Genomic DNA, 53,706 nt, shown 5'->3' with positions numbered 1-53,706 from the left:
GACGAAGTCGAACGCCGTCGACACGAAGTTCCCGACGGTCGTCATCACGAACGACGCGCGGTACGCCATCGTCGAGCGCAGCCACATCGCCACGATCAGCCCGTACGCCCGCACCCCCTCGACCAGCCGGGACCGCTCGGCGAACGCGGTCTCCGGCTCCACGGCCGCGACACGCTCCACCCGGACCTCAGCCACCCTGGACCACCACCCTCCTGGTCGCCACCGACTGCAGGAGCCGCCCCGCCAGCAGCAGCACCACCGCCCAGCCGGCCTGGAAGGCGTACGCCCGCAGCACGTCCCAGCCCGCGTACGTGCCGAGGAACACATCGGCCGGAACCTGGAGCAGCGACGACCACGGCAAGGCACGGGCAAGCTCCCCGAGCCAGCCGGGGAACAGCGTCAGCGGCAGCATCATCCCCGAGAAGAACAGCCCGGCCAGCCAGGCGATCTGCATCGCGCCCGCCCCGTCCATCAGCCAGAACGCCGACAGCGCGACCAGGAAGCGCACCCCGAAGCTCACCACCACCCCCAGAGCCACCGACACGAGGAAGGCCAGCCAGGTCCACCCGGAGCCCGGCAGCGCCAGATCGAAGGCCAGCGCCCCCAGCGCCATCGGCACGACCCCACGCCCCAGCAGATGGAACGCGGCCCGGCCCAGATCCCCCGCCAGCCACCACAGCTGCAGATCGGCGGGCCTGTACAGATCGACCGCGATGTCACCCGTACGGACCCGCTCCATCAGCTCGTCCTCGAAGCCGCCGCCCATCATCGCGCAGGTCGCCAGCAGGGCCTGACCCAGCCACACATAGGTCAGCGCCTGCGACATGTCGTAGCCGCCCAGCTGGGGCCTCTCGTCCCACAGGGCGATATAGGTGTACGCCATGATGAAACCGAAGACGGTGTTGGTGAACACCCCCGCGAGCGTCGCCATCCGGTAGGTGGCATACCGCCGGAACCCACCGGCCGCTACCACGGCATAGAGCCGCACCTCGCCCCCCTTTCCGCCAAAGCGCACGACGTTAGTCCATGGCGATCGGCCGCCGCGACCCCATTTCCGTGGAGGATCCGAGGGTTATCCGCCCGAAAAGTGCACTATAGGAAAATCATCCGCAGTCGAGGAGCCTCCACAGTCATGAGCCACGAGCCACCGCAGCACGGCGGAGACCCTGGTCCACAGGGCTCCGAAGGATGGGCCCCCCGGGACACCTCGGCCACGGCCTCCACCCCCGACCCCCAGCACCCGAACGGCGCACAAGCCACCGAAGGGCGCGCGAAACGACCCAAGCGGCCCAAGCGCTCCGGCTGGCGCCGGGCCGTCCCGACCTGGCGCATGACCCTCGGCGGCGTACTGCTCCTCGCCCTGCTCCTCGTCGGCGGGTTCATCGCCGGCTACCAACTCGTCGGCATCCCCGCCGCCAACGCCAGCGCGACCGCCCAGTCCAACGTCTACCTGTACGAGGACGGCACCGTCATCGCCCGCGACGGCGAGATCAACCGCGAGAACGTCCCCCTCCGCCGCGTCCCCCGCACCATCCAGCACGCCGTACTCGCCGCCGAGGACCGGGACTTCTACTCCGAGGACGCCATCGACATCAAGGCCACCCTCCGCGCCGGCTGGAACACCGTCACCGGCAAGGGGCGGCAGGGCGGCTCCACCATCACCCAGCAGTACGTCAAGAACTACTACCTCGGCCAGGAACAGACCGTCGTCCGCAAGGCCAAGGAATTCTTCATCTCCATCAAACTCGACCGCGAACAGAGCAAGGACGAGATCCTCGAGGGCTACCTCAACACCAGCTACTTCGGACGCAACGCCTACGGCATCCAGGCCGCCTCCCATGCCTACTACGGCAAGGACGTCGAGGACCTGGACGCCGGCGAAGGCGCCTACCTCGCCTCCCTGCTCAACGCCCCCAGCTCCTACGACGTCGTCGCCCATCCCGAGAACAAGAAGGCCGTGCTCGCCCGCTGGGACTACGTACTGGACGGCATGATCAAGCACGACTGGCTCGAAGCCGCCGACCGTGACGCCATGACCTTCCCCGTCCCGGGCAAGGCCAAGCCCGCCACCGCGCTCTCCGGCCAGCGCGGTTACATCGTCCAGGCCGTCGAGGACTACCTCACCGACAACAAGATCATCGACGAGGACACCCTCGCCACCGGCGGCCACCGCATCACCACCACGCTCCAGAAGAAGAAACAGGACGCCCTCGTCCAGGCCGTCGAGGACAACATCCTGTCCAAGACCAGCGACGACCGCGAAGCAGACCGCAACGTCCGCGCCGGTGGCGCCTCCATCGACCCCGCCACCGGCCACGTCGTCGCCCTCTACGGCGGCATCGACTACACGAAGCAGTACGTCAACAACGCGACCCGCCGCGACTACCAGGTCGGCTCCACCTTCAAACCGTTCGTCCTCGCCGCCGCCCTCGCCAACGGGTCCACCACCCAGAAGAACCGCGGCATCACCCCCAACACCCGCTACGACGGCACCAACGAACGCACCGTCCAGAGCGCCACCGGCTCCACCGGCTACTCCCCCGCCAACGAGGACGACGTCGACTACGGCTCCATCACCGTCCGCGAAGCCACCGACAAATCCGTCAACGCCGTCTACGCCCAGATGGCCCAGGACGTCGGCCCCGAGACGGTCAAGGAAACCGCCATCGCCCTCGGCATCCCCCAGGACACCCCCGACCTCACCGCCTCACCCTCCATCGCACTCGGCCCCGCCACCGCCAGCGTCATCGACATGGCCTCGGCCTACGCCACCCTCGCCGACCACGGCAGGCAGCGCCCCCACACCCTCGTCTCCAAGATCAGCAAGAACGCCACCGAGCTCGCACTCCCCACCCGCACCACCCGACGGGCCATCAGCCGGGAAGCCGCCGACACCACCACCTCCGTCCTGCGGAGCGTCGTCGACGGCGGCACCGGCACCGCCGCCCAGGGCGCGGGCCGCCCCGCCGCGGGCAAGACGGGCACCGCCGAGGAGGACAAGGCCGCCTGGTTCGCCGGTTACACCCCCGACCTCGCCACCGTCGTCGCCGTCATGGGCCAGGACCCCGAGACCGGCGTACAGAAACCCCTGTACGGCGCACTCGGCCTCGCCCGCATCAACGGCGGCGGCGCACCCGCACAGACCTGGGCCGCCTACACCCGGGCCGCGCTCGAAGGCAGCGAGGTCCAGGGCTTCGAGCTGGAGGCAGACGAAGGCCCCGAAGAGCCCGACCCGGACGAGAGCGCGGAGGGCGAGGACACCGAGGAGGCCAGGGGCACCAAGGCACCACGGGACGGCGGGGACACACGGAAACCCGGCACCGGGGACTCCCGCGAGCGGCAGGACAGCGCCCGCCCCCGCACACCGGACACCCGGCCCGACACCGCACGGGCCCCGCGGACACCCCGCACCGCCCCACCCGCCGCCGGCCCCACCCGCGCCCCCGCCCCCGCCACCCGGCACACCCCCGACACCCGCCCCGTCGCACGGCAGGACAAGGACGGCACGGCCGCCCCCGGCCGCAGGACCGAGCAGGACGGAAGGGGCGGCCAGGGCCTCCTCGGCCCCGACCGCCCCTGAACACACAGCGCCCTCAGTGCCCGGACGTCGCCTTCAGCCCCACCACAGCCACCAGCAGCAGACAGACGAAGAAGATACGGGCGGCGGTCACCGGCTCGTTCAGCACGACCATGCCCAGCACCGCCGCGCCGGCCGCGCCGATCCCCACCCACACGCCGTACGCCGTACCGATCGGCAGCGTCTTCGCCGCATGGGACAACAGCACCATGCTCGCCACGATCCCCAGCCCGGTGAACACACTCGGCCACAACCGGGTGAACCCCTCGGTGTACTTCATCCCGATCGACCAGCCCACTTCCAGCAGACCGGCCACGACCAACAGAACCCACGCCACGACGGCACCTCCACGACGGAACACGCGAAACACACGGGTGCGTCGTCTTTGCGAAACCCGGTACGGCGCGTCTCGTCGGGGTCACACCACCGTAGCAAGCCCGCAGAACAGCCAAAAGGCCTGGTGACCACAGTCACCAGGCCCACTCACCGCACCGCCGCCTACAGATACAGCCCGGTCGAATCCACCGAACCCTCGAACCGGTCCGCCGCCACCGCATGCAGATCCCGCTCCCGCATCAGCACGTACGCCACGCCCCGCACCTCGACCTCCGCCCGGTCCTCCGGGTCGTACAGCACCCGGTCACCCGGCTCCACGGTCCGCACGTTCTGCCCGACCGCGACCACGGCGGCCCACGCCAGACGCCGGCCGACCGCCGCCGTCGCCGGAATCAGGATGCCGCCGCCCGACCGCCGCTCGCCCTCGGGCGAATCGGACCGGACCAGGACGCGATCGTGCAGCATCCGGATCGGCAGCTTGTCGTCGGTGGTGCTCATGCCGTTGTCGCTCACGTCCCGAAACCTACCTGCCCCGCACCGGTCCGCACGCCCCAGGGCCCGCCCGGGACCGCGCTCAGCGCTTCCTGCGCCGCGCGGACACCGTCAGCAACGCCACCGCACCGGCCACCACCAGCGCCGCCGGAATGACCCGCTCCAGCCGCGGCGACCCGTCCTCGGCCACGAACTGCGCCTTCACATCCGAAACCGAACGGTTCACCGCGACGAACGCACGCCCCGCCGTCCGGTCCACCGTCGACGCGACCTTGGCCTTCGCGTCACCGATCATCGTCTTCGGGTGCACCCGCACCCCGATCTCGTCCAGCACCACCGCAAGCTGCGCACGCCTGCTGATGATGTCCGCCTCGATCTGCGCAGGGGTCCTCGTATCCGACACTGCGCCGCCTCCGTGGTCGTCGTCGGGTAAACCTTCATCGACAGTCTGTCAGCTCGGCCGCTCCTACACCCGGCGGCACCCCCTATTACGCTCGGTGCCACACAGCCCACGTGCCACTCGAGGAGAAACATGAGCGAGCGACTCCAGACCGGCGACACCGCCCCCGCCTTCACCCTTCCGGACGCCGACGGCAACGAGGTCTCGCTCGCGGACCACAAGGGCCGCAAGGTCATCGTCTACTTCTACCCCGCCGCACTTACCCCCGGCTGCACCAAGCAGGCCTGCGACTTCACGGACAACCTGGACCTCCTCGCCGGTGCGGGCTACGACGTCATCGGCGTGTCGCCCGACAAGCCGGAGAAGCTCTCGAAGTTCCGCGAGCAGGAGAACCTGAAGGTCACACTGGTCGGCGACCCCTCCAAGGAGACCCTGGAGGCCTACGGCGCGTTCGGCGAGAAGAAGCTCTACGGCAAAGTGGTGACGGGCGTGATCCGCTCCACGTTTGTGGTCGACGAGGAGGGCAAGGTGGAGAAGGCCCTCTACAACGTCAAGGCGACCGGCCACGTTGCCAAGATCATCAAGGACCTCGGAATCTGACCCCGGTCCCTGGGTGTCCCGACCGGAGAAGATGTGAGCGAGATCGCAATCATCTGTTGATTCGGTTTGCAACCGCCATGACTGCGCAGAAGCCTTTCCTGGAACACCGTTCGACGAAAGGAACCGGCCATGGCGGCCTCCGACCCCCACCAGGCGGCCGACCCTGACGCGGTCAAACGCCACCCGGCGCTCTTCCGGGTCATCCGTAAGCGCCAGAACCCCCGGCTCCGCCGGACGGACATCACCATCACCGACGACCAGGCGGTCAAGCGCGCGGTGAAGGCGGCGTCGCTCGGTAACGCCATGGAGTGGTTCGACTTCGGCATCTACTCCTACCTGGCCGTCACCATCGGGCATGTCTTCTTCCCCTCCGGGAACGACACCACCCAGCTCCTCTCGTCGTTCGCGACCTTCGCCGTGGCCTTCCTCGTCCGCCCGCTCGGCGGCATGTTCTTCGGCCCCATGGGTGACAAGATCGGCCGCAAGAAGGTCCTGGCCCTCACCATGATCCTCATGGCGGTCGGCACCTTCGCGATCGGCCTCATCCCCTCCCACGACACCATCGGCGTCTGGGCCGCGGTCCTCCTGATCTTCTTCCGGATGCTCCAGGGCTTCTCCACCGGCGGCGAGTACGGCGGCGCCTCGACCTTCATCGCCGAGTACGCCCCCGACAAGCGCCGCGGCTTCTTCGGCAGCTTCCTGGAGTTCGGCACCCTCGCCGGCTACGTCGGCGCGGCCGGACTCGTCACCCTCCTGTACGCCGTCCTGGACACCGGCCAGATGGAGTCCTGGGGCTGGCGCATCCCGTTCCTCGTCGCCGGCCCCCTCGGCCTCGTAGGCCTCTACCTGCGACTCCGCTTGGACGAGACCCCCGCCTTCCAGAAGCTGGAGGGCGGCACCGCCCACGCCACGGAGGCCGCCGACCACGTCGAGTCGACGGCCAAGGGCGACCTCGCCAAGATCTTCCGCCAGTACTGGCCGACGCTGATCCTCTGCATCGCCCTGGTCGGCGCGTACAACATCACCGACTACATGCTGCTGTCGTACATGCCGACGTACCTCTCGGACGAGCTCGGCTACAGCGAGACCCACGGCCTGCTCATCCTGCTCGCCGTCATGGTCTTCCTGATGCTGATCATCAGCCAGTTCGGCAAGCTGTCGGACCGCTTCGGCCGCAAGCCGCTGCTGATGGCCGGGATGCTCGGCTTCCTGTTCCTGTCCCTCCCGGCCTTCCTCCTGATCCGTCAGGGCAGCATCCCGGCGATCACCATCGGCATGATGATGCTCGGCCTCTCGCTGGTCTGCATGCTGGGCACGATGTCCGCCGCCCTCCCCGCCCTGTTCCCGACCAACGTGCGCTACGGCTCCCTGTCGGTCGGCTACAACCTCTCGGCGTCGATCTTCGGCGGCACGACCCCGCTGGTGATCACCGCCCTGATCAGCTGGAGCGGCTCGAACCTCATGCCTGCGTACTACGCGATGGCGGCGGCCCTGGTCGGCGTGATCGCGGTGGCCTGCATGAAGGAGACCGCCAACCAGCCCCTGGCCGGCTCCCCGCCCTCGGTGGAGACGGAAGCGGAGGCCGCCGAGATGGTCCACGCCCAGAGCCCGGACCCGAAGTTCTGACCCACGTTCCTCGCCGGAGGGCCCGCCATCGGGGAGTACCCGGATGGCGGGGCTTCCCTCGGCGCGCACCAACGGCCTTCAGCCGCCCATAAGTTCCTGGTTGACACGTTCGACGTGTGCGTGCAGCGGTCCCTCGGTGACGACACGCTCGCCCTGGCCGCGCCTCCTACGGCCTGCGCATAGCGCCCTACATCGGGGCCCTCTCACCACCCCGTCCCGTGATACCGGCTCGCGACCGTGAAGGGGTGTTCGGGGCCCAGGCCGCGTTCCCGCCGCAGGACGACGGCCGCCATCAGCGCGATTCCCTCGTCCACGTGCCCGAGTGCGGCCCGGGTACGGGAGAGGAGTTGCCCGGCGGCGAGCACGATCGGGTACTCGGGCCCGAAACGCCGCTCATGCGTCTCGACGTCCTGCCGGATCTCACGGTCGGCCTCGTCGAAGCGGCCCAGGAGATACAGCGCCCACGCGTGGTTGTGCCGGGCGCACAGGGTCACGGTGTGGTCGGGGCCGAGGACGCGCTCACACTCCGACGGCAGGGTGAGCAGTGTGCCACCCTGATACTGGCTCCTCAGCGTGCGGGACAGGGGTAAATTCGCTGAGGTGGACGATGACCCACGGGCTGTCGGTCGGTCCCGGGATCGACTCCTCTCAGACTGCGATGGCCTGCTGGGCCAGCAGCAGTGCCAGCGGTCCCCCTTGGAGCAGGAAGCGTCCCTCGACGGCGGCCCGAATCGCGTCGGGCATCGGCCACCACATGAGCGTGAAACTCTCTTCGCCGGGCATGAGCTGCTGCGGTCCACAGGTGAGCCCTTCGGCCAGGAAGAGGTGGATGCGGGCAGTGGAGTCGAGAGTGATGGCGTACGAGCCGAGGGGCCGCCAGGTCTGGGCGATGACGCCGGCTTCCTCGCGCAGCTCACGCCGCGCGCAGTCTTCCGGTGTCTCGCCCTCCTCCCGGCGCCCCCCGGGCAGGAACACGTACTCGCCGCCGTGCTGGGTGAATTCGGCGGTCAGGACGGCGACCATGCCCACCGCGTCTCGGGCCACGATGACGGAGGCGTCGCGCTTCGCCTCCTGCCGGGTTGTGTCGGTCATGGCCCGGGAGCGTATCCGCCTACTCTGACAGCCAGGCCGCGTACGGCACGTTCAACACGGTCGGATGAGCAATGCCCCGCCCGTGGTAGCCGTCCTCACCGAAGGCGTCGCCGTGGTCGGCACACATGATGATCAGCCATCTCTCCTTGCCGGTGAGCCCGTCGACCAGGCGGCCCAGGTGTTCGTCCGCGTACGCGAGCGCGGCGGCCTGGGACTGCCAGGAGTCACCTCTGTCACCGGTGTAGTGGCCGTGGGGGACGTGGGTGGCGGAGACGTTGACGAACAGGAACAGCGGCCGGCAGGCGTACCGCTCGGCGACGGTCAAGGCGTGTTCGACCTGGTGGCGGGTGGAGTCGGGCTCCGGGGAGCAGAAGTCGGGCCGCCAGTGGTCCTCGTCGAACATGTCGGGCAGCACCGCCCCAAGCGGTGTCTCCCGCGAGAAGTAGGTCACGCCGCCGACGCACACAGTGCGGTAGCCGTGCTGGGCGAGCCCGGTGAGAAGGTTCGGCGCGTCGAAGACGAACGTGCCCGCATCGACCGTTTTGAACGCGGGCGGGCGGCACTCCCACAGCCGCGGCGGTTGTACGGGCTGCGGGAGTTTGGGCAGGAAGCCGGAGAAGAACGCGAGGTGCGCGGGGAGGGTGAAGGTACCAGGGGTGCGGCGTTCTTCCCACGCTCCGCCCGGCAAGATCTTCGCCAGGCGCGGGGTCTGCCCGGCGTGCAGGGCCGCGCGGGCGACGTCGTAGCGCAGGGAGTCCAGGGTGACGAACAGGATGCCGGTGCCGCTTCGGATGACGTCGGCCGCGTCGATCACAGTGCCTCCACCAGGTCGCGGCGTTCGATGATGCGGCCCTTGGCATGGTCGTTCACCGGGAGGGGGACCCGGTCGGAAACGATCATCTGCCGCAGTCCGGCCAGACCGGTGTCCTCGGTGACCGACCGGCCGTCCACGTCATAGAGGCGGATGGTGACGGTCTGCCGCCCGCCGACGTCGGCCGTGGTCAGCAGGGCTCCGGGGACGCCCCCGAGTCGCTTCATGGCGTGTATGAGCTGGGCTTCGTCGGCCACGCCGAGGCTCGAGACCTGGCAGCCGAAGTGCTGGGCGTTGATGGCCCCGCAGCAGAACCGCTGGTAAAACCCGGCCGTGATGGGGTGGCTGTCGTGGGCCACGGCCATCTGCCGGACCCGGCCGACCACAACAAAGCAGGCGGCGACCCACCAGGCGACGGCTTCGTGGAGCTCGTCCGGGAACGCGCCGGTGACGCCGCCGTCACGGATGACGGCGTCGGTGTCGATCGGGCTGAGCACGCCTGTCCTCCAGGTGCTTGACGATGATGTCGGCCAGGTTGTCCGGGCTGCGGTCGTCGGTGGAAAGCATGACCGTGCTCGGATCGGTCTCGGCGACGGACTGGAAGTGCTCCCGGAGCCGGGCGAGACGGCCGGGGACGTCGAACAGGTCGGTGTCGTCCTGCTTCACGTCCGTCTTGATGCTCATCCGCTCCTTCAGCGAGTTCTCGGAACTGATGAGATAGAAAGTGGCGTCCGGCACCACGAGGTAAGGCAGGAACGGGGTGATCAGCTCTCGCACCTGGTCCAGGCCGACGCGGTTGACGGCGGCATGGCAGGCCATGACCGAGGAGGCGTACCGGTCCGCGACCACCGGCCCCGTGCAAAGGTGCTGCCGGACGGCGTCGGAGACGTGCAGGAGGCCGGAGAGGTAGAAGGCGAACTGCGGCAGCGGCCGAAGCTCCCGGTTGGCCATGTCGCACCAGCCGGTGTGCGGATCGGTGAGGGTGTGGATCTCCGTGGCGCCGAGCCGCTGTACCAGCAAGCGGGCGAGCGTCGACTTCCCCACTCCCGAGACACCTTCCAGGACGACGAACGGCCCCTGGCGTTTCCCCTCCACCCGGGGTGTGTACGGGGCTCGAAGGGGACTCACAGGGTGCCCTCTGTGAAGGCTGTCACGTGCCGGGCCACGGCCGCCGGAACCACCTCCGGATCGGCGAGCGCGTGCCGGATGTCCATGCGGAGGTCGTCCCGCAACAAGCAGGGCTGGATTCCACCGGCGTGATCCAGGCGCAGGGCCCAGAAGCCCTCCACGCACTTGGCCTTCACCGGGCAGGTGCCGCACTGGCCGACGTGGTGGCGCCCGAGTTCGCGTTGGACGACGTCGATCTCGATGCCGTCGATGCGGAAGATCCGCCGCCCCTGGCCGGTGCCGGAGACTTCTGTCTCCTCCTCGCCGGTCAGGGTGCGTAGGTGGTCGATGATGCCCCGGGCCCCGACGGCCGAGGACTTCCGGTCGGCGTTGAAGTCGGTGTCCACCAGCTCGATGAACTGCACCGGCAGCCTACGCTCCAGCGCGAAGGCGAGGATGCCGTGCAACTCGTGCTCGTTCTCGCGCTGGATGAGCGTGTTCAGCTCCACCCGCTCGAACATCTCGCGGGCGGCCTCGATGCCGTCCAGAACGGCAGCGATGCCGGCACGGGTCTGGGCAATGGCCCGGAAGGAATCGTCGGAGAAGTAGTGCAGGGAGACCTTCACCTTGTCCAGGCCGGTCGTGGCGAGCCAGTCCTGATGGGTGCGCACCAGCAGGCCATTCGTGATCAGTGTGTAGGACACGTCCGGGCCGTGGACCGGGAGCTGGGTGAGCACCGGCCTTGCCAGCTTCGACGTCAGTGGCTCACCGCCGGTGAAGTAGACCCGCTTCAGACCGGCGCCGATCATCTCGCGCAGGACATTCACGTAGTCGTCAGCGGTCAGTTCGCGCACACGGGGCCTGGCCTCCCGATGCAGGTGAGTGAACGGTGGCGGCACGTCGCCCTCGTTGTGGCAGAACCAGCACTTCAGATTGCAGGCGGGGGTCAACGAGACCCTGAGCTGTCCACGCAGTGCCGCGAAGTTCCGCAGCGCGGTCCAGTCCACATCGGTTTTCGGTAGCGAAACGGTCAAGACCTGCTCCTTTCATCTGGTGAGCTCCATCCATGAACGCGACGGTAAAGAGCAGGCGTTGTGAGGTGCCATGAGGGTTGCGCGAGGTTGCTCCAGTCCTCGGCGAAGTTGCGTAAAGTTGCTGATTAGGTCGGCCGAAGCCTGGGCGAGGGGTGTTGGTCTCGTGGAAGCCTGGGAGCTCACTCCCTGAGGGAAGGACCAGATCATGGCCCGACGACTGCGTTTCAATGGCACGGGCAGCGGTGTCAACGGGTGCCCGTCCATTCACGAAGACCTCGACACGGGTCAGGTCATCGTGCACGGCCCCGCCCTCACCGACCCCGACGACATCGCCCGGCTCCGGCACCTGAACGAGGGCGAGGTGCCCATCGTGGTGCCGCGCGAACTGCTGGTCGACTTCGGCCCGAAGGAGGTCGTCCGCGTGCCGAACATCATCGGGCTGGACGAGTTCGACCGGCTCTTCACACAGTTCGAGCACACGGCGTGGCGCTTGGAGACGCGCCGCCGATACGCGTCGGACGAGCTCACCGACACTTACGCCCAGTTCACGAGCGGTGAGCCCGTCGACTGGCACGGCATCGACGCGGAGTGGTGCGCCGAACGTCGCGAGCAGACCGCGCTCGGCAAGCGGTTCGAGCGTGTCCGCATCGTCGACAACCCGCCTACGGCAGGCCAGCTGTACCTGCTCGACAACGCGCGTCGCAACAGCGCCGTCGGCGAGAGGATCCTCAACCTGTCGCGAGAGGATGCCGACCGTCTCGGTCTGCCCGCCGAGGATTTCTGGATCTTCGACTCGCGGCTGGTGGCGCTGCTCGGCTTCGACGACGCCGACAACCTCGTCGACGTCGAGCTGATCACCGAGCCCGCCGCAGTACTGCGGTACGCCATGACACGCGACGCGGCGCTGCATCATGCCGTCCCGTACGACGAGTTCGCGGCACGGTTGACCGCGTAGGAGGACTGAGGCAGGTGCGCTCCGGTGAGCACGGACTACCAGCAGGCCCGAGCAGCACTCGGGCTACGGCTGCGCGAGCTCAGACTCTCCACCCCTGGGGGCCGGCTCACCGGTACGGAACTCGCCGAGCAGTACGGGTGGAACAAGTCGAAGGTCAGCAGGCTGGAGAACGGCAGGCAGACACCCACGCCCGATGACCTGCGCAAGTGGGCGGAGGCAACCGGCCGACCCGAGGCGTTCGACGAACTGCTCGCACGCCTGAAGGGCTTCGAATCCCATATCCGGTCATGGCGACGGCAGCTGGCCTCCGGGCACAAGGCGGTCCAGGACACTCACCTGGGCGCGCATGCCGAAGCCTCCGTGTTCCGCGGCTGGGAGTCCTCCATGATCTTCGGGATTCTCCAGACACCGGACTACGCGCGGTCGATTTTCACGAGGTACGCGGAACTCCAGCGATCGCCACGCGACACCGAGGAAGCGGTCCGGTCCCGTGTGAAGCGGCAAGCGACGCTGTACGACTCGTCCAAGCGTTTCCACCTCATCCTGTGGGAAGCCGCCCTTCACGCCCTGGTCTGCCCGCCGTCCGTGCTCGCCGCACAGCTCGATCGCCTCGCGGGAGCCATCGGCCTGGACACGGTTGAGCTGGGGATCATCCCGCTGTCCGCTTCGCTCAAGATCCCCCCGGCCACCGCCTTCTGGATCTACGACGACCGCCAGGTGATCGTAGAGAACTGGCACGCGGAGCTGTGGATCGATGACGAAGTCAGCGTGGACACGTATCTGCGTACCTGGAAGGCACTCCGGGAGTCCGCCGTGTACGACGCTGACGCACACCGTCTCATCAGCGCGGCACGACGGGCATTGCACCCGCCGGTCGGGAAGACAGACGACTCGGGGCAGGAGCACCGGTCATGACTTCGCTCACCGGATTCCCCCTCGGGGCCACTCATCCCCACGCCGGAGCAGCGGCGCCAACGCCGCCCTCGCCACTCCGGCGAACGGCCGTAGCGCCGGAGGAACCTGGCCCGCACCTCCATCGCAAACGGAAGGCCACCCTCCTGGGCGGCCTGGAGAGCACTCGCGGCGTCAGGCCCTGGGTTCCTCCAGCTTGACGGCAGTGGTGTCCGCACTGTGCCGCTCAGCGTCCTCCGAGGCGAAGGTCTCGTACTCCTCCACGACTTCCCCGTCCACGACTTCCCCGTCCATCGCTCGGTGCGACGGGTCCGCCAGCGGCAGGCCGGAGAGGTGCTTCTTGAGCCTCTTGGCCATCGGAAGGTAGGTGGCAAAGGTGAGCCCGCCGGAGACCACGGCCCCGACGATGGGGATGGCTTTGGAGACGCCCTTCGCGAAGGACTGCTTGGTCATCTGAACGCCGAGGTAAGTCGCGGACTTCTTCACGAGCGGGTAGATGACACCCTTGGTGAGCGCCTTCTGGGGCAGCTTCTTCGCGACCTGCTTCGACATCATCCCGGCGACCTTCCCCACGGCAACATTCGCCGACTGGGTGCCGAACATCACGCCGAAGAACAGCGTGAGCACCCCTATGGTCGCGTCATCAACGTCATCGCCCTCGTCGGAGAACAGATCGGGCCAGCTGTAGAGGTAGGCGAGCTTCTGCGAGATACGCAGCATGTGGCCGACGTACTGGGCCAGGTCGGCGGGCACCGTGGCGGGAAGGGCGAGGATGCCGGGTAGTCCGGCGGCGGCCGAGAGTGCGCTGACTTTGGCGGTTTCGTAGCGGATGGAGTCCTTGGCGACCTTGTCGAGGAGCTCGACAGTGATGCCCGCCGCAGCGGGAGTCTCTGCAATCGCTCGTCGGATCTCGTCCTCGGAGCAGTGCCGGGCCAGCGCACTTCGGAGGTACGACTCCCTGTGGATACGCACGCCCGGCAGCTTCGCCGCCGCCAGCAGCACCGTAAAGAAACGCGACTCGGGGTGCTCAATCTCTTTACCCTGCTTCATAGCAGGAATTTACCGTAGCTCCGCGCTCTACGGGCCCGCATGCATCGGCTCCGGTGAGACCTCGTTATGCGGGTGACACCGGCGTGAGAGCCGGCTCCACCACGACGTCGACCGTCACCCGGGAAGGCGACCGCCGCCGCGCACCGAGCGCCTGTGAGGGGACGTAGCTGCCGTGGCCGCTACGCCATCGAGCGAGGTGCCGGGAGGCAGGATGCGCAGGGCCCCCGCGGCAAGCACACGCCCGCCGGAGGGCCCTGCGATCGGCACTACCTCTGTCAGCGTGCCGCGAACTCCACGAAGGCGGCCCACGCCGTCGGTTCCACGGCGAGTGCGGCGCGGGTGGTGTCCTTCGAGTCGCGGACGTGGACCCTGGCGGGGCGGGCGGCGACCTCGACGCATTCGCCGCCTTCCTCGCTGCTGTAGCTGCTCTTGCGCCATACCAACTGGTCTATGTGCGGCTGATGTACGTGCGCATTCATGGCTCTCCCAGCAACTTCTCTACGTACGCCAATGATTCCCGAGGAGTCAGCGCCTGCGCCCGGATGATCCCGTACTTGGCCTCCAGCGCACGGACGCGATCACGCTCCGTCTGCAGGCGACTGACGTTCTGCACCTCGGCGTACGCGATCCTCCGCCCTTCTTTCGTCTCGATCAAGGTGAAGGGACCAGCCATACCCGCGTTCTCCTCACGGTCGAGCGGCATCACCTGGATCTCGACATTCCGCCGCTGCCCCATCAGGAGAATCTGCTCAAGCTGGCCACGCAGGATGCCCCTGCCTCCGATGGGACGCCTCAACACTGCCTCATCTATGACGAAGCTGGCGAGCAACGCGTCACGACCGGACAAGATCTCCTGCCGGACCAGGCGGGCGCTCACTCGCTGTTCGACCAGGTCGTCATGCATGGGCGGTCGCATCATCGTGAAGATGGCCCGCGCGTACTCTTCGGTCTGCAAGAGGCCAGGCACCGCCTGGTTCGCGTACACATGCAGCTCGACGGCTTCCGCCTCCAGCCGTGCCGCATCCCTGAAGAACGCCGGATACTGAGCCCGAGCCACCTCCTCCTTGCTCGCACTCAAGACCCCACCCGCCTGCAACACTTCATCGGCCTGGTCGATGAACTTCGGCGGCGGAATACGTCGTGCCTGCTCGAACGACGCGATCGTCGACGCCGAGTACCCGGTCAGCGACCCGAGCCTCGCGCGATCCAGGCCCGCCCGCTCACGGAACAGCTTCAACTGCCGCCCGAACACGCACAGCATGCCCGTCCCAACCTCGTACTCCGGCTGCTGAACCTCGTCGTCCACGCCGCAGCTCCTCTCGTACAACCGCCCAGTCAGCCAACTCGGGGCCCGGAAACCCGGTCACGCCCAACACCACGTACAAGCGCACCGACCGCGTGTACAGCCCGTACCCGCTCAGCTCATCACTCCTGGTCAACGCTACGCAGAGTCCGAGACCATTGACCCTATGAAGTCGGAAACTCCCTCGAACGGGCACATGCCGCAGCACTCCGCCCCAGACGGCCTGCTGGTAGCTGTACCGGTAGGTGAACATCGCCTTTCCGGCGAAGCCCCCCCTTTGTGCATGCCCTGCGGCCCGTACGCGCCGGGATGGCCGACGGCTCGAGAACACACAGAAAATGCGCCGAGGTGGCACTCATATCCGATCGCCTGCGCGGAACAGGGGAAAGAGACAACATAAAGATCAGTACACCGGAGGACATTCACAGGGTGATGAGCGGCGCACTCGTATACTCCCTGCAGATCGGAGAGCAGGACTCCCCCACCGGGCTCAGGAATCACGGGGACTGCAAAGAGCCCTGCCGATCGTGCTCAAGAATTCTTCCGCTGGTCGGCGTCACAGCACACACACAGGCAAGGGAAATATGCCAATTCTTTCCACAGCAGAAGAAGTAGACGCGTGGCTGTCAGAGGCCGGATGGTATCCGGGCCGCGACGTCGAAGACGAGGCATCCGACGCGGTTTCGGCCGTCGTCGAGCGCTATCGTTCCTACGGCGTGGAGATCGAACCTTCCGCCCCCGCCCTCGCCTTCAGCCGGGAGCATGCACTCCTTCGGGCGGTCATCGACACCGCACCAGAGAATTTTGTCGTCTTCACGCCTCATCTCGTATTCAAAGGGGATGCCGAGGAGATCTCCGAACTTGCCACAGACCTCGGTGTACAGCTTTTCCCGGTCGGGTACGACACCTACGACGGTTCCACCCTGCTCATTGACACGAACGGACGATTCTTTTTTTCGCATCACACAGGAGCATACTATCTGGGGCGCGAAAAATACGAGGCGCTGATAAGCCTCATGAGCAGCGAGACGGAAGATGCGGAGAACTACTTTGTCTGACCTCGTCCCCGGAGTGGCGGCATCACTACTCGTCAACGGTCAGATATTCAGTCAGACCGATCTCGGTGGGGAAGACCTTCCTGACCTTCACCCTGCGGTGCGGGACTTCTTCGACGCCCTCCCCACGGAGAACCGCGAGTACTTCGTCGGACACTGCGCCGAGTCCGCCTTGGTCTCGGACCGGTTGTGGGGGTTGTGAACTGCTGTCGGTTCGGTGTGCGGAAGTGCGTAGTAGCGCGCGGGAGTGAGTCCGACAGCCGTGCGGGCAATGGCGGGAACGGGAGTTCTGGGCAAGCCCTTCACCCGCTGGTCGGTCCGTAAGCTGGTCGATCCGTAAACTGGTTGGTCACCTGCGCCGGAACATCGCCAGGCCCGTTCGGATCGGACAGGCGTGAGGCCCTGCGGTGCGTGCTTACCGGGAAGAGGCTCCCTCATGACCCGCACCACCCCGCCACGTCCCCTCGACGTGGAAGCGGTTTTCCCTGCCCTGGCAGCCCACCGGCGCACAACCACCCGGCTGCACCCACGTCATGGCTCTCCCGGGACGCAGGACAGTTCAGTGGCGGGTCCTCTCCTCTGGCCGGCTGACGAACCGTGGCCGGTGTGCACGGCCGTCCACCCGAAGGGCACGGGCCACCTGCTCTCCGATGTGCGGCTGAGCCGCAGGATTCTGGAGGACTCCCGCGGGCGGGAGCACACGGAGGAGGAACGGCGCCTGCTCGACGGCATGGGCGAGGGCAACCACGTCCCGGAACTTCAGGACGACGCCCCGCTGCCGATGCTGGCCGTTGCCCAGTTGTACGCACGAGAGATCCCGGATCTCGTGGGACCCGAGGACCACGACCTGCTGCAGGTCTTCTGGTGCCCCTTTGAGGTGCACGGCACCGACCGCACGATCGACGTCGTACTGAAGTGGCGACGGTCCACCGATGTCGGCGCCGTACTCATGCCTCAGCCCGAACCGCCGGTGGTCGGCCGCGAGGAATGCGTGCCGAACACGTGCGTCCTCCACCCGGAGCAAGTCGTGGAGCACGAGTACTTCGGGCTGCTGGATGAAGCGCTGCAGGAGGAGATCGACGCGTGGGAGGAGGGTCTCCTCGACGAGGACGATGCGGACGAATACAGCTCCGCTCCACCAGCAAGCTACGCGACGTATGAGGAGTACGCAGAGGCGATGGCCGCAGCCGAAGCTGCCGAGCCCGAGGAGATCAACTACATGAGCGATCTGTCGATCGCCCCTGGCTGGAAGGTCGGCGGCTTCGCTTCATGGCACCTGACCGACCCCGCTCCGGTCGACTGCGAGGTGTGCGGGGCAGCGATGCCGCCCCTGCTCACCGTGGACATGTGGGAGTGCGACGGTGCCTCACGCAGCTGGCTGCCGATCGAGGACCGGGACGGCCAAGACCCGCACGCGACCAACCCGACCGACGTCTACCTCGGCCGCGGCCTGATGCGCGTACACACCTGCCCCACCGATCCCGCTCACCCGCACCGGCTCAGCTTCCAGTAGCCGAAGAGCCTTCGTCCTTGCCGGCCTGGCCGCACCTGATCGTTCCGGGTTCGGCAGGGACTCCAGGTTATGGCTGTGCCCAGCGGATCTCGATCTGCTCCTGGCTACTGCTTCGCTGCTGCGCGACGACCTCGGATCGCGGCCTGAGGACGCCAGCCGCGGACGTCGTCGTCGGTGAGGCCGTGCTCGCCCTGCTTCTGCTGGCGGTAACCGGCGAAGAAGTCCGCCGGGGAACCGCTGTAAAGCATGTCGAACTCCTTGTGCCACGGGGACAGCCACGGCTGGACTTCCAGCAGGCCGGCGAGGAACGGCGTGATCTCCTCGGTGGACAGCGCGGTGTTGGTGAAGTACGTCGCCTGCGCCTGCGCCTGCTCCTTGTGGTCCCAGCCGGCCCACCCGTACAGCTCGGGGGGCGGCGTTGGTCTGCCCTGGAGCGCGTCCCAGCCCTCGGTGGCCCAGCGGCGCTTGTACTCGGGGCGCTCGACCATGTTGATGGCACGGTTCGACTCGATGGCGACGATGCGCTTCTGGACGATCTCGCGGTAGGGGGCGGGCCAGTGGGCGGGAATCTCGGTAATGGGAGTGGAGCGGTGGAGCCGCGCTCGCTGAGGTAGATACGGACGCGGACGGCCTCGGGGAGGTCGCTGTGACGGGCGAGGTAGTCCGCCCAGGTGGCCCCGGAGTCGAAGGACTTCCGGTCCAGCTCGTAGGGGCCGACCTTGTACTGGGCGTCGCTGCGCCGCACGCCGACCTTCTCGAGGGCGGCCTTGATCTCCGTACGCGCAGGCCGCCGTCGGTGAAGCAGACGGCCTCGGCGACCCAGACCCGCCTGCCGCCGGTCTGTGCGAGCAGGCCGGCCAGCTCCTTGGCCTTCCGGTTGACCAGATGCAGCGGGTTGCCGTGGGGGCGGCGGTAGCCGCCGGGGGTGGTCTGGACCCAGGTGCCGTTCTCGGAGGTGACCGAGCCGTGCCAGTCCTTCAGCTCGATCATGCACACGCCGCCGGGTGCGACGCCCAGCAGGTCGACCTTGCGGACGTGGCCGGTGTCGGCGGTGAAGGTGAAGTTCGACCAGGCCCGCCAGGGGTCGGAGTCCGGCAGCTTCTGCCCGGAGAGCCGGTGAAGGAAGGAAAGATCGGGCATCCGGCTCACACGACCGCGGCATCGGCCTGGCTGATGCGGTCGAACGCCGCCCCACGGGAACCGCCAACCGGCCCCTGGCCGGCTCCCCGCCCTCGGTGGAGACCGAGGCGGAGGCCGCCGAACTGGTCCATGCCCAGAGCCCGGACCCGAAGTTCTGACACGCACCTCGCACGGAAGGGCCCGTACCGCCATAAAGCGGTACGGGTCCTTCCGCATCTCATCGCATTATGGACGTGACCATCCGATTACCGGTTCGTTGCTCCGTACGAGGCCGCGAACGCGCGGCCGGATGCGGAGGGGAGCATGTCCGACGCGTACGACCTGGAAAGGCTCGTCACGGCCGTGGCAGAAGCGAGCAACTGGACCGACCTCATGCGCCGTCTGGGCTTGAAGAAGAGTGGCGGCAGGCATCGAGTCCTCAAGGAGAGGGTCACAGAGCTTGGACTCGACACAAGCCACTTCAAGCAGCGAAGCCCATGGCGCAAATACCCTGACGCAGCCATCGCTGCCGCTGCGGCGTCGTCGTCATCGCTGCGCGAGGTGGTCCTCAAACTGGGGGCGACTCCGGCAACCGGCACGTTGTCTCACATAGCCCGCCGCATCACGGCTGCGGGGATCGACGTCAGCCACTTCCCTGGTATGAATCGACCACAGTTGGGCCTCCTGTTCAGCACCGAGGAACTACAGGTTGCCGCCGGCAGCACCGACTCCGTGCGCGGGGTGGCGCGCGCGCTGGGTGTCCCTGACGACGGCCGGTCGCGCGCCGCAGTAGCCGCGATGCTCCGCAGCAGGGGGATCGACACCTCCCACTTCCGCAATGCGCGCCTCTCCATCCCGGAGGAGGCGTTGCGTACTGCAGTGCGGGACGCCGTCAGCTTCGCCGATGTGATGCGCGCACTCGGCCTTGCAGTGAACGATGCCAACCACCGCCGGGTACGACGCAAGATCCTGCAGATGCAGTTGGACACAAGCCACTTCAAACGGCGCTCGTGGCGTTCGGTTCATGTGCCTGAGCAGAGGCAGATTGCACCGAAGGCACTTGTGATCATGCCGCAGGGATCGGCGCGCGTGAACCGGACGCGCCTCCACCGGGCACTCCAGGAGATCGGCGTGGAGTACCGGTGCACGTCGTGCGGGAACACCGGCGAGTGGCTGGGGAAACCCATCACGCTCCAGATCGACCACGTCAACGGCAACTGGCTGGACAACCGGGCAGGGAACCTGCGCTATCTGTGTCCGAATTGCCATGCGCTGACAGACACGTGGTGCCGTAACCGACGCCGAGCCAAGACAGCAACGGCCTAGCCTCCCCCCTACCGGCCGCCGCTCCCGCTTGTAGACTGCCAACACGCGCGCGAGTGCTGGAACTGGTTAGACAGGCTGGTTTTAGGTACCAGTGCCCTAGTGGCGTGAGGGTTCGAGTCCCTTCTCGCGTACGTCGCGAAGGCTCAGCACGTACTTGTACGTGCTGAGCCTCTCGTATCGGCCGACGTCAGCCCACCAGTTCCCGCACCACCGGCACCAGTGCCCGGAACGCCTTGCCCCGGTGGCTGATCGCGTTCTTCTCCGCCGGAGTCAGCTCCGCGCACGTCCGTGCTTCGCCGTCGGGCTCGAGGATCGGGTCGTAGCCGAAGCCGTAGCCGCCGGCCGGGGCGGTGCGCAGGGTGCCCGTGAGGCGGCCCTCGACCACGCGTTCCGTGCCGTCGGGGAGGGCCAGGGCAGCGGCGCAGGCGAAGTAGGCGCCGCGGTGGGGGGCGGAGATGTCGCCGAGCTGGGCGAGGAGCAGGTCCAGGTTGGCCTTGTCGTTGCCGTGGGCCCCGGCCCAGCGGGCCGAGAAGATGCCGGGGGCTCCGCCGAGTACGTCCACGCAGAGGCCGCTGTCGTCGGCGATGGCCGGGTGGCCGGTGGCCCGGGCCAGGGCGTGGGCCTTGAGGAGGGCGTTCTCGGCGAAGGTGACGCCGGTTTCCTTGACATCGGGGATGTCCGGGTACGCGTCCGCGCCGACGAGGTCGTGGGTCAGGCCCGCGTCGGCGAGGATCGCGTGGAGTTCGGTGATTTTCCCGGCGTTGCGGGTGGCGAGGATCAGGCGCGTCATGCGTCGATTATCGCCGCATGGTCACGGGGTGCAGACCTTGCCGATCTCGGTGGCGGCGTCGGTGACCGGGGTGATGTCGGGGGTCGCGTCGCCCTTCTCGATGGACTCGCGGACGTTGGTGACGCCTGACTGGAGGTCGTCGACGGCCTTGCTCAGGTCGGCGTTGTCCGTGGTGTCGCCGAGGTCCTTGAGCTCCTTGTCGATCTGGTCCAGGGCTTCCGAAGCCTGCGTCGGGTCGTTGGACGCGTCGGATATGGCCTGCTGGAGGTTGTCGACGCTGGTGGCGATGGCGTCGGCGGTGCGGACGCAGTCCAGGGCCTTGTCGACGGCGCCGCAGCCGACAGCGGCTGTGAGGGTCAGCAGGGTGGCTGTGACGGCGAGTGCGGTGCGGTGGTGACGGCGGCACGAGGCCATGGTGCGGTCCCTCCCCGGGGCGGTTACATGGACGGACGCACGGTTCGACCCGTGCGCCCGTACCCGATACGACGCTGTGCGCTGGGCATTTGGTTGCTTCTTTACTCGCCTTTACGCACCGAGTGTGCGCGCGAGCGCCTCTTCCTGGAGCTTGGCGAGGTCGGTGCAGCCGGCGGTGGCGAGGTCGAGGAGGGCGTTGAGCTCGGCGCGGTCGAAGGGTTCGGCCTCGGCGGTGCCCTGGACCTCGACGAAGCGGCCGTCGCCGGTGCAGACGACGTTCATGTCGGTCTCGGCGCGGACGTCCTCCTCGTAGCAGAGGTCGAGGAGGGGGGTGCCGTCGACGATGCCGACGCTGATCGCGGCGACGGTGCCGGTGAGGGGCTTGCGGCCGTGCTTGATGATCTTCTTGCCCTGGGCCCAGGCGACGGCGTCGGCGAGGGCGACGTAGGCGCCGGTGATGGCGGCGGTGCGGGTGCCTCCGTCGGCCTGGAGGACGTCGCAGTCGAGGACGATGGTGTTCTCGCCGAGGGCCTTGTAGTCGATCACCGCGCGCAGGGAACGGCCGATGAGGCGGCTGATCTCGTGGGTGCGGCCGCCGATCTTGCCGCGTACGGATTCGCGGTCGCCGCGGGTGTTGGTGGAGCGGGGCAGCATGGAGTACTCGGCGGTGACCCAGCCTTCGCCGCTGCCCTTGCGCCAGCGCGGGACGCCTTCGGTGACGGAGGCGGTGCAGAAGACCTTGGTGTCGCCGAAGGAGACGAGTACGGAGCCCTCGGCGTGCTTGCTCCATCCGCGTTCGATGGTGACGGGGCGGAGCTGTTGGGGGGTGCGGCCGTCGATACGAGACATGGTGCCGAGCCTATCGGCTGAGAGGGCCGGGTCCGTTCGGGTGTGTCCCGGGTGCACGCGCGGGCCCCGCTCCGGGCCGGTCGGGGGCGGAGCGGGGCCTGCGCGTGGGACTGGGTGGGCCGGTGCGGTCAGCTGCGGTCAGCCGGTCACATCATGTCTTCGATGTCGGCGGCGATGGGGTCGGCGTCGGTGCCGATGACGACCTGGATCGCGGTACCCATCTTGACGACGCCGTGGGCTCCGGCGGCCTTGAGCGCGGCTTCGTCGACCTTGCTGGGGTCGTGGACCTCGGTGCGGAGGCGGGTGATGCAGCCTTCGATCTCGTCGATGTTCTCGATACCGCCGAGCCCGGCGACGATCTTCTCAGCCTTGCTGGCCATGTCCTTCTCCTGGTCTGTGCGTGCGTGGGGGCGGCCCACCGTGGGTCCGTTTCGTCACGGTAACGCACGGTTGGCCCAACTTCACGGGCGGGTATCCGTGCAGTCCCCAATGATGACGATCACCGGTGCCCCGCCTTCGGGCGGGGCACCGCACCGTACCGCAACTGGTCTACACCAGTGTGCAACGACCGCCAGACCTGGCGTGTTCCGGGAGGATGCCGATGAGTGCGAACGCGGCGGCAGCATCGCAACGGAAGTGGTGGAACGGGCCGGTCCAGGGACTGCAGAAGGTCGGCCGGAGCCTTCAGCTGCCGGTGGCCGTCCTGCCCGCCGCCGGCCTCCTCGTCAGCCTCGGCAATCTCTTCGACTCGTACCTGGACGGCGCCTTCTGGGACAAGACATCCAAGGTCCTGCTCAGCGGCGGGAACGCCATCCTGGACGGCACCGTCGGACTTCCCCTGCTGTTCTGCATCGGGGTCGCGATCGGCTTCGCGAAGAAGGCGGACGGTTCGACGGCACTGGCCGCCGTCGTCGGCTTCCTCGTCTACCGGGGAGTGCTGGCGGCGTTCCCCGTCGACGGGACCGTGACGAAGGCCCTCCCCGACGGCACACCCCAGAATCCGGGCGTGCTGGGCGGCATCCTCATCGGCCTGCTCACGGCGGTCGTGTGGCAGCGCTACCACCGTACGAAGCTGGTCGACTGGCTGGGCTTCTTCAACGGGCGCCGGCTGGTGCCGATCCTGATGGCGTTCCTCTGCGTGATCCTGGGCGTGCTGTTCGGCCTGCTGTGGCAGCCCGTCGGTGACGCGCTGACGTGGTTCTCCAAGCAGTTGATCGACCTCGGCGCCTGGGGCGCGGCCATCTTCGGCTTCGCGAACCGGCTGCTGATCCCGATCGGCATGCATCAGTTCCTGAACACGTTCTTCTGGTTCCAGGCGGGTGAGTTCACCGGTGAGGACGGCAAGACCGTCCAGGGCGACATCTCCCGCTTCTTCGCGGAGGACCCGACGGCGGGGCAGTTCACCTCGGGGTTCTTCCCCATCATGATGTTCGGCCTGCCCGCGGCGGCGCTGGCCATCGCCCACACGGCGCGGCCGGAGCGGCGCAGGGAGGTGACGGGCCTGATGGTGTCCGTGGCGCTGACGTCCTTCGTGACGGGCGTGACGGAGCCGCTGGAGTTCTCGTTCATGTTCGTCGCGCCGCTGCTGTACGGCGTCCACGCGGCGCTGACCGGCCTGTCGATGGGCGTGACGTGGGCGCTGGGCGTGCACGCGGGGTTCAGCTTCTCGGCCGGGCTGATCGACTACGTCGTCAACTGGCACCTGGACACGAAGCCTTGGCTGATCATTCCGATCGGGCTGTGTTTCGCGGTCGTCTACTACGTGGTCTTCCGGTTCGCGATCACCAAGTTCGATCTCCAGACCCCGGGGCGTGAACCCCCGGAGGACGAGGAGAAGATCGAGGAGGACCTGACGAAGTAGGGCCTCCCCCGGCCCTCCGCGCGGCCCTCGGACCTGACGGTCCGGGGGCTTTCGCCATGTCACCCAGGGTGCCGGGAGGACTACGCCGCAGACAGGGGGGCGATCGCAGGTTCCTTATCCAACCCTCACCGTGCTAAAACTGGTCTACACCACTCAGTGGTCCAGACCACGCGGCCGTTTCTGTCGCCGCGTTCCTCGAGTCGCCGCCTCCTTGTCACCTGTCCCCGGCGGCGCCTTGCCTACTGGAGGAAGTTGATGAGTACGGACACCGCTGCGGCCGCGCCCGCAAAGAAGCGGGGCGCCGGTGTGATGGCTGTCATGCAGCGCATCGGCCGCAGCCTCATGCTGCCGGTCGCGGTCCTGCCCGCGGCAGCGCTGCTGGTCCGGCTCGGCAATGCCGACATGCTCGGCCGCGAGTCGTTCCCCACCGTCATCACGAAGCTGGCCGGCTACATGGCGGCCGGCGGTGGCGCCATTCTCGACAACATGGCCCTGCTGTTCGCCGTCGGCATCGCCATCGGCTTCGCCAAGAAGTCGGACGGCTCGACGGCTCTCGCCGCGGTGACCGGTTACCTGGTCTTCCAGAAGGTGCTCGCCACCTTCACCGACAGCAACCTCCCGCAGGTCGCGAGCGTCGTCGACGGCAAGATCGTCATGAGCGACGCCCCGGTCAACGCGGGCGTGCTCGGCGGTGTCGTGATGGGCATAGTCGTGGCCCTGCTCTACCAGAAGTTCTACCGGAAGCAGCTGCCCGACTGGGCGGGCTTCTTCAGCGGCCGTCGTATGGTCCCGATCCTCTCCGCCTTCGCGGGCCTGGTCATCGGTATCGTCTTCGGGCTGATCTGGCCGGTGCTCGGCACGGGTCTGCACAACTTCGGTGAGTGGCTGGTCGGTTCCGGCGCGGTCGGCGCGGGCATCTTCGGTGTCGCCAACCGTGCGCTGATCCCGGTCGGCATGCACCACCTGCTGAACTCCTTCCCGTGGTTCCAGGCCGGCGAGTACAACGGCGCCCACGGTGACATCGCCCGCTTCCTGGCCGGTGACCCGCAGGCCGGCCAGTTCATGACCGGCTTCTTCCCGATCATGATGTTCGCCCTCCCGGCGGCCTGCCTGGCGATCGTCCACTGTGCCCGTCCGGAGCGCCGCAAGGTCGTCGGCGGCATGATGTTCTCCCTGGCGCTGACCTCGTTCGTCACCGGTGTGACCGAGCCGATCGAGTTCACGTTCATGTTCATCGCCCCGGTGCTGTACGCGATCCACGCGGTCCTGACCGGGGTCTCGATGGCGCTGACCTGGGCACTCGGCATGAAGGACGGCTTCGGCTTCTCCGCCGGTCTCATCGACTTCGGCCTGAATCTGGGTATCGCCACGAAGCCCTGGCTGCTGGTGCTGGTGGGTCTCTGCTTCGCGGTGGTCTACTACGTGGTCTTCCGGTTCGCGATCACGAAGTTCAACCTGCCGACGCCGGGCCGTGAGTCCGACGAGGAGCTCGCCGAGCTCCAGAAGGCCGAGGCCAAGTAGTCGGGCCGGTCCCGTACGCCACGCGGAAGTTCATCGGTCTCCTCGCCCCCGCAGGACCACATCCGCACGCTCCTCCTCCACCCGGACACCGCCGGCGATCCTTCGCCGGCGGTGTCCGGGTGTGTCGGTTCGTGCCGGGTGCGGGGGCGGCTCGGGCGGGGGGGGGGGGGGGGGGCGCCGGGGGGGGGGGGGGGGGGGCCCCCCCCCGACGGTGTCAGGTGCTCAGCGGTTGGTCCACAGGTTCCACACCCAGGGCCAGGCGGAGCCCTCGGCGCACTGGTAGCGGTCCCAGTGCCCCCGTTCGACGCCCTGCTGACCAGCGGTCTGGCAGCCGTTCAGCGTCATGAACTTCTCCCGGTGGACGTCGAGGCCGTCGGCCGCCTGCACAGCGGTCGGCCTGTGGGACACCGAGGCGGACGCCGCGACGGCGGGGGAAGCCGATCCCAGGCCGAGCCCGGCCACCGTGACAACCGCGAAAGCGGACAGTGCGATGCGTACACGCATGAGGAAAGACCTTTCGGTTGGTGTGGGAGGCCGGGGTCCCTGCGGCGTCCGCCGACACGGCCACGGCCACCGGCGCGCTCACCCCTGGGGGTGATCTGCTCTTGGCCGGTACGCAGAGTTTGCACAGGAAGCAGCGCCTTCATGGCCCGATCCCGCTTGCTTCACCGATGTCGGGATAAATACAGTCCCGACCTGCTGGGACGCCTCTGTCCCGGGACACGGGAAAGCCGGCGGGACGCCGTTGCCCCGCCCACGAAGGGGTCCTTTCGATGACCGGCGAACGACCTGACCACCGTGCGGCGGCACGGGAACTGGGAGCGGCGCTGCGGAGCCTGCAGCAGCGATCGGGACGCACACTGCGCAGCCTGGAGGCCGAGGTCCGTATCAGCGACTCGTCGCTCTCGCGCTATTTCCGCGGCGAGACCGTGCCGGCCTGGTCCGCGGTGAGAGACCTGTGCCGGGCCCTGGGGGCGGACCCCACCCCGTATCGCGTTCTGTGGGAAGCGGTCGGGAACGCCCCGCCCGATGAACCTGCCACCGGTGCCACCGGTGCCGGCACCGGTGTCGCCACCGACGCTGTCGCTGCCGGTCCGGCGTGGTGGCCGTGGTGGCGGGGTCCTCGTGCGGGAGGGCGCGGGCTTCTGAACAGACGCGCGGCCGTCGCCGCGGCTGCCGTCGTCGCGGCCGCACTCGTGACCGTCTGGCTCCTGCTGCCTCCTTCAGGCACGCCCGAGACCCCGCCCGTCGTCGGCAGCGGTCAGGGTGCGAGAGGCGGGCCGGGCGGGAGCGGCTCTGCCGGTGTGCTCGTCCACAACGTGGAGAAGGCCTGTCAGGAACCTCGCACGACCCGGTGCGCGCTTTCCCTTGCCTACAGCCCCTACCGCCCTTACACCACGACCAACTCGGCCGGTCGTGTCTGGCACCACGACCTTCTGCACGCCACCTGCACCATCGCCGACGGCGTCACCGTCACCGATGAGGCTCACGACCACACCAGCATCTGGATCCGGACCACGCACAACGGCGAGCAGCTCTGGCTTCCTGGAATCCGTGTCCGCCCCGACCACCTGACCGAACTCACCGCCGTTCTGCCCACCTGCGCCTCCTGAGCCCGCGGAAGGTGGGGGCTTGGGCGTGTGCGGCGCCTTCAGACCTCGTACACCGCGCCGGGGACGGCCAGCTCGACCGGTCCCTGGTAGACCTCGCGTGCGTCGGCGAGGTTGCGTTCGGCGTCCGTCCACGGCGGGATGTGGGTGAGGACGAGGCGTCCCGCTCGGGCGGCTGCGGCGTACTCGCCCGCTTCGCGGCCGTTGAGGTGGAGGTCCGGGATGTCCTCCTTGCCATGGATGAACGATGCTTCACAGAGGAACAGGTCGGTGTCCTCGGCGAGTTCGGCCAGCGCCTCGCAGGTGCCCGTGTCGCCGGAGTACGTGAGGGCGCGCCCGTCGTGCTCGACCCGGATGCCGAAGGTGTCGACGGGGTGGCGGAGCTTCTCCGTACGGACGGAGAAGGGGCCGATCTCGAAGGAGCCGGACTTCAGCGTGTGGAAGTCGAAGACCTCGCTCATCGCGTGGTCGGACGGGGTGTCGGCGTGGGCCGTGGTGAGCCGCCGCTCGGTGCCTTCGGGGCCGTACACGGGGATCGGGGCGGGGCGTCCGCCGTCGAAGCGGTAGTACCGGACGACGAAGTACGCGCACATGTCGATGCAGTGGTCGGCGTGGAGGTGGCTGAGGAAGATGGCGTCGAGGTCGTAGAGACCCACATGGCGCTGCAGCTCGCCCAGGGCGCCGTTGCCCATGTCGAGGAGCAGCCGGAAGCCGTCGGCCTCTACGAGGTAGCTCGAGCATGCCGAACCCGCGGAGGGGAACGAGCCGGAGCAGCCGACGACGGTGAGCTTCATGGAGCGTGAACCTCCGAGGCGTGGGACGGGGAGGGTTCGTGCGGTCCGTCGAGCGTAAGGCGCGAAACCATGCGTCGCTCCTCCACGGCCTGCCGTTGTGGGGGAACTCACCTGTGGTGTCACCGGTTCGATGGAAGGCTCGGTGTCGCCGGTCGCCGGTACGGTCGGGACATGAACACGTGGTGGTGGGTGGCACTGGCCGCCGTCGTCCTGCTGGCGCTGGTGGCGACGGTCTCCGATGCGCGGGGCCGGGGCGGGCGGGGGCCGCGGCGGCCGGGCGGGCGGGCGCGTCCGCCGGGGCGGGCTCCGGAGCGGGCGAGGGGGCGGCCGCACGGGGGGCCCAGGCCCGGGGAGATCTGGTGGGCGGATGTGCCGTTCGAGGACGGGCCGGGGTCGAAGGACCGGCCGTGTCTCGTGCTGTCGGTGCGGGGTGGCACGGTGACCGTCGCCAAGATCACCAGCAAGCGTCATGAGGAGCGGCCGGGCGTGATCGCGCTGCCGTCGGGTGCGGTGGGGGACGCGCGGGGCCGGCGGAGCTTCCTGGAGACGGACGAGCTGCGGGAGGTCGCGGCGTCGGGGTTCCGCCGGAAGGCGGGCGAGCTGGACCCGGGGGTGTGGCAGCGGGTGCGCGGGCTGAGGTGAACGCGTGGGAGGCGCGGGCGGGATGTCCTCCCGTCCCGCGCCTCCCGGTGCCGTGGTGGCTGAAGGTGTGTCAGGCCCAGAGCTGGCCGTGCAGGGTCTCGATGGCGGCTTCCGTCGTGGGGGCGGTGTAGACGCCGGTCGACAGGTACTTCCAGCCGCCGTCCGCGACGACGAAGACGATGTCCGCGGACTCGCCCGCCTTGACGGCCTTGCGGCCGACGCCGATGGCGGCGTGGAGCGCGGCACCGGTGGAGACGCCCGCGAAGATGCCCTCCTGCTGGAGGAGCTCGCGGGTGCGGGTGACGGCGTCGGCGGAGCCGACGGAGAAGCGGGTGGTGAGCACGGAGGCGTCGTAGAGCTCGGGGACGAAGCCCTCGTCGAGGTTGCGCAGTCCGTAGACGAGGTCGTCGTAGCGCGGTTCGGCGGCCACGACGGTGACGTCCGGCTTGTTCTCCCGGAGGTAGCGGCCGACGCCCATGAGGGTGCCGGTGGTGCCGAGGCCGGCCACGAAGTGGGTGATGGAGGGCAGGTCGGCGAGGATCTCCGGGCCGGTGGTGGCGTAGTGGGCGCCGGCGTTGTCCGGGTTGCCGTACTGGTAGAGCATGACCCAGTCGGGGTGTTCGGCGGAGAGCTCCTTGGCCACGCGTACGGCGGTGTTGGAGCCGCCCGCGGCGGGGGACGAGATGATCTCGGCGCCCCACATGGTGAGCAGGTCGCGCCGCTCCTGCGAGGTGTTCTCCGGCATGACGCAGACGATGCGGTAGCCCTTGAGCCTGGCCGCCATGGCGAGCGAGATGCCGGTGTTGCCGCTGGTGGGTTCGAGGATGGTGCAGCCGGGTGTCAGGCGGCCGTCCTTCTCCGCCTGCTCGACCATGTGGAGCGCGGGACGGTCCTTGATCGAGCCGGTGGGGTTGCGGTCCTCGAGTTTGGCCCAGATGCGGACGTCCTCGGACGGGGACAGCCGCGGGAGGCGGACCAGGGGCGTGTTGCCCACGGCCGCCAGCGGGGAGTCGTACCGCATCAGCGCATGCCGCCGGCGACGGCCGGGAGGATGGTGACGTTGTCGCCGTCGGTGAGCTTGGTGGAGATGCCGTCGAGGAAGCGGACGTCCTCGTCGTTGAGGTAGACGTTCACGAAGCGGCGGAGCTTGTCGCCGTCGACGATGCGCTCACGGATGCCGGTGTGGCGGCTCTCCAGGTCGGCGAAGAGGTCGGCGAGGGTCTCCCCGCTGCCTTCGACCGCCTTGGCGCCGTCGGTGTAGGTGCGGAGGATGGTCGGGATGCGGACCTCGATGGCCATGGCGTGGGCTCCTGTCGAAAGCGGGGAGGTGGCGGGGGCGCGCGTTCGTGGCCCCCCGCGGGGGTGGTGCGTACGTGAGGGCGCTCGGACCGCGGCTCAGGCCGTGCGGTTCACGGGCAGGCGACAGCCGGACACATCGCGCTGGACAGCCTGCACAGGTCGACGTGCAGCCGCGCGACGAGCAGCATGCCCGGCGTCTTTTCGCTCACGTCATGGGGAACCATGCGCTCATCGTATCGATTCCCCACCCGGAATCCGGAGTGTGATCCCACATTGTGGATGGTAAGCGTTCGCGATGTGGACATCCGGGTGGGGGCCCGTGCATCCGGAGTCGCCCCCGGGCTTCAGACGGCCGTGGGGTAGGCCTCCACGACCTCGACCTCTTCCTCGGTGATCTCGCCGTCCACGATGCGGTACGAGCGGAACTGGAAGGGGCCCGCGTCGTCGGTGTCCGCCGTGGAGACCAGCACGTAGTGGGCCTCGGGCTCGTTGGCGTAGGTGAGGTCGGTGCGGGAGGGGTACGCCTCGGTCGCGGTGTGGGAGTGGTAGATGATCACCGGCTCCTCGTCGCGGTCGTCCATGTCCCGGTAGAGCTTCAGCAGGTCCGCGGAGTCGAACTCGTAGAACGTGGGTGAGCGCGCGGCGTTGAGCATGGGGATGAAGCGTTCGGCGCGGCCCGTGCCGGCCGGGCCGGCGACCACGCCGCAGGCCTCGTCGGGGTGGTCGGCGCGGGAGTGGGCGACGATCTGGTCGTGGAGCGCCCGGGTGATGGTCAGCATGGCGCCCAGGATAAGCAGACGGGCCCTCCCGTACCGAAGGGTGGTACGGGAGGGCCCGGATGCCGGACACGGCCGTGGGGGCGGCCGGTGTCCCGGGACGCCGTGGCGCGGGTCAGCGCTTGGCGAAGGCGGTGTTGTCGGGGTTGCGTGCCTTGAGCACGAGGTAGGAGACGCCGAGGATCAGGCCCCATACGGGGGCGCAGTACAGCGAGATCCTGGCGTCCTTGTCGACGGCCATCATGACGATGACGAGGCCGATGAACGCGAGGGCGAACCAACTGCTGAAGGGAGCCCCGGGTGCCTTGAAGGTGGACTGGGGCAGTTCGCCGCGGTCGGCCTTGGCGCGGAAGCGGATCTGGCAGATCAGGATCATGATCCAGGCCCACATGCCGGAGATGGTCGCGAAGGAGACGACGTAGTTGAACGCTTCGCCCGGCCACTGGTAGTTGATCCAGACGCCGACGAGCATCAGCGCGGCGGAGAACGTGGTGCCGGCCAGGGGGAGCCCGTTCTTCGTCAGCTTGGTGAAGGCCTTGGGCCCCTGCCCGTTGAGCGCGAGGTCCCGCAGCATGCGTCCGGTGGAGTACATGCCGGAGTTGCAGGAGGAGAGCGCGGCGGTGAGCACGACGAAGTTGACGATCGCGGCGCCGATGCCGAGGCCCATCTCCTCGAACGCGGCGACGAACGGCGAGACGCCCGGTTCGAAGGTGCTCCACGGGACGACGGAGAGAATCATGATCAGCGCGCCGACGTAGAAGACGGCGATGCGCCACGGCACGGTGTTGATGGCCTTGGGCAGGACGGTCTTCGGGTCCTTGGACTCGCCGGCGGTGACGCCGACCAGTTCCACGGCGAGGAACGCGAACATGACGATCTGGAGGGTCATCAGCGTGCCGCCGATGCCTTCCGGGAAGAAGCCGCCGTCGTTCCAGAGGTTGGCGACGGTCGCGGTCTCGCCGGCGTCGGAGAAGCCGATCGTGAGCACTCCGGCGCAGATGAGGATCATGCCGATGATCGCGGTGACCTTGACCATCGAGAACCAGAACTCGAGCTCACCGAAGAGCTTCACCGAGATCAGGTTGGCGCCGTACAGAATGACGGTGAACACCAGTGCGGACAACCATTGCGGAATGTCCCACCAGTACGTCATATAGGTGGCGGCGGCGGTGACTTCGGTGATTCCGGTGACGACCCAGAAGAGCCAGTACGTCCAGCCGGTGACGAATCCGAAGAAGGGACCGAGGAATTCGCGTGCGTACTCCGAGAAGGAGCCGGACACCGGCCGGTACATGAGCAGTTCGCCCAGGGCACGCATGATGAAGAAGATGACCAGGCCCGCGATGGCGTACGCCAGGATGAGGCTGGGCCCGGCTCTGTCGATGGCCTTGCCGGCGCCGAGGAAGAGCCCCGTGCCGATGGCTCCGCCGATGGCGATCATCTGGATCTGACGGGCTCCCAGGCCACGCTGGTAGCCCTCGCCCGCCGGGGCGTCGACGGCCTCCCGGCCGTCTCCCTGCCCATTGTCGACCTGCGCCGATGTCATGGTGGTGCGCCTTTCTCCACGCCGATCCGCGCCGTCTTCGGCCTCGGATCAGGTCCTGATCCCCCCGGATATGGATGGAGTGCCGCCGGCGTTCGGCCGGCTCGTAGCGCCCCCGGGGACAGGGGTGGCGTCCCCGGGCGGTCGTGAAGATCTATCACGAGCGCCAGGTGGGTCCACCGGACACTGTGTGGCGTACACCACAAGAAAAAGCGGACAAGCGTTTCCAGGCCCTGCAAAGAAGGCCATTCAGGTGACGGGATCGTTATTCGGATTTGAGCATCCGTTGAGCGAATCCGCCCGCCCGGCCTGACCTCAGTCGGGCATCAGCGTCTCGACGAGCGTTTCCTGCAGCGCGCCGAGCCAGAGATAGGCCATCACCATCGGCTTGCGCGGATCGCTGTCGGGGAGCCGGTAGAGCGAACCGTCCGTGCCCTCGTCCTCGTCGGACACCTCCAGGCGGGTGCCGATCGTGAGCCGGAGGTCGTTGAGGGACCCCAGCCAGCTGTGGCACTCCTGCGAGGTGAGGCTGAGCACCGCACCGCCGTCCCCCACGGGTGAGAGCGCGTCGAGCGTCCGCACGACGGCGAGGGCGTCCTCACGCTTGCGGGTGCGCAGGTCGTTCTCGGTGAAGCGGCGGAATTCGGCGGACGCCTCGCGCAGCTCCTTGTCCTCGTTCCCGTACGCCTCGGGGAAGAGGCGGGCCAGGGCGGGGTCGGAGGGCGGTTCGCTGGGGCCCTCGGCGAAGAGGGCGGCGAGCGGATCCTCGCCGGCGGCGGGTTCGTCGCCGGGCCCGATCAGTTCGAGCAGCTGGACGGCGAGGGAGCGCAGGATGGCGATCTCGACCTCGTCGAGCGCGACGGCCGCGCCGCCGCCTGGGGTGGCCTCGAAGTGGCCGGCCATGAATTCTCCGATGGTGGGTCGGACGGAGGGGCAGCGGTCGAGTCAGTTGCGGTCCTGGGTCAGGGTCGCCCAGAGCCCGTAGCCGTGCATGGCCTGGACGTCACGCTCCATCTCCTCGCGGCTGCCGCTGGAGACGACCGCGCGGCCCTTCTGGTGCACGTCGAGCATCAGTTTGTGCGCCTTGTCCTTGGAGTAGCCGAAGTAGGCCTGGAAGACATACGTCACATAGCTCATGAGGTTGACCGGGTCGTTGTGCACCAGCGTCACCCAGGGGACATCGGGCTCAGGGACGGCGAAGGTCTCCTCGGCCGATTCGGGACGTTCGATCTCTACGGGGGCAGCAACGCTCACCTACCCCATGCTGCCACCACGAAGGGCCCCGCGCATAAACGGAGGCCCCATCTCGTCACTTTGACGAATAGGGGGTAGCATCGCCGACATGAACTCAGCGGACCTTGGGCGACGGGTCGGTGTCCCGTCGACCGCGCTCTTCACCGACCAGTACGAGCTCACGATGGTGCAGGCCGCGTTGAAGGCCGGCACCGCCGACCGGCGCTCCGTCTTCGAGGCCTTCACCCGCCGCCTGCCCGAGGGGAGGCGCTACGGCGTCGTCGCGGGCATCGGGCGGGTACTGGACGCGGTGGAGAACTACCACTTCGACGACGAGATGCTCGGCTTCCTGCGCGACCAGCACATCGTGGACGCGCGGACCGTCGACTGGCTGGCGGACTACCGCTTCAGCGGCGACATCTGGGGCTACCCGGAGGGCGAGGTGTACTTCCCGGGCTCGCCGCTCCTGCGGGTGGAGGGCTCCTTCGCCGAGTGCGTGCTGCTCGAGACCGTGATCCTGTCGATCCTGAACCACGACTCGGCGATCGCCGCGGCCGCGTCCCGGATGTCGGCCGCCGCAGGCGGCCGCCGGCTCATCGAGATGGGGGCACGGCGCACACACGAGCTGTCGGCGGTGGCGTCGGCCCGCTCCGCGTACGTCGGCGGCTTCCACACCACCTCGGACCTGGCGGCCGGCTTCCGGTACAACATCCCGACCGTCGGGACGAGCGCGCACGCCTTCACTCTCCTGCACGACAACGAGCGGGACGCCTTCCGGGCGCAGGTCGACTCGCTGGGCCGGGGCACCTCGCTGCTGGTCGACACGTACGACGTGACCGAGGCGGTCCGCACGGCGGTGGAGATCGCGGGTCCGGAGCTCGGTGCCGTACGCATCGACTCGGGCGACCTGCTGCTCGTCGCGCACCGGGTCCGGCAGCAGCTGGACGAGCTGGGTGCCACGGAGACGAAGATCGTGGTGACCTCCGACCTGGACGAGTACGCGATCGCCTCGCTGGCCGCCGCGCCCGTCGACGCGTACGGCGTGGGCACCCAGCTGGTCACCGGGAGCGGGCACCCGACGTGCTCCATGGTCTACAAGCTGGTGGCGCGCGCACGGTCCGCCGATCCGGCCGACCCGCTGCTGCCGGTGGTGAAGAAGTCGCTGGGCGCGAAGACGTCGAGGGGCGGCCGCAAGTGGGCGGCACGCCGGGTGGACGAGACCGGCGTGGCCGAGGCCGAGGTGATCGGCACCGGTGACGTCCCGGCGGAGCTGGCGGACCGGCAGATGCAGGTGCGGCTGGTCAGGGCCGGCGAGGTGGTCGGCCGTGAGCCGCTGGAGGCCGCGCGGGAACGCCACGTCGCGGCGCGGGCCGGACTGCCGATGTCGGCGATGCAGCTGTCCCGGGGGGAGCCCGTGCTGCCCACGGAGTACGTGTGAGCCGGGGCGGGGACCGGCCCCGCCCGACCGGGCGGGCCGGGGGTCTTCCGGCCGGACGGGGGAAGGCCCTGTGTATGCGTCCCTTCCCGCCGGGTACGTCCAGTCTCTAGGCTGAATGCCCGATGGGCGTTCCCACCGTCCGTCTCCGCGTCACCCGCCGACCCCCCACCGAAGGACAACCGTCATGCATCGCGCCTTGATCGTCGTCGACGTTCAGAACGACTTCTGCGAGGGCGGCAGCCTCGCGGTGGCGGGCGGCGCCGATGTCGCCGCCGCCATCACCGACCTGATCGGCGAGGCCCAGCCGGGTTACCGCCATGTCGTCGCCACCCGGGACCACCACGTCGACCCCGGTGACCACTTCTCGGCTGCGCCCGACTTCGAGCACTCCTGGCCGCCGCACTGCGTCGCCGGTACGGAGGGCGTCGGCTTCCACCCCAATTTCGCCCCCGCCGTGGCCTCCGGCGCGATCGACACCGTCTTCGACAAGGGCGCGTACGCCGCGGCGTACAGCGGCTTCGAGGGCGTCGACGAGAACGGCACCGGGCTCGCCCAGTGGCTGCGGGAGCGGTCCGTCACCGCGGTCGACGTCGTCGGCATCGCCACGGACCACTGTGTGCGGGCCACCGCCCTGGACGCCGCCCGGGAGGGCTTCACCACGCACGTCCTGCTGTCCCTGACCGCCGGTGTCGCCGAGGGGACCACGGAGCGGGCCCTGCAGGAGCTGCGGACCGCCGGCGTGCAGCTGTCGGGAAAGCCGGTCGTCTGACCGGGCACCCGGTCAGACGCCGGCCGGCCCCTTCTGGTGCGCTCAGGCCGCCGGGCGGGCCGGTCCCGCATGGCCGGAGGTCCCCAGCAGCGCCCGTATCGGATGCCAGAGCTCCTGGGCGGTCTGGGGCGCCGTGCGCCAGAGCATCCCGTCCGGGTGGTGCAGGACCGCCGTGATCTCGTCCGGGGTGGGCGGCTGTGCGTTGCCCCTGAGGTAGACGGCGCGCAGTCCGAGGTTGCGCAGCCTGGTCAGGGCGCGCGCCCGGTTCGCCGCGTGCACCAGCACCCGCACCCGTTCGCCGGGGCCGGATCCGCCGGCCGGACCGTTCAATGTCAGTGCCACCACCACCGTGCCGCTGGGCAACCTGCAGAAACCTCCGCCTGCCATACGTCGCACTCCCCCGTAAGACTTCGTGTCAATAAGGATCCGGTAGGACGCACCTAAACACGATCGGCCGCCACCCGCCAGAGGGTGGCGGCCGATCATGCTTCGACCTGCGGGGTTGTCGACTACTTGCCCGAGGGGCCGACCTTCACGGTGATCGTCGAGCCGCTGAGCGGCTCGTGCACGATGGAGATCCGGGTGTTGGTGTCAGAGACCTTGACACTTCCGGTCGGGTTCTCCTCGTACCAGTACGTGCCCTTGCGGTCGTCGAAGACCGGGACACCCTGCGAAGGCTTGATCCTGAGCGGTACGTCCGCGTTGTGCAGCGTGAAGCCCTTGTTCGGGTACCGGCTGAACGGCGCGTCGAAGGGCTGGATCTTGTTGCGCAGGAGCGAGCCGTCCGCCCACTTCAGCGGCTTGGCGTGCGAGTCCACCGGCAGGATCAGGCCATGGCCCTCGTGCTGCGAGGTGTTGTTGTCCTTCTGGGAGGTGTCCCACAGCCACACCATCAGGCCGTTCTGGTAGGAGTAGTGCTCGACCCAGTCCGGGCGGGTGGTGGAGAAACCGAAGTTGTACGGGCCGACCTCGAGGGTCTTGTCGTACGAGACGTACTGGCGGTTCTCGGCGATGTAGTACTGCGGGTAGTCCTGGGTGAACGACTCACCGATCCGCGAGAACCCCTTGGCGGTCCAGCCGTTGTCGTCGCCCTCGGCGTTGTCCGTGAAGAGCACGGCGCCGTCGGCGGTGACGGTGACGGCGTCGGCCGCGAAGCCCTTGCCGCCCGCGCCGCCGTCCGTCTGGTAGCGGAAGCGGACGTCGATCTTCTTGCCCGCGTAGGCGTCCAGCGGGAACGAGAGCTTCTTGTACGCGCCGGAGACGTCCGTCAGGGCCGGCTTGTCGCTGGCGTCACGCGGGATGGCCTTGCCGTCGGCGGTGCCGTCGAGCGCGGTCCAGCTGGTGCCGCCGTTCTCGGACACCTCGGTGTAGAGGTAGTCGTAGTCGGCCTCGATGTCGTACCAGCCGGAGAGGTCCAGCGAGGCGGACGTCCTGCCGGTGAGGTCGACCGAGCGGGTCAGGGTGTTCGAGAGGTCGTCGCCCATGTCGCTCCACCACTGCTTCGAGCCCTCGGCGGGCTTCGTGACGGTGGTGGTGACTTCCTTCTCGGGCAGTTCGACGACGAGCGCCTGCTTGTTCTTGGTGTTGTACTCCGCGACGCCCAGCGTGTGGGTCGACTTCGTGGCGGCCTTGGCCGTGTCGTAGTCGAGCCAGCCCAGCTGGAGCTTGTCCCAGGCGGTCATGTCGCCGGGGAGATTGCCGATCTCGCCGTCGCCGGTGCCGAGCCACGAGCCCGCCGACATCAGGGACCAGAAGCCGACGGAGTTCTCGCCGCCGCCTGAGGTGTCGTACAGGTCCGGGAGGCCGAGGTCGTGCGCGTACTCGTGGGCGAAGACGCCCAGACCGCCGTTCTCGGGCTGCGCGGTGTAGTCGCCCACCCAGATGCCCGTGTCGCCGATCTCCGCACCACCGGCCTTGTTGCCCTCCGGGCCGGTCGCGCCCGCGTTCGTGCCGTACGCGTACCAGCGGTGCGCCCAGAGGGCGTCGGTGCCCTGAGCGCCGCCGCCCGCCGACTCGTCCTCACCGGCGTGGACCAACTGGAAGTGGTCGATGTAGCCGTCGGGCTCGTTGAAGTCGCCGTCACCGTCGAAGTCGTAACGGTCCCACGCGTCGTACTGCGCGAGGTCGGTCCTGATCTCGTCCTGGGTGCGGCCCTTGGCCTTCTGGTCGGCGACCCAGGCGTTCACGCCGTCGCGGACGGTGTCCCAGACGTTGGCGCAGTTGGTGGATCCGCAGTAGTTGGAACCGTAACGGGCCTCGTTGTACGGGACCTTGACCCAGTCCGAGACCTCGCCGTCGACGGAGTAGCGCCCGGAGGACGTCCTCTCGTAGTACGTCTTCAGCGAGTCCTTGCCCTTGCCCTCGCCGAAGTACAGCTCCTGGAAGTGCTCCTGGTCGTAATCAGCCTGCCAGGCGGTGCTGTTGTCCTTCGCCGGGTCGGGCTCGGCTATCTCGTTGTGCAGCGGGCCGGCCGTGCCGCCGTACTTCTTGACGGGCGGCTTCGGGCCGTCGCCGTCGGGGTCGAACATCGTGGTGTCGTCGACCTGGTCGCCGAACTCCACGAGGATGGTGAAGATCTTGTCCGTCTTCTCGCGGCCGAGCTCGACGTACTTGCTCTTGCCGAGCTTGACGACCTTGGAACCGCCCCTCGCGGTCACCTTCTTGTCACCGGACAGGACCTGCTCCAGCGCGGCCTGACGCTGCGCGTCCTGCTCCTTGCTGAAGGGGCCTTCCAGGTCGTGCTCGTGCGCCTTGGCCGGCGCGGGATCGCGCCGGTCCACGATGGACGCGCCGGATGCCGGCGTCCTGTCGTCCGCCTGCGCGGTGGCGAAGGCGGAGGCCGTCGCGGCGGTGGCGGCCAGGCACACGGCCACGGCGGTGGCGCGTAGCGCCCGTCTCTGAGTAGTCACTTGATGCAGTCCTCCCCGGCGTTCGCAGTCCGCGGCCAGGGGGTGGATACGGGGCCGCGCGCGTTCAACGCGTCACAAGTGACGACATTCGATCGGAGTTATGAGAGAAAAGACAGATCTTGACTTGAGCACACCAAGTGCACTATGCGGGAGCCTTCTTCCGTTATCCGGACGTCGGCCCGGACGGGCGCGCTACCGACCGGCGCGCCGGCTGCTCTCACCGGCTGCGGCGTGACTCCGTGCGCCCCCTGTGCACCGGTACCGTGGGTTAGGTCACGCTTACTACCCGTTCCTCACGGGCATCCACCGTCATAGAGTCGATTGACCGTGCGAACGCGTCAAAAGACCTCCCTGTCCGACACCCCGAGGACGGATACCGCCATGCCGCGTCCGACTGCCGCCCAGTTCTCCTACGGTTCGGCCACCGTCGTCTTCTCGGCCCTCGCCATGCTGCTGCTCTTCCGTGCGGAATCAGGCATCGGGGTCGCCGCCGTCGGCACCGCCGCACTGGTCCTCGGCCTGCTCGTGGCCCTGGCCCTGCCTGCCCGTACGAAGCCGACCCGTCAGCAGGCGGCGCGTCAGCAGACAGCACGGACGGCGACGGCACCGCCCACCGCCGACCGTACGCACCGCACGATCGAGGACATCGAGAACGCCGCCGCTCAGCGAGCCCGCGTGAGTGAGCACTCACTGCACCGCTGAACTCCCGCCGCCCACGCTCAGGGGACGCTGACGACCACGGTCTTGCCGGCCTTGTCCTGCAGCCCCTGCCGGTAGGGCTTGTCGGTGAACATCAGCACGATGTTGATGAGCCACCACAGGCAGGGGCAGCACAGCAGCGCGGGGAGCCAGAGCACGACGGCCCGCATCAGCGAGGAGCTCGTGTCGGGGACCGAGCCGTCGTTGAGCATCGCGACGCGCATCTTCAGCAGCCGCTTGCCGGGCGTCCGGCCGTCCTTGTGGGTGAAGTACGTGTCGTAGGCGACGTAGACCACCAGGCCGATCAGCGACCACACCAGCTGATGACCGGAGTAGGTGTTGCCGACGGCGGCGCCGAAGTCGTCGTTCCCGTCGTCCGACGTGACGTCGACCGCCCCGCCGAAGGGCAGCGAGATCAGGTACAGCGGGATCGAGATGATGAGGAAGTCGATCAGCCGCGCGAGGATGCGTCTGCCCGGTTCGGCGAGCGGCGGCATCCCCGCCAGCGGATCCGCACCACCGTAGGGGCCGCCGCCACCGTACGGGTCGTGCGGCGGCGGAGGCGGAGGCGGTGTGCTGTCGTAGGGCGAACCACCGTGCGGAGGCGGCGGCCCCTGCGGCGGCCGCTTCGAGAAAGGGTCGTCGTCGGGCGGCGGAGGCGGCGGTACGTTACTCATGGGGGCAGTGCATCCCGGCCCGCGAAGGCCCGCAACGGCTGAGGTCCCTTCGGGGGACGGGACGTCAGCACACGGGCGTACGGGCCTCTTCCGATGTGAGCGCGGCCAGGGCGCGCAGCTTCTCGTGGCCCTCGGTCCCCGGCGCGGCAGTGAGCACGAGCAGGGTCTGGAACTGGTCCTCGGTGAACAGCGCCTGGCAGTCCAGTTCGATCGGGCCGAGTTCCGGGTGCACGAGCGTCTTGTGGTCCTCGAAACGCTGCGCGACCTCATGCCGCTCCCAGAGCGCGGCGAACTCCTCGTTCGCCTCCCTCAGCGCCCGCACGAGTTCACCGGCACGCGACCGGGGGCCTCGCAGCCCGTGGGCGGCCCGCAGGTTCGCGACCTGGGACCGGCTCTGTCGGCCCCGGTCCCCCTCGGGGTAGACCGACCGCTCCGCGGGGTCGGTGAACCAGCGGTAGATCGCGCTACGGGCGAGCCCGGTGTGGGCCGACGCATCCCCGAACAGGGCGGCGGCCATCCTGTTCTGCACCAGGGTCTCGCCCAGGTCCGTCAGCACGAGCGCCGGGGTGTCCTCCAGGCGGTCCAGCACCCGCCGGAGCGCGGGGGCGACCTGTGCCGAGGCCGGCAGCGACGCGGGAGCGTTACGCCCCGCGACCCGGTACAGGTAGTCGCGCTCGTCTCCCGTCAGACGCAGCGCCCTGGCGAGCGACGCCAGCATCTGCTCGCTGGGCTGCGGGGCGCGCCGCTGCTCCAGCCGCGTGTAGTAGTCGGTCGACATCACGGCGAGGGACGCCACCTCCTCACGCCGCAGGCCCTGGGTCCGCCGGCGCACCCCGCGGGGAAGGCCCACGTCCTCGGGTCGGAGCGCCTCGCGACGGTGGCGCAGGAAGTCGGCCAGTGATGCACGGTCCATGCGGTCGATTATCGTCCGGTGGCCGCTGCGCCAACCAGGGATCGCCGGTCCCCCGATAACCGGTCTCTGCCCCCGCGACGGCGGACCGGCGACGGTGAGGACATGAACATCTCCGGAAACACCGTCTTCATCCCCGGATCCACCAGCGGCATCGGCCTCGCCCTCGCCCTCGAACTGCGGGCCAGGGGGAACACCGTCATCGTCGGCGGCCGCCGCGCCGAGCTGCTGGAACGGATCGCGGCCGACCACCCGGGCCTCGACACCGTGCCGATCGACACCACGGACCCCGCGAGCATCGCCTCCGCCGCGAAGCAGGTGCTGGCGGACCATCCCGACCTCAACGTACTGATCACCATGGCCGGCGTCATGCACGTCGAGGACTGGCGCGATCCGGCATCGTTCCTCGCCTCCGCGGAGGCCACGGTGACCACGAACGTCCTCGGCCCGATCCGGCTCATCGCCGCGTTCGTCGAGCATCTGCAGACGCGTCCGGACGCCACGATCATGACCGTCTCCTCGGGTCTCGCATTCGCTCCGCTCAAGGTGACGCCGAGCTACAACGCGTCGAAGGCGGCCGTCCACATGCTCAGCGAGTCCATCCGGCTGCAGTTCGCCGGCACCTCGGTGAAGGTCGTGGAACTTGAACCGCCGTCCGTCCGTACCGCGCTGCTGCCCGGACAGGAGGTCAGCGAGGCCGCCATGCCGCTCGACGCGTTCGTCGCGGAGGTGGTCGAGCTGCTCGAAACGCGGCCCGACGCGAAGGAGATCCAGGTCGAGCGTGTGAAGTACCTGCGTTTCGGTGAGGCCCGAGGCGACTACGACCAGGTCGTCGAGGCGCTCAACGCCTTCGACCCCCACGGGGAATAGCCACTTCCCCGCGTCAGCTCTTCAGCGCGTAGAACCCCATCGGGGAGTTCGGTTCGAAGCCGATGCGGGGGTACACGGGCGCGCCGGCCGCGGTCGCGTGCAGCGTCGCACGGGTCAGGCCGGTGGCCCTCCCTCCCTCGTACAGCGCCTTGCGGGTCACCGCTTCGCCGTAGCCGTTGCGCTCCCACGCCGGGGCCGTGGCGACGAGCACGACGAAGAGACGGCCCGCCACCTCCACCGTCGCGGCGCACGTCACCGGCTCACCGTCCCGCATGCCCAGGTAGGCGTGGACCCGTTCCTTCCACAGCGTGGAGCCGTCGAGCCCGTCACGGCCGTCCTCCAGGGCGAAGCCGTAGGCGTGGGAGTTGAGGTCGGCGTACGCCCGGAGGTGTTCGTCGGTGGTCACCCGTACGAAGGTCAGGTCGGGGTGGACCGGATCGGGGAGGGGCAGCAGGTCTCCGGCCATCCCGGTGCCGGGGAAGGCGTGCTCGAGGCCCGCCTGCTCGGCTGCCGTCCCGAGCGCCGCGCGTGCCTCGTCGGTGAGGAGGTCCTCGAAGACCCACAGGAACCCGGGCCGCTTCTTGGCACGCATGATCTGCGCCACCTGGCTCAGCCGCTGCCGTACGAGCGCCGGGTCCGCGCCGACGTCGGTCAGGGTGACGCAGTTCCAGAAGGCGAACCGTGAGTCGGCCCACCGCACCGCGATGCCCGGAAGGTCGCGCACGTCCGCGGCCGCGTCCCGGTCGAGCACCATCTCACGCCAGCCCACGACGAGTTGCTCCAGCGACTCGGTCGCATCCGCGAGATTCTGCACCAGGGCTCCTCAGTGGCCAGCACGGTAGGGAACTGAACGATCGGGCCCGGAGAACTCCCCGGCGGGCTCTCAGCCCGCGACGAAGGTGCGTGCCGCCTTGTCGTGCCAGCACTGGCGCCACGGGCGGTCGATCAGGCACCAGAGCACGTTGAGCACGCCGACGACGACCAGACCCAGCACCCCGTACACCAGCCAGCGGCGCAGTGCGGCGCCCAGGCTCGGGGCGTCGTGGCTCTCGATGTCCCGCACTTCGAGACCGCACAGCTTCTTGCCCAGCGTGCGGCCCCACTTGGCGGTAGGCACGGCCTCCAGGACGAAGCCGAGGATCAGGAAGGCGGCGATCACCCCGCCGAACAGCCCGGCCGTGGTGCCGTCCAGGAGCCAGACGGTGACGGTCTCACCGGATGTCCTCGCCGCTTCGATCTTCTGGTCGATGTGGTCCATCGCCTGCGTGACCAGCGGGAATCCGATCGCTCCGACGAGCGCGCCGAGGACGACCGTGTCGAGGAGCCGGGCGGCCAGCCGTTTGCCGAGCCCGGCGGGCCTGGCGGATGCCTGGGAGCGGGCGAGCTGCTGGAAGGGGTCGTCCACCGGGGGCTTCCAGGGCACGACGGGCTGTTGCTGCTCCGGCCTGACGCCCTGCTGCTGTGCGGGCATCGAGCTCTGCTGCTGGGGCCGGGGCTGCTGCGGGCGGGCCGTCTGCTCGGGATGGGCGAACTGGTGGACCTGCTGCGGCCAGGCGGGGGAGCCGCCGCCGGGGCCCGGTGCGAGAGGCGTGCTCGGCGCCGGCGGCTGCTGCGCCTGCGGCGGGGTGGGCGACGGCGCGAGGGCCGGCGGCTGCTGCGCCTGCGGCGGGGTGGGCGACGGCGTGAGGGCCCGCGGCTGCGGGGCGCCGCCGGGCGGCACGCTGCGGATCGTCATCGTGCCGTCGGCGGGGGCGGGACCCACCTCGCGCGGACGCGGCGGGCGGGAGGCGGCGCCGGAGCCCACCGCGCGGATCGTGACCGTACCGTCGGTCGGGGGGCGGCCCGCGTCGGTGCCGCGGCCGGGCCGGTCGGCGCGGATGGCGACGGTCCCGTCGGTGACCTCGTCGTTGCCGTCCCGCATGGCGGGCAGGGCGCCGCGCGCCGGGTCCTGTGCGTCGGGCCGCCGGGCATCGTCGGGCGTGTGGCCGGCGGGCGGGCCGTCCGCCGGGGCGGAGGCGGCAGGCGCCGTGGCGGTCGGTGTGCCGGACGGTGCCACGGATCCGGGCGTACGCGGATCCGGGCCGCCCCAGGAGACGCGGTGGTCGCGTTCGCCGCCGAAGCCGGTCTGGCGGGAGGTGTCGGCCTGCCAGGCGGTTGCCGGCCTGGACCGGGCAGGGGTCACGTCCACGTCACCGCCGCCCGCTCCACCGTCCGGGTCGGCCGCCGTGACCGTCCCGACGGCCTCCTCCTCGTCCAGGTACATGGGCCCGGTCTCGTCCACCGGGGCCGGTCGCGGAGGGGCCGCGTCGGCCGCCGGGGCCGGCGGTGCCGTGGGGGTCGTCCCGCCCTGCTGGGGCGCGGGGCGGCTCGTGCCGGGGACCCACGAAGCGCCGTTCCAGTACCGGACGTATCCGGGGATGGACGGGTCGGGGTAGTACCCCTCGCGGGGGCTTTCGTCACCGGGTGCCGGGGTTGGGGCGCTCATCACCGTGGTCCCGTATCTCTTCGAGGCCTCAATACAAGGGTCCACATCTATCAGACCGTCGGCCACCCCCGTGCCTGTCCTGCCGTTTGGACCACTTTCAGGGTCCGGGGAAGTTTTTCTGGGAAGTCGCGTCATAGACGTCCGGGAGGGCGCTCTCTCCTTGTGCGGACCGGTCACGGGACCGGCCCCTACGAGCATCGGAAGGTCGTGCACCCTCATGCAGAACGCAGTGGAACGCGAACTGGAAGTGAAGCTGGTCCTGTCACCCGAGCGGTCCGTCCCCGTACCCGCCCGGCTGTCCTACTTCACCGACGACCCGTACGCCGTGCACATCACCTTCCACATCGGCTCCGAGGCGCCCGTGCACTGGACGTTCGCCCGTGAGCTGCTGGTGGAGGGGGTGTTCCGGCCGTACGGACACGGCGACGTACGGATCTGGCCGGCCAAGGACGGGGACCGGACCGTCATCTGTGCCGCGCTCACCTCGCCCGACGGGAACGCCCTGCTGGAGATGGAGTCGGCCGCCGTGGCCGCCTGGACGGAACGCACCCTCCGGGTGGTGCCGCCGGGGACCGAGAGCACCCTGCTCGGACTGGACGGGGCCCTCGCCGAGCTGCTCACCCCGCTGCCGGCCGACGACCTGTGGCTGAGCGACCCCTGGTCGGCGGACGAGCCTCAGGACGGCGAGGTCTGAACGGTGGTGTGCGGCCGTCAGAACAGCTTGCCGGGGTTGAGCAATCCGAGCGGGTCGAAGGCCGTCTTGATGCCGCGCTGCAACTCGACGCCCACCTCACCCAGTTCGCGGGCGAGCCACTCCTTCTTCAGTACGCCGACGCCGTGCTCGCCGGTGATGGTGCCGCCCAGTTCGAGGCCGAGCGCCATGATCTCGTCGAAGGACTCCCGGGCCTTGCGGGACTCCTCGGCGTCCGTGTGGTCGAAGCAGACGACGGGGTGGGTGTTGCCGTCGCCCGCGTGGGCGCAGACACCGATGGTGAGCCCGAACTTCTCGGCGATCGCGGTGGTCCCCTCGATCATCGCGCCGAGTGCGGAGCGCGGGACGCACACGTCGTCGATCATCGTGGCGGACTTGACGGCCTCCAGGGCGGGGAGGGACAGCCGGCGGGCCTGCAGCAGGAGCTCGGACTCGGCCGCGTCGTCGGCCGGCACGACCTCGGTGGCGCCGGCCGCGGTGCAGAGCTCCCCGACGGCGGCGAGGTCGGCCGCCGGGTCGGGTGTGTCGAACGCGCAGAGCAGCAGCGCCTCGGTGGTCTCGGGGAGACCCATGGACGCCATCATGTTGACGGCGCGGACCGTTGTACGGTCCATCAGTTCGAGGAGTGACGGGGTGTGTCCCCGCTCCATGATCCGGCACACCGCGTCACAGGCGGCGGCCGCGGAGGGGAATTCGGCAGCGAGCACGAGCTGCTGCGGAGGCCGGGGCCGCAGCGCGAGTACGGCCTTGACCACGATGCCGAGGCTGCCTTCCGAACCGACGAAGAGCCGGGTGAGGTCGTATCCGGCGACGCCCTTCGCGGTGCGCCGCCCGGTGTTCAGCAGCCGCCCGTCGGCCAGGACGACCTCCAGGCCCAGGACGTACTCGGCGGTGACGCCGTACTTCACGCAGCACAGCCCGCCGGAGGCGGTGCCGATGTTGCCGCCGATGGTGCACATCTCCCAGCTGGACGGGTCCGGAGGGTAGTACAGCCCGTGTTCGTTGACGGCGCGGGACAGCGTGGCGTTGATGACGCCCGGCTCGACGACGGCGATCCGGTCGACCGGGCTGATCTCCAGGATCCGGTCCATCCGCACGAGGGAGAGCACGATGCAGCCGTCGGAGGCGTTGGCCGCCCCCGACAGGCCCGTCCGCGCGCCCTGGGGGACCACGGGGACCCGCAGGGCGGTGGCGGTCCGCATGACGTGCTGCACCTCCTCGACCGTGCGGGGCAGCACCACCACGGCAGGGGCGCCCGCTTCGCAGAAGCTCGCCATGTCGTGGGCGTACGAGGCGGTGACGTCCGGATCCGTGAGGAGCGCCTCGGCCGGAAGTCCCTCACGCAGTCGTCTCTGGAGATCGTCCATCGTCCCAGCGTGGCACCCAGGGCCAATGGTGTGAACCCGTCTGCGCCAGCGTTCGTCCAACGCGATGCGATCGTCGTACTGACGCAGAGTGATGGCCATGGATGCCAAGCCGCAGCAGAATCCGGAGCCGACCCACTCCACCCTGCCGCCCCAGGGTGTGACGTCCGTTCCCCCGCCTCCCGCGCCGGTGCGCACCACACTGCGCAGGGCGGCGTTCGGCGCGCTCGCCGGCGCTGCACTCGTGACCGGCGCGGTGATCGTCGTACCGGACGACGCGGAAGAGGCCGCGCCTCCCTCGCCGGGGCCCGTGGCGCGGGCCGAGGCCGCGGCGGCTGCCGGTTCCCCCGCCTCCTTGTCCGACCTGACGGCTCTGATCGGCGACCGGCAGAAGTGGGTGGAGACCCACCCCTCGGACGCGTCGTCCTGGGCGGTGCTCGGCACGGCGTACGTGGAGTGGGGGCGGCGGTCGGCGGACGCCGCCTACTACCCCCGGGCCGAGCGGGCCCTCCGGCGTTCGCTGGCCGCCCAGCCGGGTGAGCGCGGGAACGCGGAGGCGTGGGTGGGACTCGGTGCGCTCGCCAACGCCCGGAACGACTTCCTCGCCGCGAAGAAGTGGGGCGAGGCGGTCCGCGCGCGGGAGCCGAAGAACTGGACGGCGTACCCGGTGCTGATCGATGCCTACTACGGCCTCGGCGAGTACGAGGCGGCGGGCAAGGCCACGGAGAAGTTCGGCACCCTGCGCAAGGGAGCCCCCGCCCTGGCCAGGGCCTCCGAGATGTACCGCAACCAGGGCTGGCGCGAGGACGCCCTGGCCACCGCCCGGGAGGCGGCGGACCGCGCCACCGCTCCGGCCGCGAAGGCCGTCGCCCTGCACCGCCTCGGGGACCTCGCCGCGGAGCGCGGGGAGCCCGCCGAGGCCCTCGCGCAGTACGACGCGGCGCTGCGCACCGACCGCACCCATCTCGCGTCCCTCGCGGGGCGGGCCCGCGCCCTGGCGGCCCTGGGCCGCACGGACGAGGCACTGGCGGACTACCGGACGGTGACGGCGAAGCTGCCGCGCCCCGCATACGTACTGGAACTGGGTGAGCTGTTCGCATCACTGGACCTGGACGGCGACGCCCACACCCAGTACACGAAGCTCCGCGAGCTCCTGACGCGGACGAGATCGGCCGGGGTCGACGAGTCGCTGACCGAGGCCCGCTTCGAGGCCGACCACGGCGACCCCGAGGCGGCGGTGGAGCTGATGCGCACCGAGTGGGCGGCGCAGCGCCGCAGTCCGGCGGTGGCGGACACCCTGGCCTGGTCGCTGCACCGGGCGGGCCGGAGCGAGGAAGCCGTGCAGTACGCGGAGCGGGCGGTGGAGAGCGGCGTACGGGACGCCTCGTACGCCTACCACCTGGGCATGATCGAGAGTGCGCTCGGCCAGGACGGGCCGGCCCGCGGTCATCTGGAGGAGGCCCTCCGCACGGATCCGTACTTCTCACCGCTGGCCGCGCCGCTGGCGCGGGAGGCCCTGGGGGCGCTGGGCGATCCGGCGGCGGGCGGGCCGACGGACATGCGGCCGCCGGCTCCGGATCCGTCCGCCGAGCCGGAGCCTTCCCGGGAGCCCTCGCCGGAGCCTGCGAAGAAGCCCCGGCCGGAGCCCTCGCCGTCGGCGGCCCCGGCGCCGCGGGCGAAGCCCGGCGCCTCCGCGACCCCGTGACCCCATGGGAGGGGCCCCGCTCCCGGCCGGGAGCGGGGCCCCTCCCATGCTGTGGCTACAGGTTGCCGCGCTTCTCCTGCTCGCGCTCGATCGCTTCGAACAGGGCCTTGAAGTTGCCCTTGCCGAAGCCCATCGAGCCGTGCCGCTCGATCATCTCGAAGAAGACCGTCGGGCGGTCCTGGACCGGCTTGGTGAAGATCTGCAGCAGGTAGCCGTCCTCGTCCCGGTCGACCAGGATCTTCAGCTCGCGCAGCGTCTCCACGGGCACGCGGGTCTCGCCCGCCCACTCCCCCAGGGTGTCGTAGTACGAGTCCGGGGTGTCCAGGAACTGCACGCCGGCCGCTCGCATCGCCTTCACGGACGCGACGATGTCGTTCGTGGCGAGCGCGATGTGCTGGACGCCCGCGCCGCCGTAGAACTCCAGGTACTCGTCGATCTGCGACTTCTTCTTCGCGATCGCCGGCTCGTTGATGGGGAACTTCACCTTCAGCGTGCCGTCGGCGACGACCTTCGACATCAGGGCGGAGTACTCGGTGGCGATGTCGTCGCCGACGAACTCCTTCATGTTGGTGAAGCCCATGACCGTGTTGTAGAAGGTCACCCACTCGTTCATCCGGCCGAGTTCGACGTTGCCGACGCAGTGGTCGATGGCCTGGAAGGTCCTCCTGGCGGCCGGCTCGACGATCGGGTCCGCGGCCTGGTAGCCCGGGAGGTACGGACCGTCGTAGCCGCCGCGCTCGACCAGCGTGTGGCGGGTCTTCCCGTACGTGGCGATGGCGGCCAGGACGACCGTGCCGTGCTCATCCGTGACCTCGTGCGGCTCGGTGATGCCCCGCGCACCGTGTTCGACGGCGTAGGCGTAGGCCGCGCGGGCGTCGGGGACCTCGATCGCGAGGTCGACCACGCCGTCGCCGTGCGCGTGCACGTGGTCGGCGAGGAAGGTGCCCCATGTGGTGGACGCCTTGATGACGGAGGTGAGGACGAAGCGGGCCGAGCCGTTCGTCAGGACGTAACTCGCGGTCTCGCGGCTGCCGTTCTCCGGTCCGGAGTAGGCGACGAGCTTCATGCCGAAGGCGGTCGAGTAGTAGTGCGCCGCCTGCTTGGCGTTGCCCACCGCGAAGACCACCGCGTCCATTCCCTTGACCGGGAAGGGATCGGCCTGCCGGGCGGTGTCGGGGGTGGTGTGCACAGTCTCAGTCATGCCCGAAGGTTCCCGCCGCTTCGCAAGGTGCGCAACAGTTCGCCGTTCCACTGGTCAATCTGCACAGCCTGCCGCCAGGATGGGCGGGCTGTCCGTACAGGCTGACCAACGGGAGGCGGATCATGGCGATCGATCGACTGGACGGCCGGCTCATCGTGCTGCTGGCCCGTGAGCCCCGTATCGGCGTACTCGAGGCGTCACGGCGTCTCGGGGTGGCGCGCGGGACGGTGCAGGCACGGCTGGACCGGCTTCAGTCCAATGGCGTCATCCGGGGCTTCGGCCCCGACGTGGACCCGGCGGCGCTCGGCTACCCCGTCACCGCGTTCGCCACGCTGGAGATCAAACAGGGCCAAGGCACGGATGTGAGGGCCCACTTGCGTGGCGTGCCCGAGGTGCTGGAACTGCACACCACGACCGGCCACGGGGACATGCTCTGCCGGCTCGTCGCCCGCTCGAACGCCGACCTCCAGCGGGTGATCGACCTGGTCGTCGGCTTTGATGGCATCGTCCGGGCCTCCACGGCGATCGTCATGGAAAACCCGGTACCGCTGCGTATTATCCCGCTGGTTGAGCAGGCTGCAGAGGACACCGACTGAGCCGAGGGAGCATCATGTGAACTTCTGGGAGTATCTGGGCACGAGGCACCAACAGCTGCTGACCGACGCGTTCCAGCACGTCAGCGCCGTCTTCCAGTGCATGGTCATCGCCACCGTCCTCGGCGTCCTGATCGGTGTGGTCAGTTACCGCAGCGGCTGGGGCGGCGCACTGGCGATCACGTCCACCTCGGCGGTCCTCACCATCCCCTCGCTCGCGGCGATCGGTCTGCTGATCCCGCTGGTCGGCCTGGGGGTCCCGCCCACAGTTATCATCCTGACCCTGTACGGGCTGCTGCCCATCGTCCGTAACTGCATCGTCGGGCTGCGCGGCGTCGACCCGTCCCTCGTCGACGCGGCGAAGGGCATCGGGATGTCCCGCACCAGGCGGCTGTTCAAGGTGGAACTGCCACTCGCGTGGCCGCCCATCCTCACGGGCATCCGGGTCGCCACCCAGATGCTGATGGGCATCGCCGCCATCGCCGCGTACGCGTCGGGTCCCGGTCTCGGCAACGAGATCTTCCGCGGGCTCGCCTCACTCGGAAGCGCCAACGCCATCAATCAGGTCCTCGCCGGCACGATCGGCATCGTCATTCTCGCCCTGCTCTTCGACGCCGCGTACGTACTGCTCGGGCGGCTCACCATTCCTAGGGGGATCCGTGCCTGAGACCGCCACCGGGTCGCCGGAGGCGGCCCCGCCCCGGCCCGTCACCTCGGGCGCCACCATCCAGCTGGAGAATCTCAGCAAGTCCTACCCCGGCAGCCCGGCCCCCGCCGTGGACGAGGTGTCCATGGACATCAAGGCCGGTGAGACCGTGATCCTCGTGGGCCCCTCCGGCTGCGGGAAGTCCACGACACTGAAGATGATCAACCGTCTGATCGAGCCGACGTCCGGGCGGATCAGGATCAACGACGAGGACGTCACCGACATGGACCCGGTGAAGCTGCGCCGCAAGATCGGCTACGCCATCCAGTCCTCCGGTCTCTTCCCGCACATGACGGTCGCGGAGAACATCGCCCTCGTGCCGAAGATGACCGGCTGGTCGAAGTCCGGCGTGAAGGACCGGGTCGAGGAGATGCTCGATCTGGTCGGTCTCGACCCCCGGGAGTTCCACGGGCGCTACCCGCGCCAGCTCTCCGGAGGCCAGCAGCAGCGTGTGGGGGTGGCGCGGGCACTGGCCGCGGACCCGCCGGTGCTGCTGATGGACGAGCCGTTCGGGGCGGTCGACCCGATCACCCGTGATCACCTCCAGGACGAGCTGATCCGGCTCCAGCACGAGCTGCACAAGACGATCGTCTTCGTCACCCACGACTTCGACGAGGCGATCAAGCTGGGCGACCGGATCGCGGTGCTGCGGGAGCGGTCGCACATCGCGCAGTTCGACACCCCGGAGGCCATCCTCACCAACCCGACGGACGACTTCGTCTCCGGTTTCGTGGGGGCGGGCGCGGCCCTGAAGCGGCTCAACCTCACCCGCGTACGGGACGTGGGGATCGCCGACTTCCCCACGGTGACCGTCGAGGACCCGCTCCAGTCGATCTTCAACAAGCTGCGCGACGGCCGGCACAACGAGCTGCTGATGCTGGACCGCCGCAACCGTCCGTACAAGTGGCTGCGGCGTGGCGACCTGATGCGGGCCAAGGGGTCGCTCGCCAGGGCCGGGCAGCTGGTGCACGACACGGTGACCCGTGACGCGACGCTGCACGACGCGCTCGAGGCGGTACTGACCGACAGCGGCGGGCGGGTCGCGGTGACCGGGCGCCGAGGTGAGTTCATCGGCGTCGTCGACATGCACACCCTGATGAACTCCGTTCAGGAACTCCTGGAGGCCGACCGGCTCACCGCGATGGAGCACGAGCACGACCTGGAGGAGCTGCGTGCGCATCGGACGGAGCAGGAGCTGGAGGGCGGTGGCAGCGGGCTATGACCCCCAGTCATTACGCACCCCCCAAGGGGGAGCGGCCCCCCGGAGAGCACGAGGTGGGGGGCCACACCTTCCGTGACGAGGAGGCCGAGCCCTCTCCGCCGCCGTCCGGCCCGCGACGCCGGATCACCTGGAAGAAGCTGGTCCTGGTCCCGGCGGTCTGCGCGGTCGTCCTCGTGGCGACCTATCTGTGGATCTCCAACGTCGACCTCGACTCGATCGCGCAGAACTCGCTGGCCGGCGACAACGTCGAAGTCCGCTGGTGGCAACACGTCAGGCTGACCGCCATCTCCACCTTCTGGGTGTTGATCATCGCCATCCCGCTCGGTATCGCGCTGACCCGCCGCCGCCTGAAGAAGGCCGCCCCCTGGGTCACGGCCCTCGCCAACATCGGGCAGGCGACGCCCGCGATCGGGCTGCTGGCCCTGCTGGTGATCTGGCTGGGCATCGGCCCCTCCACGGCGATCATCGGCATGGTGATCTACGCGGTCCTGCCGGTGCTCTCCAACACGGTGGCGGGACTGAACGCGATCGAACCGACCCTCGTGGAGGCCTCTCGAGGCATCGGGATGTCGGCGACGGGCACGCTCACCAAGGTCGAACTGCCGCTCGCCGTCCCGCTGATCCTCGCGGGCGTACGCACGGCGCTCGTCCTCAACGTGGGCACGGCGACCCTGGCCACCTTCGGCGGCGGTGGCGGGCTGGGCGACCTGATCACCTCGGGGATCCAGACGCAGCGCATGCCCGTGCTGGTGCTCGGATCCGTCCTGACGGTGGTGCTGGCGCTGCTGGTGGACTGGCTGGCCTCGCTGGTCGAACTGTGGCTGACGCCGCGCGGACTGGAGGAAGCATGAGGACACGTACCGGCCTGGCATCGGCGGCCGCGCTCGCCCTCCTGCTCACGGGGTGCGGGCTGAAGAGCGGGTCGCCGCTGGTGGACGAGGTGGAACCGGGATCGGTCGGGCAGGGGCAGCCGCTCAAGGGCGCGTCCCTGACGGTGACCTCGAAGAACTTCAGCGAGAACATCATCCTCGGGCATGTGATGGGCCTGGTCTTCAAGGCGGCGGGCGCCGAGGTCCTGGACCGCACGAACCTGCCGGGGTCGATCAGCGCGCGCGAGGCGGTCGCCCAGGGCGAGGCCGACGCGCTGTACGACTACACGGGTACGGCGTGGATCACCTACCTGGGGCACGCCGAGCCGATCGTCGACCCGCAGAAGCAGTGGAAGGCGGTCCGCGACGAGGACCTGGGCCACGGGGTGACCTGGCTGCCGCCGGCCACCCTCGACAACACGTACGCCCTGGCCATCAGCAAGAAGAACAACGCCACGTACAAGCTGAAGACGCTCTCGGACGTGGCCGCGCTGGCGAAGAAGGACCCGGAGGCCGTGACGATCTGCGTGGAGAACGAGTTCGCCTCCCGTGACGACGGGCTGCCGGGCATGCAGAAGAAGTACGGGATGAAGCTGCCCGCCTCGAACATCCAGAAGATGGACGCCGGGATCATCTACACCCAGGTGTCGAAGTCCGACTCCTGCCTGCTGGGCGAGGTGTACACCACCGACGGCCGGATCAAGGCGATGAACCTGGACGTCATGGAGGACGACAGGCAGTTCTTCCCCAACTACAACGCCGCACCGGCCATCCACACGGAGACCCTCGACAAGTACCCCGAGATCGCCGACCTGCTGGCGCCGGTCACCAAGAAGCTGACGACCCAGCTCGCGCAGGAGCTGAACTCCAAGGTGGACGTGGACGGTCAGGACCCGCACGAAGTGGCGAAGGACTGGCTGGTGAAGGAAGGATTCAT

60 protein-coding genes, 1 tRNA gene, 3 pseudogenes and 1 riboswitch (2 of these 65 running past the window's edge) are annotated in these 53,706 nt (G+C 69.0%); of the genes and pseudogenes, 26 read left to right on the top strand and 38 right to left on the bottom strand.

Features of this window, described 5'->3' with window-relative positions; genetic code table 11:
• Both ACFYSH_RS19350 and ACFYSH_RS19345 read right to left on the bottom strand, forming a co-directional pair.
• Positions 1-195, bottom strand: partial view of an ABC transporter permease gene (locus ACFYSH_RS19350; protein WP_388753911.1) — the beginning only. It extends 678 nt beyond the left edge of the window; only the first 195 of its 873 coding nucleotides appear in the window; the start codon lies at positions 193-195; its stop codon lies beyond the left edge, outside the window.
• Positions 188-988: an ABC-2 family transporter protein gene (locus ACFYSH_RS19345; protein ID WP_359464647.1), complete on the bottom strand. Its 801-nt coding sequence runs from the start codon at positions 986-988 to the stop codon at positions 188-190. The genes ACFYSH_RS19350 and ACFYSH_RS19345 overlap by 8 nt, the downstream gene beginning before the upstream one ends.
• 144 nt (positions 989-1,132) lie before the next feature.
• Here ACFYSH_RS19345 and ACFYSH_RS19340 point away from each other — a divergent pair, with 144 nt between their 5' ends.
• A complete protein-coding gene (locus ACFYSH_RS19340; RefSeq protein WP_388753908.1) occupies positions 1,133-3,580 on the top strand; it encodes a transglycosylase domain-containing protein in 2,448 nt (815 codons plus the stop codon).
• A gap of 13 nt (positions 3,581-3,593) precedes the next feature.
• Here the strand turns inward: ACFYSH_RS19340 and ACFYSH_RS19335 are convergent, their stop codons facing one another.
• From ACFYSH_RS19335 to ACFYSH_RS19325, 3 genes are all read right to left on the bottom strand, one after another.
• Positions 3,594-3,914: a multidrug efflux SMR transporter gene (locus ACFYSH_RS19335; RefSeq protein ID WP_189525900.1), complete on the bottom strand. Its 321-nt coding sequence runs from the start codon at positions 3,912-3,914 to the stop codon at positions 3,594-3,596.
• Positions 3,915-3,950: 36 nt separating this feature from the next.
• A riboswitch (guanidine-III (ykkC-III) riboswitch) is annotated at positions 3,951-4,015 on the bottom strand.
• A gap of 60 nt (positions 4,016-4,075) precedes the next feature.
• Positions 4,076-4,411, bottom strand: a complete 336-nt coding sequence (locus ACFYSH_RS19330; RefSeq protein WP_051834804.1) for a co-chaperone GroES — start codon at positions 4,409-4,411, stop codon at positions 4,076-4,078.
• A 76-nt stretch (positions 4,412-4,487) separates the two neighbouring features.
• Positions 4,488-4,808 (bottom strand): DUF3618 domain-containing protein, encoded by a 321-nt coding sequence (locus ACFYSH_RS19325; RefSeq protein WP_359464654.1) that lies wholly within the window; start codon positions 4,806-4,808, stop codon positions 4,488-4,490.
• A gap of 129 nt (positions 4,809-4,937) precedes the next feature.
• Here ACFYSH_RS19325 and bcp point away from each other — a divergent pair, with 129 nt between their 5' ends.
• Together bcp and proP are read left to right on the top strand one after the other, a co-directional pair.
• A complete protein-coding gene (gene bcp / locus ACFYSH_RS19320) occupies positions 4,938-5,405 on the top strand; it encodes a thioredoxin-dependent thiol peroxidase (protein WP_359464657.1) in 468 nt (155 codons plus the stop codon).
• Positions 5,406-5,534: 129 nt separating this feature from the next.
• A complete protein-coding gene (proP, locus tag ACFYSH_RS19315; protein WP_359464660.1) occupies positions 5,535-7,031 on the top strand; it encodes a glycine betaine/L-proline transporter ProP in 1,497 nt (498 codons plus the stop codon).
• Positions 7,032-7,234: 203 nt separating this feature from the next.
• Here the strand turns inward: proP and ACFYSH_RS19310 are convergent, their stop codons facing one another.
• The 6 genes from ACFYSH_RS19310 to ACFYSH_RS19285 all read right to left on the bottom strand — a co-directional run bounded on the left by ACFYSH_RS19310 (position 7,235) and on the right by ACFYSH_RS19285 (position 11,075).
• Positions 7,235-7,525, bottom strand: a complete 291-nt coding sequence (locus tag ACFYSH_RS19310) for a tetratricopeptide repeat protein (protein ID WP_359464662.1) — start codon at positions 7,523-7,525, stop codon at positions 7,235-7,237.
• A gap of 154 nt (positions 7,526-7,679) precedes the next feature.
• Entirely contained in the window at positions 7,680-8,123 is a 444-nt protein-coding gene (locus ACFYSH_RS19305; RefSeq protein WP_359464665.1) for an NUDIX hydrolase, read from the bottom strand.
• A 19-nt stretch (positions 8,124-8,142) separates the two neighbouring features.
• Entirely contained in the window at positions 8,143-8,937 is a 795-nt protein-coding gene (locus tag ACFYSH_RS19300) for an STM4013/SEN3800 family hydrolase (RefSeq protein WP_359464668.1), read from the bottom strand.
• A complete protein-coding gene (locus ACFYSH_RS19295) occupies positions 8,934-9,431 on the bottom strand; it encodes a hypothetical protein (RefSeq protein ID WP_359464670.1) in 498 nt (165 codons plus the stop codon). The genes ACFYSH_RS19300 and ACFYSH_RS19295 overlap by 4 nt, the downstream gene beginning before the upstream one ends.
• Positions 9,394-10,029: a thymidylate kinase gene (locus tag ACFYSH_RS19290; RefSeq protein WP_359464672.1), complete on the bottom strand. Its 636-nt coding sequence runs from the start codon at positions 10,027-10,029 to the stop codon at positions 9,394-9,396. Before ACFYSH_RS19290 ends, ACFYSH_RS19295 begins: the two co-directional genes overlap by 38 nt.
• Positions 10,030-10,058: 29 nt before the next feature.
• Positions 10,059-11,075, bottom strand: coding sequence for a radical SAM protein (locus tag ACFYSH_RS19285; protein WP_388753901.1), 1,017 nt, complete (start codon positions 11,073-11,075; stop codon positions 10,059-10,061).
• Positions 11,076-11,280: 205 nt separating this feature from the next.
• Here ACFYSH_RS19285 and ACFYSH_RS19280 point away from each other — a divergent pair, with 205 nt between their 5' ends.
• Together ACFYSH_RS19280 and ACFYSH_RS19275 are read left to right on the top strand one after the other, a co-directional pair.
• The gene (locus ACFYSH_RS19280; RefSeq protein WP_388753898.1) at positions 11,281-12,030 is read left to right on the top strand and encodes a DUF6879 family protein; all 750 of its coding nucleotides are present in this window, start codon (positions 11,281-11,283) and stop codon (positions 12,028-12,030) included.
• A 24-nt stretch (positions 12,031-12,054) separates the two neighbouring features.
• Complete coding sequence (locus tag ACFYSH_RS19275) at positions 12,055-12,945, top strand: helix-turn-helix domain-containing protein (protein WP_388753895.1); 891 nt, start codon at positions 12,055-12,057, stop codon at positions 12,943-12,945.
• A gap of 171 nt (positions 12,946-13,116) precedes the next feature.
• On the opposite strand, the gene ACFYSH_RS19270 is transcribed toward ACFYSH_RS19275, so the two are convergent.
• From ACFYSH_RS19270 to ACFYSH_RS19255, 4 genes and pseudogenes are all read right to left on the bottom strand, one after another.
• The gene (locus tag ACFYSH_RS19270) at positions 13,117-13,992 is read right to left on the bottom strand and encodes a hypothetical protein (RefSeq protein ID WP_388753892.1); all 876 of its coding nucleotides are present in this window, start codon (positions 13,990-13,992) and stop codon (positions 13,117-13,119) included.
• 275 nt (positions 13,993-14,267) lie between these two features.
• Entirely contained in the window at positions 14,268-14,471 is a 204-nt protein-coding gene (locus tag ACFYSH_RS19265; RefSeq protein ID WP_359464685.1) for a DUF397 domain-containing protein, read from the bottom strand.
• On the bottom strand, positions 14,468-15,298 hold the full coding sequence (locus ACFYSH_RS19260) for a helix-turn-helix transcriptional regulator (RefSeq protein WP_359464688.1): 831 nt from the start codon (positions 15,296-15,298) through the stop codon (positions 14,468-14,470). Before ACFYSH_RS19260 ends, ACFYSH_RS19265 begins: the two co-directional genes overlap by 4 nt.
• 199 nt (positions 15,299-15,497) lie before the next feature.
• A pseudogene (locus ACFYSH_RS19255) lies at positions 15,498-15,607 on the bottom strand (SAM-dependent methyltransferase); the annotation flags it as partial.
• Between ACFYSH_RS19255 and ACFYSH_RS19250 the strand changes: the two are divergent.
• From ACFYSH_RS19250 to ACFYSH_RS19235, 4 genes are all read left to right on the top strand, one after another.
• A complete protein-coding gene (locus ACFYSH_RS19250) occupies positions 15,605-15,910 on the top strand; it encodes a YwqJ-related putative deaminase (RefSeq protein WP_388753887.1) in 306 nt (101 codons plus the stop codon). The pseudogene ACFYSH_RS19255 and the gene ACFYSH_RS19250 overlap by 3 nt on opposite strands.
• Positions 15,823-16,353, top strand: a complete 531-nt coding sequence (locus tag ACFYSH_RS19245; RefSeq protein ID WP_359464693.1) for an SUKH-3 domain-containing protein — start codon at positions 15,823-15,825, stop codon at positions 16,351-16,353. Before ACFYSH_RS19250 ends, ACFYSH_RS19245 begins: the two co-directional genes overlap by 88 nt.
• Positions 16,331-16,552, top strand: a complete 222-nt coding sequence (locus ACFYSH_RS19240) for a YwqJ-related putative deaminase (RefSeq protein WP_359464696.1) — start codon at positions 16,331-16,333, stop codon at positions 16,550-16,552. Before ACFYSH_RS19245 ends, ACFYSH_RS19240 begins: the two co-directional genes overlap by 23 nt.
• A 360-nt stretch (positions 16,553-16,912) precedes the next feature.
• On the top strand, positions 16,913-17,863 hold the full coding sequence (locus tag ACFYSH_RS19235; RefSeq protein ID WP_359464698.1) for a hypothetical protein: 951 nt from the start codon (positions 16,913-16,915) through the stop codon (positions 17,861-17,863).
• A gap of 104 nt (positions 17,864-17,967) precedes the next feature.
• On the opposite strand, the pseudogene ACFYSH_RS19230 reads toward ACFYSH_RS19235, so the two are convergent.
• Both ACFYSH_RS19230 and ACFYSH_RS19225 read right to left on the bottom strand, forming a co-directional pair.
• A pseudogene (locus ACFYSH_RS19230) lies at positions 17,968-18,456 on the bottom strand (DUF7008 domain-containing protein); the annotation flags it as partial.
• Positions 18,444-19,003 (bottom strand): annotated as a pseudogene (locus ACFYSH_RS19225) (NERD domain-containing protein); the annotation flags it as partial. The pseudogenes ACFYSH_RS19225 and ACFYSH_RS19230, both read right to left, overlap by 13 nt.
• 303 nt (positions 19,004-19,306) lie before the next feature.
• Between ACFYSH_RS19225 and ACFYSH_RS19220 the strand changes: the two are divergent.
• Both ACFYSH_RS19220 and ACFYSH_RS19215 read left to right on the top strand, forming a co-directional pair.
• Positions 19,307-20,308 (top strand): HNH endonuclease signature motif containing protein, encoded by a 1,002-nt coding sequence (locus tag ACFYSH_RS19220; protein ID WP_359464700.1) that lies wholly within the window; start codon positions 19,307-19,309, stop codon positions 20,306-20,308.
• A gap of 47 nt (positions 20,309-20,355) precedes the next feature.
• Positions 20,356-20,439: transfer RNA gene (locus ACFYSH_RS19215), tRNA-Leu, on the top strand.
• Positions 20,440-20,495: 56 nt separating this feature from the next.
• Here ACFYSH_RS19215 and rdgB read toward each other — a convergent pair.
• The 4 genes from rdgB to ACFYSH_RS19195 form a co-directional block, all read right to left on the bottom strand.
• Complete coding sequence (rdgB, locus tag ACFYSH_RS19210; protein ID WP_359464702.1) at positions 20,496-21,098, bottom strand: RdgB/HAM1 family non-canonical purine NTP pyrophosphatase; 603 nt, start codon at positions 21,096-21,098, stop codon at positions 20,496-20,498.
• A gap of 21 nt (positions 21,099-21,119) precedes the next feature.
• A complete protein-coding gene (locus ACFYSH_RS19205; protein WP_359464704.1) occupies positions 21,120-21,512 on the bottom strand; it encodes a hypothetical protein in 393 nt (130 codons plus the stop codon).
• A 111-nt stretch (positions 21,513-21,623) separates the two neighbouring features.
• Positions 21,624-22,361, bottom strand: coding sequence for a ribonuclease PH (gene rph, locus ACFYSH_RS19200; RefSeq protein WP_359464706.1), 738 nt, complete (start codon positions 22,359-22,361; stop codon positions 21,624-21,626).
• Between the two features lie 146 nt (positions 22,362-22,507).
• On the bottom strand, positions 22,508-22,741 hold the full coding sequence (locus ACFYSH_RS19195) for a glucose PTS transporter subunit EIIB (RefSeq protein ID WP_014156020.1): 234 nt from the start codon (positions 22,739-22,741) through the stop codon (positions 22,508-22,510).
• 221 nt (positions 22,742-22,962) lie between these two features.
• Between ACFYSH_RS19195 and ACFYSH_RS19190 the strand changes: the two genes are divergently transcribed.
• Together ACFYSH_RS19190 and ACFYSH_RS19185 are read left to right on the top strand one after the other, a co-directional pair.
• Positions 22,963-24,222, top strand: a complete 1,260-nt coding sequence (locus ACFYSH_RS19190) for a PTS transporter subunit EIIC (RefSeq protein ID WP_388753880.1) — start codon at positions 22,963-22,965, stop codon at positions 24,220-24,222.
• A gap of 255 nt (positions 24,223-24,477) precedes the next feature.
• Positions 24,478-25,743 (top strand): PTS transporter subunit EIIC, encoded by a 1,266-nt coding sequence (locus ACFYSH_RS19185; RefSeq protein ID WP_388753877.1) that lies wholly within the window; start codon positions 24,478-24,480, stop codon positions 25,741-25,743.
• A gap of 222 nt (positions 25,744-25,965) precedes the next feature.
• On the opposite strand, the gene ACFYSH_RS19180 is transcribed toward ACFYSH_RS19185, so the two are convergent.
• Positions 25,966-26,247 carry a hypothetical protein gene (locus ACFYSH_RS19180; RefSeq protein ID WP_388753874.1) on the bottom strand — a complete coding sequence of 94 codons (282 nt, stop codon included), beginning with the start codon at positions 26,245-26,247 and terminating at the stop codon, positions 25,966-25,968.
• Positions 26,248-26,516: 269 nt separating this feature from the next.
• Between ACFYSH_RS19180 and ACFYSH_RS19175 the strand changes: the two genes are divergently transcribed.
• Positions 26,517-27,356 carry a helix-turn-helix domain-containing protein gene (locus ACFYSH_RS19175; RefSeq protein ID WP_388753871.1) on the top strand — a complete coding sequence of 280 codons (840 nt, stop codon included), beginning with the start codon at positions 26,517-26,519 and terminating at the stop codon, positions 27,354-27,356.
• 38 nt (positions 27,357-27,394) lie between these two features.
• Here ACFYSH_RS19175 and ACFYSH_RS19170 read toward each other — a convergent pair whose 3' ends face one another.
• Complete coding sequence (locus tag ACFYSH_RS19170; RefSeq protein ID WP_359464722.1) at positions 27,395-28,147, bottom strand: MBL fold metallo-hydrolase; 753 nt, start codon at positions 28,145-28,147, stop codon at positions 27,395-27,397.
• Positions 28,148-28,318: 171 nt separating this feature from the next.
• Here ACFYSH_RS19170 and ACFYSH_RS19165 point away from each other — a divergent pair, with 171 nt between their 5' ends.
• Positions 28,319-28,789 carry a type II toxin-antitoxin system PemK/MazF family toxin gene (locus ACFYSH_RS19165; protein WP_388753868.1) on the top strand — a complete coding sequence of 157 codons (471 nt, stop codon included), beginning with the start codon at positions 28,319-28,321 and terminating at the stop codon, positions 28,787-28,789.
• Positions 28,790-28,859: 70 nt separating this feature from the next.
• Here ACFYSH_RS19165 and ACFYSH_RS19160 read toward each other — a convergent pair whose 3' ends face one another.
• The 7 genes from ACFYSH_RS19160 to clpS all read right to left on the bottom strand — a co-directional run bounded on the left by ACFYSH_RS19160 (position 28,860) and on the right by clpS (position 33,661).
• Positions 28,860-29,810: a cysteine synthase gene (locus ACFYSH_RS19160; RefSeq protein ID WP_359464726.1), complete on the bottom strand. Its 951-nt coding sequence runs from the start codon at positions 29,808-29,810 to the stop codon at positions 28,860-28,862.
• A complete protein-coding gene (locus ACFYSH_RS19155; protein WP_359464728.1) occupies positions 29,810-30,088 on the bottom strand; it encodes a MoaD/ThiS family protein in 279 nt (92 codons plus the stop codon). Before ACFYSH_RS19155 ends, ACFYSH_RS19160 begins: the two co-directional genes overlap by 1 nt.
• 110 nt (positions 30,089-30,198) lie before the next feature.
• Positions 30,199-30,312 (bottom strand): putative leader peptide, encoded by a 114-nt coding sequence (locus ACFYSH_RS19150; protein WP_359464731.1) that lies wholly within the window; start codon positions 30,310-30,312, stop codon positions 30,199-30,201.
• Positions 30,313-30,432: 120 nt separating this feature from the next.
• Positions 30,433-30,867 (bottom strand): M67 family metallopeptidase, encoded by a 435-nt coding sequence (locus ACFYSH_RS19145; protein WP_359464734.1) that lies wholly within the window; start codon positions 30,865-30,867, stop codon positions 30,433-30,435.
• Between the two features lie 112 nt (positions 30,868-30,979).
• Complete coding sequence (locus ACFYSH_RS19140) at positions 30,980-32,410, bottom strand: amino acid permease (protein WP_388753863.1); 1,431 nt, start codon at positions 32,408-32,410, stop codon at positions 30,980-30,982.
• Between the two features lie 312 nt (positions 32,411-32,722).
• Positions 32,723-33,310, bottom strand: coding sequence for a DUF2017 domain-containing protein (locus ACFYSH_RS19135; protein ID WP_359464739.1), 588 nt, complete (start codon positions 33,308-33,310; stop codon positions 32,723-32,725).
• A gap of 42 nt (positions 33,311-33,352) precedes the next feature.
• On the bottom strand, positions 33,353-33,661 hold the full coding sequence (clpS, locus tag ACFYSH_RS19130) for an ATP-dependent Clp protease adapter ClpS (RefSeq protein ID WP_031100168.1): 309 nt from the start codon (positions 33,659-33,661) through the stop codon (positions 33,353-33,355).
• 88 nt (positions 33,662-33,749) lie between these two features.
• On the opposite strand from clpS, the gene ACFYSH_RS19125 reads away from it, so the two are divergent.
• Positions 33,750-35,078: a nicotinate phosphoribosyltransferase gene (locus tag ACFYSH_RS19125; RefSeq protein ID WP_359464743.1), complete on the top strand. Its 1,329-nt coding sequence runs from the start codon at positions 33,750-33,752 to the stop codon at positions 35,076-35,078.
• Positions 35,079-35,262: 184 nt separating this feature from the next.
• On the top strand, positions 35,263-35,847 hold the full coding sequence (locus tag ACFYSH_RS19120) for an isochorismatase family protein (protein WP_388753858.1): 585 nt from the start codon (positions 35,263-35,265) through the stop codon (positions 35,845-35,847).
• Positions 35,848-35,889: 42 nt separating this feature from the next.
• Here the strand turns inward: ACFYSH_RS19120 and ACFYSH_RS19115 are convergent, their stop codons facing one another.
• Positions 35,890-36,234, bottom strand: a complete 345-nt coding sequence (locus ACFYSH_RS19115; RefSeq protein WP_388753855.1) for a hypothetical protein — start codon at positions 36,232-36,234, stop codon at positions 35,890-35,892.
• A 122-nt stretch (positions 36,235-36,356) separates the two neighbouring features.
• On the bottom strand, positions 36,357-38,756 hold the full coding sequence (locus ACFYSH_RS19110; RefSeq protein WP_388753852.1) for an immune inhibitor A domain-containing protein: 2,400 nt from the start codon (positions 38,754-38,756) through the stop codon (positions 36,357-36,359).
• A gap of 381 nt (positions 38,757-39,137) precedes the next feature.
• On the opposite strand from ACFYSH_RS19110, the gene ACFYSH_RS19105 reads away from it, so the two are divergent.
• Complete coding sequence (locus ACFYSH_RS19105) at positions 39,138-39,458, top strand: hypothetical protein (RefSeq protein WP_359464751.1); 321 nt, start codon at positions 39,138-39,140, stop codon at positions 39,456-39,458.
• A 17-nt stretch (positions 39,459-39,475) separates the two neighbouring features.
• Here the strand turns inward: ACFYSH_RS19105 and ACFYSH_RS19100 are convergent, their stop codons facing one another.
• Positions 39,476-40,132: an RDD family protein gene (locus ACFYSH_RS19100; RefSeq protein ID WP_359464754.1), complete on the bottom strand. Its 657-nt coding sequence runs from the start codon at positions 40,130-40,132 to the stop codon at positions 39,476-39,478.
• Positions 40,133-40,196: 64 nt separating this feature from the next.
• A complete protein-coding gene (locus tag ACFYSH_RS19095; protein ID WP_359464757.1) occupies positions 40,197-41,045 on the bottom strand; it encodes a helix-turn-helix transcriptional regulator in 849 nt (282 codons plus the stop codon).
• 102 nt (positions 41,046-41,147) lie between these two features.
• Here ACFYSH_RS19095 and ACFYSH_RS19090 point away from each other — a divergent pair, with 102 nt between their 5' ends.
• Positions 41,148-41,912, top strand: a complete 765-nt coding sequence (locus ACFYSH_RS19090) for an SDR family NAD(P)-dependent oxidoreductase (RefSeq protein WP_359464759.1) — start codon at positions 41,148-41,150, stop codon at positions 41,910-41,912.
• Between the two features lie 13 nt (positions 41,913-41,925).
• On the opposite strand, the gene ACFYSH_RS19085 is transcribed toward ACFYSH_RS19090, so the two are convergent.
• A complete protein-coding gene (locus ACFYSH_RS19085) occupies positions 41,926-42,726 on the bottom strand; it encodes a GNAT family N-acetyltransferase (protein ID WP_388753846.1) in 801 nt (266 codons plus the stop codon).
• A 69-nt stretch (positions 42,727-42,795) separates the two neighbouring features.
• Entirely contained in the window at positions 42,796-44,397 is a 1,602-nt protein-coding gene (locus tag ACFYSH_RS19080) for an RDD family protein (RefSeq protein ID WP_388753843.1), read from the bottom strand.
• Positions 44,398-44,614: 217 nt separating this feature from the next.
• Between ACFYSH_RS19080 and ACFYSH_RS19075 the strand changes: the two genes are divergently transcribed.
• Entirely contained in the window at positions 44,615-45,091 is a 477-nt protein-coding gene (locus tag ACFYSH_RS19075) for an SsgA family sporulation/cell division regulator (RefSeq protein WP_359464766.1), read from the top strand.
• A gap of 17 nt (positions 45,092-45,108) precedes the next feature.
• On the opposite strand, the gene ACFYSH_RS19070 is transcribed toward ACFYSH_RS19075, so the two are convergent.
• Positions 45,109-46,476 carry an FAD-binding oxidoreductase gene (locus ACFYSH_RS19070; RefSeq protein ID WP_388753839.1) on the bottom strand — a complete coding sequence of 456 codons (1,368 nt, stop codon included), beginning with the start codon at positions 46,474-46,476 and terminating at the stop codon, positions 45,109-45,111.
• A gap of 97 nt (positions 46,477-46,573) precedes the next feature.
• Here ACFYSH_RS19070 and ACFYSH_RS19065 point away from each other — a divergent pair, with 97 nt between their 5' ends.
• Positions 46,574-48,178, top strand: a complete 1,605-nt coding sequence (locus ACFYSH_RS19065) for a hypothetical protein (RefSeq protein WP_388753836.1) — start codon at positions 46,574-46,576, stop codon at positions 48,176-48,178.
• A 55-nt stretch (positions 48,179-48,233) separates the two neighbouring features.
• Here ACFYSH_RS19065 and hppD read toward each other — a convergent pair whose 3' ends face one another.
• On the bottom strand, positions 48,234-49,379 hold the full coding sequence (gene hppD / locus ACFYSH_RS19060) for a 4-hydroxyphenylpyruvate dioxygenase (RefSeq protein WP_388753833.1): 1,146 nt from the start codon (positions 49,377-49,379) through the stop codon (positions 48,234-48,236).
• 122 nt (positions 49,380-49,501) lie between these two features.
• Between hppD and ACFYSH_RS19055 the strand changes: the two genes are divergently transcribed.
• The 5 genes in view from ACFYSH_RS19055 to ACFYSH_RS19035 are tightly spaced (at most 16 nt apart) and all read left to right on the top strand, a layout consistent with a single transcriptional unit that may run on beyond the window.
• Positions 49,502-49,975 carry an Lrp/AsnC family transcriptional regulator gene (locus ACFYSH_RS19055; RefSeq protein WP_359471321.1) on the top strand — a complete coding sequence of 158 codons (474 nt, stop codon included), beginning with the start codon at positions 49,502-49,504 and terminating at the stop codon, positions 49,973-49,975.
• A 16-nt stretch (positions 49,976-49,991) separates the two neighbouring features.
• Positions 49,992-50,639, top strand: a complete 648-nt coding sequence (locus ACFYSH_RS19050) for an ABC transporter permease (RefSeq protein WP_359471323.1) — start codon at positions 49,992-49,994, stop codon at positions 50,637-50,639.
• A complete protein-coding gene (locus ACFYSH_RS19045; protein ID WP_359471325.1) occupies positions 50,632-51,900 on the top strand; it encodes a betaine/proline/choline family ABC transporter ATP-binding protein in 1,269 nt (422 codons plus the stop codon). Before ACFYSH_RS19050 ends, ACFYSH_RS19045 begins: the two co-directional genes overlap by 8 nt.
• Complete coding sequence (locus ACFYSH_RS19040) at positions 51,897-52,751, top strand: ABC transporter permease (protein WP_388753828.1); 855 nt, start codon at positions 51,897-51,899, stop codon at positions 52,749-52,751. Before ACFYSH_RS19045 ends, ACFYSH_RS19040 begins: the two co-directional genes overlap by 4 nt.
• A protein-coding gene (locus ACFYSH_RS19035; RefSeq protein WP_388753825.1) for a glycine betaine ABC transporter substrate-binding protein crosses the window boundary here: on the top strand, positions 52,748-53,706 show its 5' portion. The gene runs 13 nt beyond the window's last position; only the first 959 of its 972 coding nucleotides appear in the window; the start codon lies at positions 52,748-52,750; its stop codon lies beyond the right edge, outside the window. Before ACFYSH_RS19040 ends, ACFYSH_RS19035 begins: the two co-directional genes overlap by 4 nt.

It is taken from the genome of Streptomyces sp. NPDC005791 (genome assembly GCF_042871485.1).
Classification (GTDB): domain Bacteria; phylum Actinomycetota; class Actinomycetes; order Streptomycetales; family Streptomycetaceae; genus Streptomyces.
The sequence above is the reverse complement of the archived record's forward strand: the minus strand, read 5'-3'. Positions and strand labels throughout refer to the sequence as shown.

Bases quoted from the DNA above. Each gene is read 5' to 3' on its own strand.
- ACFYSH_RS19340 (WP_388753908.1), top strand. From the start codon at position 1,133: ATGAGCCACGAGCCACCGCAGCACGGCGGAGACCCTGGTCCACAGGGC.
- ACFYSH_RS19330 (WP_051834804.1), bottom strand. From the start codon at position 4,411: ATGAGCACCACCGACGACAAGCTGCCGATCCGGATGCTGCACGATCGC.
- bcp (WP_359464657.1), top strand. From the start codon at position 4,938: ATGAGCGAGCGACTCCAGACCGGCGACACCGCCCCCGCCTTCACCCTT.
- proP (WP_359464660.1), top strand. From the start codon at position 5,535: ATGGCGGCCTCCGACCCCCACCAGGCGGCCGACCCTGACGCGGTCAAA.
- ACFYSH_RS19305 (WP_359464665.1), bottom strand. From the start codon at position 8,123: ATGACCGACACAACCCGGCAGGAGGCGAAGCGCGACGCCTCCGTCATC.
- ACFYSH_RS19280 (WP_388753898.1), top strand. From the start codon at position 11,281: ATGGCCCGACGACTGCGTTTCAATGGCACGGGCAGCGGTGTCAACGGG.
- ACFYSH_RS19270 (WP_388753892.1), bottom strand. From the start codon at position 13,992: ATGAAGCAGGGTAAAGAGATTGAGCACCCCGAGTCGCGTTTCTTTACG.
- ACFYSH_RS19265 (WP_359464685.1), bottom strand. From the start codon at position 14,471: ATGAATGCGCACGTACATCAGCCGCACATAGACCAGTTGGTATGGCGC.
- ACFYSH_RS19250 (WP_388753887.1), top strand. From the start codon at position 15,605: ATGGCCGACGGCTCGAGAACACACAGAAAATGCGCCGAGGTGGCACTC.
- ACFYSH_RS19240 (WP_359464696.1), top strand. From the start codon at position 16,331: ATGCGGAGAACTACTTTGTCTGACCTCGTCCCCGGAGTGGCGGCATCA.
- ACFYSH_RS19220 (WP_359464700.1), top strand. From the start codon at position 19,307: ATGTCCGACGCGTACGACCTGGAAAGGCTCGTCACGGCCGTGGCAGAA.
- rdgB (WP_359464702.1), bottom strand. From the start codon at position 21,098: ATGACGCGCCTGATCCTCGCCACCCGCAACGCCGGGAAAATCACCGAA.
- ACFYSH_RS19205 (WP_359464704.1), bottom strand. From the start codon at position 21,512: ATGGCCTCGTGCCGCCGTCACCACCGCACCGCACTCGCCGTCACAGCC.
- rph (WP_359464706.1), bottom strand. From the start codon at position 22,361: ATGTCTCGTATCGACGGCCGCACCCCCCAACAGCTCCGCCCCGTCACC.
- ACFYSH_RS19195 (WP_014156020.1), bottom strand. From the start codon at position 22,741: ATGGCCAGCAAGGCTGAGAAGATCGTCGCCGGGCTCGGCGGTATCGAG.
- ACFYSH_RS19190 (WP_388753880.1), top strand. From the start codon at position 22,963: ATGAGTGCGAACGCGGCGGCAGCATCGCAACGGAAGTGGTGGAACGGG.
- ACFYSH_RS19185 (WP_388753877.1), top strand. From the start codon at position 24,478: ATGAGTACGGACACCGCTGCGGCCGCGCCCGCAAAGAAGCGGGGCGCC.
- ACFYSH_RS19180 (WP_388753874.1), bottom strand. From the start codon at position 26,247: ATGCGTGTACGCATCGCACTGTCCGCTTTCGCGGTTGTCACGGTGGCC.
- ACFYSH_RS19175 (WP_388753871.1), top strand. From the start codon at position 26,517: ATGACCGGCGAACGACCTGACCACCGTGCGGCGGCACGGGAACTGGGA.
- ACFYSH_RS19170 (WP_359464722.1), bottom strand. From the start codon at position 28,147: ATGAAGCTCACCGTCGTCGGCTGCTCCGGCTCGTTCCCCTCCGCGGGT.
- ACFYSH_RS19165 (WP_388753868.1), top strand. From the start codon at position 28,319: ATGAACACGTGGTGGTGGGTGGCACTGGCCGCCGTCGTCCTGCTGGCG.
- ACFYSH_RS19160 (WP_359464726.1), bottom strand. From the start codon at position 29,810: ATGCGGTACGACTCCCCGCTGGCGGCCGTGGGCAACACGCCCCTGGTC.
- ACFYSH_RS19155 (WP_359464728.1), bottom strand. From the start codon at position 30,088: ATGGCCATCGAGGTCCGCATCCCGACCATCCTCCGCACCTACACCGAC.
- ACFYSH_RS19150 (WP_359464731.1), bottom strand. From the start codon at position 30,312: ATGGTTCCCCATGACGTGAGCGAAAAGACGCCGGGCATGCTGCTCGTC.
- ACFYSH_RS19145 (WP_359464734.1), bottom strand. From the start codon at position 30,867: ATGCTGACCATCACCCGGGCGCTCCACGACCAGATCGTCGCCCACTCC.
- ACFYSH_RS19140 (WP_388753863.1), bottom strand. From the start codon at position 32,410: ATGACATCGGCGCAGGTCGACAATGGGCAGGGAGACGGCCGGGAGGCC.
- ACFYSH_RS19135 (WP_359464739.1), bottom strand. From the start codon at position 33,310: ATGGCCGGCCACTTCGAGGCCACCCCAGGCGGCGGCGCGGCCGTCGCG.
- ACFYSH_RS19125 (WP_359464743.1), top strand. From the start codon at position 33,750: ATGAACTCAGCGGACCTTGGGCGACGGGTCGGTGTCCCGTCGACCGCG.
- ACFYSH_RS19120 (WP_388753858.1), top strand. From the start codon at position 35,263: ATGCATCGCGCCTTGATCGTCGTCGACGTTCAGAACGACTTCTGCGAG.
- ACFYSH_RS19115 (WP_388753855.1), bottom strand. From the start codon at position 36,234: ATGGCAGGCGGAGGTTTCTGCAGGTTGCCCAGCGGCACGGTGGTGGTG.
- ACFYSH_RS19105 (WP_359464751.1), top strand. From the start codon at position 39,138: ATGCCGCGTCCGACTGCCGCCCAGTTCTCCTACGGTTCGGCCACCGTC.
- ACFYSH_RS19100 (WP_359464754.1), bottom strand. From the start codon at position 40,132: ATGAGTAACGTACCGCCGCCTCCGCCGCCCGACGACGACCCTTTCTCG.
- ACFYSH_RS19095 (WP_359464757.1), bottom strand. From the start codon at position 41,045: ATGGACCGTGCATCACTGGCCGACTTCCTGCGCCACCGTCGCGAGGCG.
- ACFYSH_RS19090 (WP_359464759.1), top strand. From the start codon at position 41,148: ATGAACATCTCCGGAAACACCGTCTTCATCCCCGGATCCACCAGCGGC.
- ACFYSH_RS19080 (WP_388753843.1), bottom strand. From the start codon at position 44,397: ATGAGCGCCCCAACCCCGGCACCCGGTGACGAAAGCCCCCGCGAGGGG.
- ACFYSH_RS19075 (WP_359464766.1), top strand. From the start codon at position 44,615: ATGCAGAACGCAGTGGAACGCGAACTGGAAGTGAAGCTGGTCCTGTCA.
- ACFYSH_RS19070 (WP_388753839.1), bottom strand. From the start codon at position 46,476: ATGGACGATCTCCAGAGACGACTGCGTGAGGGACTTCCGGCCGAGGCG.
- ACFYSH_RS19065 (WP_388753836.1), top strand. From the start codon at position 46,574: ATGGATGCCAAGCCGCAGCAGAATCCGGAGCCGACCCACTCCACCCTG.
- hppD (WP_388753833.1), bottom strand. From the start codon at position 49,379: ATGACTGAGACTGTGCACACCACCCCCGACACCGCCCGGCAGGCCGAT.
- ACFYSH_RS19055 (WP_359471321.1), top strand. From the start codon at position 49,502: ATGGCGATCGATCGACTGGACGGCCGGCTCATCGTGCTGCTGGCCCGT.
- ACFYSH_RS19040 (WP_388753828.1), top strand. From the start codon at position 51,897: ATGACCCCCAGTCATTACGCACCCCCCAAGGGGGAGCGGCCCCCCGGA.